The sequence below is a fragment of the Paenibacillus sp. MCAF9 genome (assembly GCF_052114265.1).
GTDB lineage: Bacteria > Bacillota > Bacilli > Paenibacillales > Paenibacillaceae > Pristimantibacillus.
On the sequence record NZ_JBFREL010000011.1, the window covers coordinates 115,343 to 173,013 of the forward strand.

Below are 57,671 nucleotides of genomic sequence, written 5' to 3' on the forward strand. Positions count from 1 at the left end.
CGCTCCAAAATCGCTTCAGAATCTCCGATGATATGGCCGAAGCCCTTAAGGAATAAAGGTGAATTGCCCGGTTGCACGTCCGTTGCGAATGTTTTGCTGCCGCCGTCAATGATGATTAAATCTTCATAGGGCCTGCTGACAATGGTAGCCAGCACAACGCCGGCACAATCCTCAAGCGCACATGTTCCGAAAACTGCCTGCATTCGGTCTTGATAAATGTAAGTACCGGGCCGAACTTCAGTGATGCCGTCAACTTCAGCAGCAAACAGCGCAGTAGGCGAAGAGCCTACACTTACATCCTCAATGGCGATGCCTGCGCTCCGTAGAGCTGCAGCAGCCTCAACCATCAAGCGCCCCTCTTCATGGCCGGCTGCTTCCAAATCGAGCGTCGATGCTCCGCCGACCATAGCCCCTCGATAGGTGAAAATACCGCTAAGCTTTATGCCGTCAAGATCATTGATTTGCTTCGCAAGCTCCACGGCTTTATCGATCGCAGCTCCTGTACGGCGAAGTCCCGTTTCCAGTTCAAGGCGTACTTCCAGCACTGCGCCTTCACGCACGGCTGTCTCAGAAATGCGCTTCGCACCCTCCAAGCTATCGACTCCGATAATTATACGGACGCCGGATAGACTGAGCCGAGCTGCACGTTCAAGCTTGGATTTGGCCACTAACGGATAAGCGACAAAAATATCACAAATGCCGCCGCTTGCCATGATCTCTGCTTCGGAAATTTTGGCTACGGTGATGCCGATGGCACCAGCCGCGAGCTGCCTTGAGGCCATTTCCGGCAGCTTATGTGTTTTGGCATGAGGACGAAGCTTTACGCCGCGTTTCGCGATAGCCTCTGCCATTGCAGCAATGTTGTTATCGACAGCATCACTGTCGATGACAACGCATGGTGTTTCTAGCTTAAGCAAGGCTTCCTCATCTTTGCGTACGTTCAATATTTCGCTCATTCGCTTGCTCCTTCATCGCTATCTACGCCTTTGGATTCCTCCAAATAGCTGTATAACGTAAATTTTGAAATGCTCAAATAGCTGCAAACCTTCTCGCCTGACTTTTTAATGAGAAAAGCACCCTTTTGATCAAGCAATTGAATGATTTTAATTTTATCTTCTTTGGTCATGGCAGCAGGCGGCTTGCCAATCGTGACCTGCGCTTCCTGTATGAGCGTATCGAGCAGGTCGTTCACGTTGCTGACAAACGATTCTCGAACCGGCTGTAGTCCGCTCGCTGTCAGCGATTGAAGCGTTTTCTCGGCAACCATCAGATCGGTAATGTCGAAGTTGATGCAGAGCGCTCCAATGATGGTGCCGGCGTTATTTTTTACATACATGGAGGTCGAACGGAGAATACGTCCATCCTTCGTCTGGGTAACATAATTATGGCGGTTATCACCCTCGGAGGTGCCTCTCATAATTTCCAGTCCAAGATTCGTGCCGGGATCTCCTACATTTCTTCCGGTGACGTGGCCGTTCTCGATGACAACAATGGTGCTGTCTACAGGCTTTGACCAGTCATGCACAACGACCTCGCAATTGTCTCCAAACTGAGCGGTTATTCCTTTGGCCATCTCCGTCAAAAATAGTAATTCTTGAGATATCGATTCCACTTGCATTCACTCTCCACTTTCTTAAAGCCTCATTGCCCACATGGTACTACGACTTACTCGAAAAATCAAACAAAAAATCTGTTAACCTAAAAAAAAGTGTGATAGGATGTTTTTAAACTTTTTATTGATACGAGAAAAGGAGAGTGGGGATGAGAGATGCGCTGGATTAGTAGCTCATTAAAGCGTAAGTTATCCTTTTTGCTGCTGCTATCGGTTCTCATTCCGCTGCTCGCGCTGGGCTTATTTGCCTACAACATGGCAGCGACAGCTACGGAAGAGAAGGCAAAGCAATCGGGCAAGAGCCTATTGCGTCAGACGGGTACGAATCTCGAATTTATCGTTCAAGATATCGAGAATATGTCCTTATTTTTGATTGGGCAAAAGGATGTACAGCAATATTTGAGCAGTTCAGGAGAAAATGCAGTTAAACAAACGCAAATGATTGAGTTTCTATCTAATCTGGTGTTCTCCAAATCGTATATTTCGGACATCACGATTTATCCGCAAAGCCAGTCCCATCCCGTTTCAAATACAACGATTTTTGAGACGGAATTATCCGAGCTGACTGGAGAAGATATTGAGCATTATCAATCTAGTGCAAAATGGTGGACGAGCCGCTACGAGACGGATACAGCAGCTGGGGTGAAGCAGGTGATCTCACTCGTCAGGCCGATTCGCAGTCTGAACAGCTTCAAACAAATTGGAACGTTAGTCATTAGCCTTAACGAAGAAGCTGTTTCCAAGCTGATGAATCAGGCGGGCATTTCAGCGGGGGGCTATGTCGTTTTGTCCAATGAGAAGGGACAAATCTTGTCCGGCAGTGATCAAAGCAGGTCAATGATGACAATGGAAGCTCTGCTGCCAGGCTTGACGATAAGAGGGAATGCAGGAACTCTCAACTACGGCCATGGTGAAAGTAAACAGACCATACTCTATGACACGGTTGCTGATGTAGGCTGGCGGCTGACGGGCGTCATGCCCTTCACAGAATACAAAGCTCAAAATAATTATGTCCTGCAGCTGATGGCTATCGTCATTATTTTTTCGATGCTGCTCGTGGCCGTGCTCGTTCTATACTTCGTTCAACGAGTGACCAATCCGCTTATTATGCTGACGCAGTTTCTAAAGCACTCGAACCCGGAAGAGCCGATGCAAACGTATCCAGTGGAAACGATGGATGAGGTAGGACAGCTTGTGCGAAGCTACAATAAGCTAAGCGAGCGAATTGAAGGTTTGACGGAGCAGGTAAAGCTGGAGGAATCATCAAAAAAAGAAGCGGATATGCATGCGCTGCAAGCGCAAATCAATCCTCATTTCTTGTACAATACTCTATCCTCTATCCACTGGATGGCGCTCATGAATCAAGATGAGAAGACGGCCGATATGGTAGGCAGCTTAAGTGATTTTATGCGATTCAGCTTAAACAATGGCGAGGAGTTTTGCTCGGTTGAGCAGGAGGTGGCGCATGCCGGCCATTATGCCAATATTCAGTCGATCCGCTTCCCGGACAAGTTTGAGTTTATCGTTCAGGCCGATCAGGAACTAATGGACTTAACGATGCTGAAGCTTCTGCTGCAGCCTTTAATTGAGAATGCACTTATTCATGGTATTCAGAAAAAAGCTGAAGCTGGTTTGATCAAAGTAACCGCACATATGCAAGGATTGTTTATGTCCTTTGCTGTAGAAGATACAGGCGTTGGCATCGACTCGGTTAAGCTGGCTGCTATATATAAAGAGCTCCACGGACCGGATGATCGCAAAAAAGAACGTGATCGCCTAGATCGCGGCAGCTATGGACTTCGCAACGTTCATAAGCGGCTGCAGCTGCATTACGGGGCAGAAGCAGGCTTGCGCATTGAAAGCTTGGACGGAATAGGGACACGCGTGTCCTTCTCGATCCCGATGTTACACGAAGGAGGCAAAGCCTAATGAAGCTGTTAATCGTAGATGATGAGGTCATTATTCGAACTGGTTTGAGCACCGTTATAAAATGGGCAGAACTTGGCTATGAGCTGCTGCAGCCGGCAGCATCAGCCGAGGAGGCGCTTGCTCGTCTGGAATTGGAGCAGCCGGAAATTGTATTGACGGATATTCAAATGACGGGACGCAGCGGACTAGAGCTTGCGGGAGATGTCAGGAGACTGCTGCCTGATAGTGAGGTCATTATTTTGACAGGCTACGATCAATTTTCCTATGCCCAGCAGGCGATTCGAGAAGGAGCAGGAGATTATTTGCTCAAAACGAGCCGTCCGGATGAAATCATCCGAGCGGTAAATGGAGCGAAGATGCGAATTCTGCAAAAGTGGGAGGCACTAAAGAAAGACCAGCTTCGCGATAGATTGCTTGAGAGACTGATTGCGGATACGGAAATTGACAATCACTCCGCAGAGAAAGCGGCGAAGCTTCTGCCGAAGCTGCGATTGAACGAAACCTTTTTTTATCAAACGGTAATTGTCTCGGCTGAAGGCTGGGGAAATGAATCGGGATACGGCTATTTATTGCTGTTTGCCGTGCACAATATGATAAGCGAGCTGATAGATGGAGAGGCGCTTTTGCGTAAAGATAGTCTCGTCATTCTTCTTAGGCATGAAAGCATGCGAGCAGATCAATCACAGCTCGCTAGATTGATGGAGCGGGTCACACGGAAGCTGAAATGCAAATTGTTCGGGGCAACAGGCACGGTTGTTTCAGACTGGCATAAGCTTCAGGATTCGTACACAGAGGCTTCTTATGCTTTTTTGTTCAAAGGAATTATTGGCCAAGAAGGACTGCTCGCATACGAGGATATAAAGGGACGCCGAGGCGGACGTACCGTCTGCTCGCAGGAGGAAGAAGGACAGCTCACTGCGTTATTCCAGAACGGATCGGACACGCAGCTTTACCAATGGGTTCAAGAGCTCATCGAACGCCAGCTTAAAGATGGAGATACGACGCCGGATTCCTTGCAGAAGTTTCTTCAATCCGTCCAAATTTCTGCTCACCGCTGGGTCGAGCGAGTCATTGCCTCTTTTGGAGAATCTGCTGCCCTCTCCAAAGAGAAGTTTGTTAACAGCATTTCCCCCTCCCCAATTACCGATAACGGAGTTGGATTGCTGTATGAGCAGCTTCACCAATTGATGATGCTGTACCGTGAGACGATTGGACAGGAAGGCATACCTTACATTAAGCGTTCGATTGCCTATATTCATGATCATTTGGATAAAGAGCTCACATTGCAGCAGGTTGCCAAGCATGTTCATTTGAATCCAAACCACTTCAGCGAGGTATTCAAGCGTGAGACGGGCCATACCTACATTGAATTTGTAACTCGCATGAGAGTGGAGCGCGCCAAGCGGCTTTTGGATGAATCACCGATAAAGGTGAGTGAGGTTGCAAGCCGCGTGGGCTATACGGATATGAAGTATTTTAGCCAATTGTTTAAACGGTTTACGGGTTTTACGCCTTCGGAATACCGGACGAGAAGCTGAAGTTTATCTACCCTACTCCTGAGTTCTGTCCCCTGCCCATGTCGCCTATGATTCCCTATACTCGGAGGTAAGACAAATATCAAGGAGGAAACATGACATGAAGAAGACACTAACAATTGCAATTATGGTCACTCTAATGATTTCTATCTTGGCAGCGTGCGGCGGAACAAACAATAACGGCAAAAAAAATGAGGACGGCAGTGAGCCGGCAGCTGAGAAAGTGAAGCTAAGCCTATGGCATAACTTTACCGGTGACGATCTTAGAGCGCAAACGATGCGTTCGATTATTCAGCAGTTCCAGACCGATCATCCGAACATTACGCTCGATATTCAAGCGATCCCGCCAGACGGTTACAAGACGCGTCTAAAAACGGTCGCTGCGGCAGATGAAATGCCGGATGTATTCATTTTATCCAATGGCTCTATGACACAGGAATTTTCAGCAGGCAAACTTATTCAGCCGGTTAATGAGCTGATTGACAGCCACCAAGAATGGAAAGAAGGTTTCATGCCTAATTCCTTCGATGCTTTCACGGTTGATGGCAACATCTATAGCGCACCGATGGGCTTGTCTCCAACATCGATTCTATACTACAACAAAACGATTCTTGAAGAAAACGGCCTTACTGTCCCAAAAACATGGGATGAGCTGTTGAATGCAATTAGCGTGCTGAAAGGCAAAAATATTACGCCAATCGCTCTAGGCAATAAAGCGGCATGGCTCGCACAATCCAGTATTTTCAGCTCATTGGCTGACCGCGTAACAGGTACGGAGTGGTTCTTGAAAGCAGCAAGCCAAGATGGTGCGGCATTTACGGACCCTGAATTTGTACAGGCATTAACTTACATGCAGCAGCTAGGTACAGCAGGTGCATTCCAAGACGGATTTAACGCAATCGACAACACGCAAATGGAGCAAATGTTCGCGCAAGGCAAAGCTGCGATGATGATTGACGGCGGCTGGGCATTGTCGAATCTAGCTTCCAACGCTTCAGAAGATGCACTTAAAGCGATGGGCGCAACGGTTCTTCCATCCATTCCAGGTGGAAAAGGCGATCCTAATTCTCTATCTGGCGTCGTTGGTGTCGGCATGGGTCTAGGCAAGGATGCGATTGGTCCGAAAAAGGATGCAGCATTTGAACTCATCTATGCGATGTCAGGACCAGAAGCGCAAAAACGTACGCTTGAGAGCAATCAGCTTGTCAGCTACAAAGTAGAGCTGGATAAGAGCAAAGTTTCTCCAATCTTTAGCGAAGTATATGAGCTTGTGAACAGTGTGAAGATGACGCCGGTGTATGATGGCAAGCTGACTTCTGCAGGAGCTGAAGCCGTGAACAATGGACTACAGGAGCTGTTGATGGGTGGCAAACCGGAAGACATCGCGAAAAAAATCCAAGAGGCGCAAGCGAAAGCGCTAGGAAAGTAACATAGCTGCTCGGTAGTTAGGTTATTGAGTACAGGGATTCCTGATTGCATGAAGATCGGCAAGCTGAAGTCCTTTACAGCAAGCACAACTGGAAGCTGCGAATAGGATCGCATGCCGAAGCTGTCAGGAAATCCCCGTGCTCTTACTAGCATTACGAAGCAGGCTTGCTGCGCAAACCTTGGCTTTGCTTACGAAGTAGGTTTGCTGCGCAAACCTTAGCTTATGCTTACGAAGTAGGTTTGCTGCGCAAACCTTGGCTTATGCTTACGAAGTAGGTTTGCTGCGCAAACCTTAGCTTATGCTTACGAAGTAGGTTTGCTGCGCAAACCTTTAGGAGGGACGATTATGTCATCATCTTTACGCATCAGAGGCTTTATCGCTATCGGACTTCTTCCGGCGCTTGCGCTTTTCATCTTTTTTGTTATCGTACCGATACTATGGTCATCTTATTATGGCTTTTTTGATTGGAAAGGCATTGGTGAGATGCGGTTTATTGGACTGGACAACTATAAAGAGGTTATTCAAGACCGGTTGTTCTGGCATTCGTTCAAAAACAATCTGCTCATTGTTGCTGCGTCTGTTTTCGGTCAGGTGCCGATTGCATTGGTCTTGTCCTTAGTACTGCTCAAAAACGGCTGGTTCCAAAAGTTTATCCGAGCTTCCATCTTTATGCCAATGGTGCTTTCTTCCGTTGTAGTCGGTATCATCTGGGGATACATTTATCATCCGCAAATTGGTGTACTGAACTTTTTGCTCGACACCTTGGGATTAAGCAGTTGGAAACAGCAGTGGTTGTCTGACCCATCGATATCGATGTATGCCATCATGGTTCCAATCATTTGGCTGAATGTTGGTCCATATCTCATCATGTTTATTGCCGCTTTGCAAAATATTCCGAGTGAGATTGATGATGCCGCTCAGATTGACGGCGCAAAAGGCTCTCGCAAGCTGTTCTCGATCAAGCTTCCGATGATTTGGGATACGATTAAAGTAGCCGTTGTGCTCTGTATATCCGGCAGCCTTAAAGCATTCGATCTTATTTATGTTATGACAGGCGGCGGACCGGCGAATTCGACGGAGCTGCTGGCATCGTACATGTACAATAATACATTTTCGATCTATCGCTTCGGTTATGGCAGTGCAGTATCCACCATGATCATCATCATCAGCTTGGTTCTCGTAGCGGGAAGCCAATATTTAATGAAATCAAAAAAATAATGGAGGGGGACCCACAGTATGACTACGCCATCAATTAGCGCTTCACACTCAGCCTCCTCCGCAAGTTTAGGAACAGGGCTGCGCAAGCTGAGAGGAAGCTTGCAATCCATTGGTCTTACCGTATACGCCTTAGTCACGCTATATCCGCTCATTTGGCTGTTTATTAGCGCTTTTAAAACAAATGAGGAATTTTACTCGCGCCCGTTCGGCCTGCCGGACATTTGGAATTGGAGCAACTTCACTCGTGCTTGGGAAGTTGCAGATATGGGCACTGCGTTCATGAACTCGGCCATTGTTACTTTAACTGCGCTTGTCATTACACTTGTAATGGGTGCATTAAGCGCGTATGTGATATCACGCTTTCAGTTTAGAGGCAAGCTGCTCGTAATGGGCATTTTTATGCTCGGCATGCTCATCCCTATTCACAGCACACTCGTTCCACTGTTCATATTAATGAACAAGATCGATATTTTGAACACTTATGCGGCATTGATTTTGCCTTATACAGCGTTCGAGATGCCGATTGCCATCTTTGTCTGTGTGGCTTATATGAATACCTTTCCGAAAGAAATTGAAGAGGCTGCGATGATTGACGGGTCTGGCTACTGGGGAATTTTCCTTCGTATGATGCTTCCTTTGTCCCTTCCGGCTCTAGCGACAGTTGGTATCCTAGCCTTCTTGAGATATTGGAATGATTTCTCCTTCGCGCTCGTCTTTATTAGTGACCCTGGCTTAAAGACGCTGCCGCTCAGTTTATCCATATTTGCAACAGGTTACTCCACAGACTATAAGCTTACGATGGCAGCGATGGCACTTGCTGTTATTCCAACGATCATTGCTTATCTGGCGTTTCAGGAGCAGGTCATGAAAGGGATGACAGCTGGAGCAGTTAAAGGTTAGTTAGAGGATAGTAAACAAAAAAAAACGGTATCATCCCGCTGGGGAGGATACCGTTTTTTTCTGATTCTATCACTTCTATCACTATATTTAGCAGATGCAGATGATCGTGAATATCTAATGGAGCTTCAAAAAAAGTACGGCGCCATTCGTTTGGGGTTATTGCTTATATGGGATAAATTGACTGCTAGTCGACGCCAAAATGCGCGTGGATACTGGCTTTTTCGACTTTATTTGCGCAAAACTAACTTTAGTTGGTGTTTTTTTAAAAGCCTAGCATTTATGCTAAAGCCCGTATGCAACTATATCTTATTCATGATTTGGGAGTGAACTATTCGTATGGCACAAGGATCAATACTAGTTGGGAAAAAGGTAAAAAGTATTCTTATACGAGTCATGTGTTTCGCATTAATGATTTCATTATTTGGGCCTTTGACGAATGCTTCACAGGTATTTGCGGCGCCAGGCTTTAGTGGCGGAACTGGATCTGTTGATGATCCTTATATCGTTACGACACCTGAGCAGTTAGATAGCGTGCGAAATTATTATTCCAAAAATTTCAAGCTCGGCAGTAATATCGATTTAACGGATTATCTTTCTGAAGGTGAAGGAGGGTACAATGATGGACAGTTTTGGAAGCCCTTCGGTAACTTTTACGGCACCTTCGATGGTGATGGTTATGTGATTACGGGACTGAGAACGAATAGCAACGAAAATTTTGTCGGTTTCTTCGGACAAGTGGCTGCAGGTTCTTTTATAAAAAATATAGGGTTAGAAAATGTGGATATTATAGGTGGAATGTTTACTGGTGGTTTAGTGGGCGGTTTAAGGGGCTCTTCATCAGCAGTGTCGAACAGTTATGTTACAGGCGACGTTAAAGGGACACATTATGTAGGCGGTCTAGTAGGGTACAAAGAAGAAGCAAAAATCCTCAATAGCTATTCCATAACCAATGTTTCAGGCACTTCTCAGTTAGGCGGTTTAGTAGGGCTTGAATATAGAGGTTCGATTACAAACAGTTTTGCTGCAGGTTTTGTCGCAACTGCCTATCCTAGCGGGGGGTTAGTGGGCGGTACTTATGGAGGTGCAGACGCTAGCGTAGACGTTGATAGCTTCTATGATAGAGAGATTTCAAAACAATATGATAATTCAGGAAAAGGAGCACCTCGGTCAACTGCTGAGATGAAAACAGAATCCACATTCACGAATTGGGACTTTAACTCAGAGTGGTTTATAACAGAGGGGAACTATCCTCAACTGCAAGTTTTCTTGGCAGAAACTCCTACAGCGGATGTAGAAGAAGGGGCAGTTGATTGGAAGACAGAGGTGGAGCTTAGCAGTGGGACAATAGGCGCATCCATTTATTATACGACGAACGGCGATGTGCCGACGCTGAGCAGTACACGATACAGCTCACCTATTGTAGTGACGGAAGATATGACGATTAAAGCAATTGCAGTTAAAGGGATGGCATATAAAGAAGTTATGATTCAGAGCTACACAATAATAGGAGCAGCAGAAGCACCAACTACGGGGAAATTATCACCAGGAATAAACGTTGACACCACACGTTTGGACGGTGTTACCGATGAAATGGAGCTCAAACTAAATAATGGGCTTTATATGGCGATTGCAGCGGGTTCTGGTTTTATTGACAATCTAAGCGTACAAGTGGGAGATGTGCTGTCTCTCCGTACAAAAGCAACATCGGATAAACCGGCATCTTCTGCACAAGTATTGACGGTAGGTCTAGCGGACATTAAGCCAAGAAGCACGGTATCCACGCTGACCTCGACAATAGGAACAGTAAGTACTGGCACAACAGCAAATGAAAAGATAACGAACATTCCATATGGAACAACGTTAGCTGAGTTTAAGGAAGCAATTACACCAGCAACCGATGCGACGTTTGAAGTCTATGAGGCGAATGGAATAAACCAAGCGAATTCATTAGAGACAGGCAATAAAGTCATCGTAACAGCGCAAGATAGAACAACGAAGACCATCTACACCGTAACGGTGCAAGCAGGAGCACCAACAGGGAATTTGTCTCAAGGAACAAACGCAGAAACGACGCGTTTGAATGGCGTAACAGATAAGATGGAGTACAAACGCAATAGCGAGAATTACGTTGCGGTTGCAACGGGTACAACTTCTGTTGATAACATAAGCGTACAAGCAGGAGACACGATCTCCGTTCGTACAGCAGCAACATCAGAAAACCTTGCATCTGTTGTACAAGTGTTGACGGTTAGTTCAGCGGACATTAAGCCTAAAAGCACAGTCTCAACGTTGACCTCGACACTGGGAGATGTAAGCACTGACGGAACAGCAGATGAAACGATAACGAATATTCCTTACGGAACAACGTTAGTTGAGTTTATTGATGCGATCACTCCAGCAGAGCATGCCACGTTTGTTGTCTATGAGGCGGACGGAATAAAAGAAGCTGACACATTGGTAACGGGCAACAAGGTCATTGTTACAGCGCAGGATACAACGACGAAGACCACATACATCGTAACGATGCAAGCAGCGCCGCCAGCAGGGAATTTGTCACCAGGAACAAACGTTGGAACAACGCGTTTGAATGGGGTGACAGATAAGATGGAGTACAAATACAATAGCGGAAATGATATTGATTTTGTGACGGCAACTAATTTTGCAGCCATTGCAACGGGTCAGACCTCTGTAGATAACATTAATGTACAAGCAGGAGACACGATCTCCGTTCGTACAGCAGCAACATCAGAAAATCCTGCATCTGCAGTACAAATATTGACGGTTGGATTAGCGGATATTAAGCAAAAAAGCACGGTATCCACATTGACTTCGACAATAGGAACAGTAAGCACAGGTGGAACTGAAGATGAAACAATAACGAACATTCCATATGGAACAACGTTAGCCGCATTTAAGGCAGCTATCACGCCAGCAGCTTATGCTACATTTGAAGTTTATGAGGCGGACGGCGAGAATGAGGCAGAAACTTTAGAGACAGGCATCAAGGTCGTCGTTACAGCGCAGGATAATTCAAGGTATACCGTATATACTGTAACGATGCAAGCTGCACCGCCAACGGGGAATTTATCGCCAGGAACAAACGCTGACACCACGCGTTTAAATGCCGTTACGGATGTTATGGAGTACAAACACAATAATGGGAATTATGTTGCAGTAACAGCTGCAGCTGCTTTTGTTGATAATATTAGCGTACAAGCAGGAGACACGATCTCCGTTCGTACAGCAGCAACATCAGAAAATCCTGCATCTGCAGTACAAATATTGACGGTAGGTATAGCGGACATTAAGCCAAAAAGCACGGTGTCAACGTTGTCCTCGACAATAGGAAGCGTAAGCACTGGCGGTACAACTGATGAAACAATAACGAACATTCCATATGGAACAACGTTAGCCGAGTTTATTGATGCGATCACTCCAGCAGAGCATGCCACGTTTGTTGTCTATGAGGCGGATGGAATAAAAGAAGCTGACACATTGGTAACGGGCAACAAGGTCATTGTTACAGCGCAGGATACAACGACGAAGACCGCTTATACTGTAACAGTGAATGCAGCGCCAGTTGTACCAACACCGACGCCAACAGCGCCAACAGGACCGAGTGTACCGACAGTACCAACACCAACACCGATAGCACCAACGCCAACGCCTGTTGTCAACAAACCTGTTTACAACGACAAAGTGGATAAAGCATTTGTAGCTGAAATGAAAGCAAAGGCTGAAGCAGCAGCTCCAACAGCCTTTAAAGATGTAAAATCAACTTCTTGGAGTTTTGCTGACATTGATTTCGCTGCACGGGCTGGGATTGTAAAAGGGTATGCAGGCGATAAATTCCGTGGTGAAGCGAAAGTAACACGCGGTGAGTTTGCTCAAATGCTCGTAAATGCACTTGGATTCACAGCTAAAGGAACGCAAGAGCTGACGGATGCTAAGGGTCACTTTGCGGAGAAAGCAATTAGGGCCTTAATGGAAAACGGCATTATGACAGGATATGCAGATGGCAGCTTCGATCCCAATCGTGAAATTACAAGAGCTGAAATTGCAGCACTATTAGCAAGGCTGCTGGATATTTCCCTTTTGAGTACAGAAGCGAAATTCCAGGATATCACTGCGAATTGGGCAGAAGATCAAATTAACGCACTAGCTAACGCTGGGATTATTAACGGTAAGAGTGGACAAAAATTCGAGCCTAAAGCCAATGCTACTAGAGAAGAAGCCGTTGTGTTGATCGTTCGTCTTCTGAAGATGGTACCTACTAATTAAGCGGCATAAGTGAATTTAATAGTAGAACTTCAAAAAGTAGTTCAATGTAGAGTTTGTCTCAAAATAGATAAATTCGCAGTAGAGATAGTTCGATAACAATATTGAAAAGATGGGGTCACAGCGAGATGGGGTCACAGAGATTAATTTCTGTGACGCCATTTTTTTATTTTTTGTCTGTTGATGCACTCTTTAGCAAAAGACGGGCTGGCGAATTTTGGCGTAGGGTTGAGGCGGGAAGTGAAGCAATAAGCACGCATAAGTTCTTACAGCGAGAGTAAAGGCTAGGTTTGTAGTCTGTAAGCACAGATATGCGCTTATTGAGCTGCTGAGGCGTAGGATCGAGGCGGGAAATGATGCAATAAGTACGCATATGTTCTTACAGCGTGTGAAACGGCAAGGTCTGTTGTCTGTAAGCGCGTGCGAAACGGCAAGGTTTGTGGTCTGTAAGCGCATATGTGCGCTTATTGAGCTGCTGAGGCGTAGGATCGAGGCGGGAAATGATGCAATAAGCACGCATATGTTCTTACAGCGTGCGAAACGGCAAGGTTTGTGGTCTGTAAGCGCATATATGCGCTTATTGAGCTGCTGAGGCGTAGGATCGAGGCGGGAAATGATGCAATAAGCACGCATATGTTCTTACAGCGTGCCAAACGGCAAGGTTTGTGGTCTGTAAGCGCATATGTGCGCTTATTGATTTTAGGATACCTCTTTTTTGCTAAATTGGAGCCCTGCTTATGAAAAGATGAATGAACGTAACAATTACGATATAATAGAAATATTCATATGCGTTTAAAAATTTGTCCATACAGGAGAACTTACAATGACGAATAGAGAGAAACACATACCGGTTCATTTATTGTCTGGTTTTCTTGGAAGCGGGAAGACGACGCTGCTGAGAAGATTGTTGGATTATTACACCGCGCAGGGATTGAAGCCGGCGGTCATTATGAACGAGCTGGGCGATATTAACCTTGATGGTCAGCTTGTAGGGGATGAAGTGCCGATGGCTGAGATGCTAAGCGGCTGTATCTGCTGCACGATGCGGGGCGATTTGGGGATGGAGATCAGCATGCTCATTGACGAGCATAAGCCTGATGTCATCTTCATTGAATCGACTGGTGCTGCCAATCCGATGGAGACGTTGGATGGGATAACCGAGGCAGCGATGTATAAGGAAATCGATCTACGCAGTGTTATCACGATTGTTGATGGCCCTGAGCTGCTCGCGCGGAGCCGCGACGGGAAGGGTCGCACGTTCAAGCTGATGCTGGAGCAAATAAAATGTGCTACGATTTTGCTGTTGAATAAGGCGGACAAGCTGGAGCCGGATCAGCTAGTTGAAGCGCAGCAGCAGCTGCGGGAATTAAATGCCCATGCTCAAATTATAGCAACGGTGCGCTGCGCAATTGACGATTGGAGCTGGCTTGAAACAGCTGGAAATACGGATCTCCAAGCACCTGTGCATGCTAGTGATGAAGCGTTAGACATACAAGAGCGCGCATCAGCCGCGCATGGTCATAGCCATGACAGCCAAGAATGCTCAGTAGCTGGCTGCACTTATGACCACGGCGATGGCGTTCACTCCCATGATGATGACCTTAGCAGCCAGAACCACAGCAGCCATCATCATTCGCATGACCATGTTATGGTTGTGACGCATTATTGGCGCGGCCCAGTGAGCAGTGAAGCCTTTGAATCTCTGCTGCAAAAGCTTCCAGCTAACATTTACCGCGCAAAAGGGATTGTGACGTTCACGGATGCGCCTAGCAGGTTCCTGTTCCAATATGCGTATAAGGAATCTGATTTTATGAGAATCGAGCCGCAAGGACATGTAAACGATGTTGCGGTATTTATCGGAGAGCATTTTTCCAAAGAATGGCTGCAAAATGAGCTGGAACTGCTTGAGCAGCACTTGAACATAGAGACGCAGGGATAATCAACTTGCTGTAGGGATATGTCGAAAATTGCCATTATCATGTCTATTCCAGTGATTGCTTGGGCAAAATAATGCTGACGAGGCATGACCATTGTCTCTGCAACACGAATGTAATAGAAAGGTGTGGCAACAAATGATTAGAAAATGGTTTATTCCTATGGTGGCGCTGCTTGTACTGTTTTCAGTCGCTCCCGTATGGGCAGCGAAGTCGGTTACGGCTTTGCCGGATGCTTCGCTAGTGGTTCTGCACCCTAAAGAGTCTGATATGGACAAAGAGCATAAGCATTACAAAGGCAAAATGACCCGCAAAGATTTTGAGGCTTACCGTCTGGAGAAGCTGAAGGAAATAGCGACCTATTTTGGTATTAAAGCCGATGGCAAGTCAGTGGACCAGCTGAAGAAGGAAGTCGAGGCTGCGAAGCTTGCCAATAAAGATAAATGGGAAGCTTTTAAAGCTGAGCATCAAGCGAAGCGGCTGGAGCATTTGCGTGAGATTGCGAAGGAGCACGGCATTAAGACAGAAGGCAAGACGTCGGAGCAGCTGCGCGAAGAGCTTTATAAGCTGCATGGCGGTAAAGGCAAACGTCCCCATCGCTTAGAGGATCATGACCGCAGCAATGAGGATAACGATGTTAAAGAGAAGAACAAACAAAATCAAGTGTAAGCCAGCTATCCCATTGCCTCCTCTGCCATAGACAGAGGGGGCTTTTTTTCGTCAGGAAATCATGGATTTAAATTAAAAGTGTTGGACTTTTTTACTAGATATCATACAAATATGAATAGATGCGATAGACCCTTGTTGTTTCGGAAAATAAAGAAAAAAAGTGGTTTTTTGTCGAATTATATAGTGTTATTATCCTATTTTTATCATTGTGTTTGGGTCAAAATGTCAAGTATACTAGAACCGTATCATAATTTGACATTTTACGTCGTTTTTTGCTTTCTCCGACAACAAGGGGCTGATAGATCGGATGAGAAAGATTAGACTAAGCATCGCTCAAAAATTAATATTTTCCATAGGCCTGCTAGTTATTCTTTCATTTGGTCTATTGGTAACCGCTCACCTCATCAAGCTTTATCATTCCAACCTGCGCGAAAGCGAGCTTCTTGCACAGACGGAATCCATGGCCTACATAAATCCTTTCACTAAAACGATGGATCAAACGATGATGATGCTGGAAACGCTTGAAGTAACCATGACTCAAATGGGCAAAAACCAGATGCAAAATCGTGAATACATAGTCGAGCTATTGAGGCAAATGCTTATCAAGCATCCTGATCTATTAGGCGTTTATACGTTATGGGAGCCTAATGCCTATGACGGGAAAGATGTTTTTTACAAAAATAAAAACAGCTATGACGATGCTACGGGGCGCTTTATTCCCTATGTCGTTCGCAAGGACCAGTCCATACAACTGCTGGCGATTGAAAATTATGAGGATAAAGAGAAAGGGAGCTTCTATCAAACGCCTAAACTTACGAAATCCTTTTCACTCATAGAGCCATATTCCTATGATGTTGATGGCAAATCAATAATGATGATATCGCTTGTGCTGCCTCTATTGAATGAGCAAAATGAGTTTTTAGGTATAGTAGGAGCAGATATTTCACTTGAATCGATGCAGAAACAGATTGAAGCTTTCCGGCCGCTAGGAGGATACTCCACGATTATTACGACGGATAACCAATATTTGGCTAACGGCAAGTACCCTGAGCTTGTAAACACACCGTATCGGTTATGGTCTAATAAGGCTGAGCTTGAGGCGATGAAAGGGACGGACTCAAGGATTGCCTACACAAGAGACTCAAAAGACAAGGAGACCGTACTGCGATTGCTTCATCCGATTCTTGTTCACAATGTGCTATGGCATATTGAAACGATCATTCCAAAAAAGAACATGCTGACTAATTACTACAAAAGCCTTTGGGAATCGATGCTGATCACAGGTATTGCGTTGTTTTTAATGGCGATTGCCATGGTGCTGCTTGTTAGGAAAATCATCTTAGTTAATATTTATAAAGTAATACAAGCAACATCGGCTGTCGCAATTGGAGGAGAAGAACAGCAGTTAACCATTCATACGAATGATGAGTTTGAATATATGGCTAACCATTTTAATCATATGCTCGTCCAGCGCAAGGAAGCGGAGAATCTAATTGAATACCAATCGACACATGATTTAATGACAGGACTTCCTAATCGTTATGCTTATCATCGCTATATGGAAGGGGTATCAGCTGAGCAGAGCAGTATGCAGGGCCATATTGCTTTGCTTTTCATTGACCTTGATCGGTTCAAAATGATAAACGATATGCTTGATCATAAGATGAGTGACCAATTGCTCCAGAAAATGGCGCATCGAATTATGATTACCGTCGGCAGTTCGGGGAAAGTATTCCGCTTCGGGGGGGACGAGTATATCGTGCTGCTAGAGCAAGTTACTTTTCTCCATGCAGCGATGCATAAAGCAGAGGAAGTTTTGTCGGCTATTTCACAGCCAATAGGGCTTGAGGATCGGATGTTTTATATTACAGCAAGCATTGGAATGAGCATTCATCATGAATGGACGCCTGCGACTGCAGACCAGCTGGTGAAGGAAGCGGATATTGCGATGTATGTGGCGAAGAAAGAGCGAAATACTTGCAAACTCTATTCTCCTACAATTAATGATGTAACGAAGAAGGAGCTTATTCTTGAGAGCAGCATGTCCAAAGCGCTGGAGCTGGGCCAATTTATGCTTTATTACCAGCCCAAGGTTGATTTAGCTACTGGCTCTATATATGGGGCGGAAGCATTAATTAGATGGAATCACCCGGAGCTTGGCATGGTGTCACCGCTTGATTTCATCCCGATTGCAGAGAAAACCGGCTTTATTATTTCGCTTGGTGAATGGGTGCTGTTTACTGCCTGCCAGCAAATTAAAGAATGGGAGCGCATGGGGCTGCAGCAGATCTCAATCAGTGTAAATATGTCGATGATCCAATTCCAGCAGAAACAAATCGTCCATACGATTGAAAGAATCATTTCGGATGCAGGGATTCGGCCTCATCAAATTGAGCTGGAAATTACAGAGTCGATTTTTATGGATAATGCGGCTCACACGCTTAACATACTGCATGAGCTTCAGCAGCTTGGCGTCAAGCTGTCGCTTGATGATTTTGGAACGGGGTATTCGTCGCTCAGCTACTTGCAAAATATTCCGCTGCACACGTTGAAGATCGACAAATCCTTTATAAGCGGCATCGTAAACGATTATAAGAAACAAATGATATTTAAATCGGTCGTCGTCATCGCTCACAATTTAAATTTAAAGGTTGTGACTGAAGGAGTAGAGACAGAGGAAGAGCTGCGGATTATTAACGACCACCACTGCGATGCTGCTCAAGGATATATTTATAGCCCTCCTGTTGCGGCACCGAGATTTGTACAGCTGTATATGGAACATAATAAGGAAGCCTGATGGATATTCCGTCTCCCGTCAAACGTGGAGGCGTTTTTTAATTAGTCCAGTTTTATTTTCGTATAACCGTTACGTCTTGGGCTTATCGATAAATATGACATTTGTTTGGTAAAATATTGTTGAGCGATAGGTGTTACAAAATGATCGAAGGCATCGTCTTCTTTATAGCTTGAGCAAAAAAAGTAAGGAGGTAAACGGAATGGAACATTCGGCGCCGGATTTGTTTCGTCAACAGTTTAATACTCATTATCCTTCGGTTAGACGAAAGCTTGTCGCACTTATACGCGATGAAGCAGCTGCGGAGGATCTTGCCCAGGAAACATTTCTAAGGCTTTACCGGAATCCACCGGATCAGCCTGAAGCAATAGGAGGCTGGCTTCATCGCGTATTAACGAGGCTGGCTTATGATTATATGGATAAAAAAGCACGAGAGCGTGCTCTAACGCAAAAGCAAGAACAAAGCATACTCGCACAGCCGCAAGCGGTTCAGTCGAATGAACAGCAGTTGATTGATAAGGACGAGCAGGAACGGGTTAGAGGCTGGTTAGATACGCTGCCCGAACGGGACAAAAAAATGCTTCTGCTCCGATATGAAGGATACAGCTATGCGGAAATCGCAGAGCAGCTCCAGCTGCGGCAGCCGCAGGTAGGTACGATGCTGCGCAGAGCCGGGGCTAGGCTGAAGCGCCATGCGCAGAAGGCAGAAGGAGCTTTGACTCATGAATGAAGTGCGATCGTCAGCGCCTGCTATACCTAGCTTTAAAGGTCAAAACCTTTTAGGAGGAGTTCAAGATGACAAAAAATGATGAAATAAATAAAAAAGAAGAAGAGCAGATGTCGGCTGCTTGGGCGCGTCTTGAGAAACAGCTTCAAGCCTCTGAGCAATCGCCGCTTTGGGAGCAATGGGAAGAGCAAGGCAAGCACGCTGCTGAGCTCAATAAGGAGTCAACAGCTGCAACTGGGGCTACGCAAACAAAAGCTGCTGCCGTTCAAACGTACTCTGAACAAATACAAGCAAATGTGGTTCCGCTAGGACGAGCTCGTACTTCATCCAGTCCAGCTGCAAATAAACCGAATAAAAGTGGGGCGGCAGGCCGCTGGTTCAAAAGAAATGTGGGCAAAACAATAGCGGCATGCGCAGCAGCTATCATCACGGTAGTTATTGCGACGCCCTCAACAAATGAAGCATTGGCGGCATGGCTTAATACGTTCCGAATGGATAACGTAATGATTGTGCAGCAAAATGATTTGGAGTCGCTCATGAACAGCTTCATGAAGGATGGCGAAACGCGTGAAACCGTTAACCGTTTCGGCACCTTCGAGCAGACGACTGTCGGAAGCTGGTCAAAGATGACCGTAGATCAAGCTTCTAAGGAGCTGGGCTTTGCTGTTCCAACATTGACGGTTCCAGGGATTCAGTTAGGTGGCATATCATCGATGTCAGCTCAGACGATTGCCTTCCGGCTAAATGTGGATGAAATCAATAGTGCAATGCGTAAGCTGGGCGCGGATAAGCTGCTGCCGAAATCAGTAGACGGCAAAGCAATTGAATTCAACACAGGCCAAGGTGTAACGGTCACGTATGAACCTAAGGAAGGAAGCACTTCTAAGCAAAGCCTATGGGTTGAATATATTAAGCAGCCTAGCATCAAAATGGATCCTTCAGTGGATGCAAAGGATGCCTATGAGGCTGTCATTCGCTTCCCAGCGCTTCCTGATCATTTGCGCAAATCGCTTGTGCAAGCATCAAACATGGAAAATGGAGAAATTCCATTTCCGCTCATTACAAATGAAAAACCTGAGAAAATCGTTATTGAAGGGGTTGATGTATATTTGAATCAATCCGCTGATCATAGTTATGCAAATGCGATGTGGCTTAAAGATGGCGTTGTAGCAAGCGCACACTTTAATGATTTTGAGGACAAACAAAAAGTACAGTCGCTTATTGCGGAGCTGATTCATCCATGAGTGCTGTTGCTATTGAAACCATCGGATTATGCAAGGATTACGGTGAAGGACGCGGCTGCCACGATGTTACACTGACGATTAGAGAAGGGGAAGCCTTTGGCTTCCTCGGTCCTAATGGAGCGGGAAAAAGCACGATAGTGAAAATGCTCACAGGCCTTATTACACCAACCTCAGGTAAAGCTCAAATCTTCGGACAGCCTTCAGGATCAATCGAGGCTAGACGGAGATTTGGCTATTTGCCTGAGTTGTTTCGTTATCCGGATTGGTTGACGGGCGAAGAGGTTTTGGCTTTTCATGCAAAGTTGTGTGAGCTGGACCGCTCTATGGCCAAACGACGCATTCATCAGCTTCTGGACGATGTGGGCATTGGCAGCCGGGGAAGCGACAGGCTCAAAGGGTATTCGAAGGGGATGCAGCAGCGGCTTGGACTCGCATGCGCTTTACTCGCAAATCCGGATATCGTTTTTCTTGATGAGCCGGCTTCTGCGCTTGATCCCGTTGGCAGACATGAGGTGCGAGATTTGCTTGCTAGGCTGAGAAGCCAAGGGAAAACGATCTTTCTTAATTCGCATTTGCTTGAGGATGTGGAACAGTTATGCGATAAGGTCGCTCTACTTAATAACGGAAAAGTGCTGGCGGAAGGAAAGGTATCCGATGTGCTGAGCTCGCAGTCGAGCTGGCGTTTGCGTGTCAGCGGTTATACCCCTTTAGCAGCTGAACGTATCCAGCAGCTGCTAGGTGCGAATGTGATCGTGTCGAACGCTGAGCATGATGATGCATCTGTATGGCTGGAGATTGAACTGGAAAATGACGAGCAAATAGGATTGGTCAATTATATTCTTATTGAGCTGGGATTGACGCTGTATGAGGTTGGGAAATTGCAATCACGGCTTGATGAGTGGTTTATGCAGGCCGTAACGGGCCTTGAGCATAGGGGGGAGCGCAGATGATCGCGGTTTGGGGCCTAACTTGGAAGGAGCTCGTTCGTAAAAGAGTAACGCTTATGACGATCATCATGACTGTTCTCTTCTGGATTGCTTACTGGTTTATTGCTGATGCTATCGCCGGTGGCGAGGTGAATGTTGCGACTTCTATGAACTTATTCGAAAATTTTGCCCGCAGTGCAATGATTATGACATTAGGTTTCTTCTTTGGCGCTTTTGCCGTTGCCTTCCTTTCTATATTCAGCTCCGTTGCGGCTGTGACAGGGGAAGCAGAGCAAGGCGTTCTTCAATCCGTACTCGCAAGGCCCATTGCGCGCTGGAAGTGGTTTTTGGGCAGATGGCTCGGCTTTGTCAGTTATGTTGCGTTATATGCATTCCTGTTATTCAGCTCAATTATTCTTATCAGCTGGGCAGAAACTGGCGTCTTATTCAGCATGATGGTGTATTTCAAATCACTTTTGTTTTTTATGTCTGTTATTCCGCTATTAGTATCCTTAACGATGCTCGGCTCCTGTTATTTAAGTCCTTTAGGAAACGGCATATGGATGACGATGCTCTTTGGTATGGGCTGGCTTGGCAGTACGATTGGCCGGTTTATGAGCACAGGGAGGATTCAAATGAAAGGGATGCAAACACTTGAGACCATAACAGGCTTAATTAAGCTGGCTATGCCGGCGGATGCTTTGCAGCAGCGCATGCTTAACGAATTATTTTCAATCTCTGAGCTTAGAGGTTTATATAACATTAACGCAGAGCTAAGTATTTTCTCTATTAACGGAGCGGCATCAAATTCCTTTTTAATTTATTGCGGTATTTACACGGCTGCTCTGCTCGGCATAGGTATACTAATTATGAAGCGAAAAGATTTTTAAGCGGGGCTGCCCCTTTTTGGAGGAGGCAGTCGACTGCTTTTTTTTATGTCTTTATGGAAGATTGGATGCCATTAAAGTGGGGAAGCCTGCATAAATAATATGATTTTTGTTGAAAATAAAAGCTTCTCTTTCTTTGGCAAAGCCAATTTTCTCGGCAACACGAATGGACGCTAAATTATTGGGGTCTATAATACTGATCAGTTTTTGCAAGCCTAAGTGATGAAAACCATATTGCTTGCAAGCCATGGCTGCTTCAGAGGCGAATCCGTTGGACCAATATTTTTTATTTATATGGTAGCCGATTTCTACCTCAATTGTTCCATCGATCGTTTGTTTAACAAGGCCACAATCACCGATTAGTTCATCCGTTGCCTTTAAGCAGACTCCCCATAAACCAAATCCATCGTTTTTGTATCGTGCTTCATTTCTTTTTATCCAATTTTGAGTTTCTTGGACAGTAAACGGGGCTGGATAATTAGCCATCGTTTCAGGGTCAGAAAAAATAGCATGTAAACCTTCAAAATCATTCTCTTTGTAGCATCTCAAATATAATCGATCCGTTTCAATAACAACCATATATTTACCCCTCCTGCGATGAGAATCATACAATTCCACTAAATTATAACAGTAGTTATTCATAAATTCATCGAAAATGCTTCTTCTTCGTTAGGTATGAAAAGTGATTTAAATAAAAATGCAATAGGGTGCTTGTGGACTTTGCGAGCGTCTGCTAAACTAAAGTTGTTATTCAGTAAATTTATTAACTAAATTCGGAGTGTGGCATGGCAACGATAAAAGATATTGCGCAGGAGGCAGGCGTTTCAGCTGCTACCGTATCCAGGGTTTTGAACAATGATGTCACCTTGGCAGTAAGTGAGGAAACGCGTACACGAATATTCAGCATTGCCGAGCAGCTGCAATATAAGCCGTCCAGGCTGAGAAGAATGAAGAAGGAAGAGCAGCTCTCGCGTCAGCAAATCGGTTTGCTCATGTGGTCAACACTGGAAGATGAGCATGATGATCCTTATTTCTCCTCCATTCGTAAAGGCATTGAAACGCGCTGCGAGGAGCTTGGAATCAACATTGTGAAAGTGCTTCGCGGCAACAGTCGAGTGGAGATGCAGTCGTTCAACGAGCTGGATGGTGTGATTGTTGTAGGCTCCATTCATGATGAGGATGTTAATCAGTTGTATAGCAACGGAAATCGGCTTGTATTTGTAAACCATTCAGGCGAGCTGTATGAGTATGACACCGTAAAGCTGCATTTTGAGCAAGCAACCCGAGCAGTAATCAAACATCTTAGAGAACTAGGACACCAAAAAATAGGCTACATCGGCGGGAATGATTATATCCATCGTCTGAATCGTCAATTTGAGAGTACAGAGACGGATGAGCTTCGCCGTGTTTTTTTCGAGAAGGAGATGCGTGAGCGAGGTCTTTATGATGAAAACTTCGTCATTAAGGCATATTGGTCTTCAAACAGCGGATATGAGGCGATGAAACAGATGCTTCAGCAAAGCTCGCGGCCAACCGCTTGTTTTATTGGAAGTGACCCGATGGCTGTAGGTGCTTTGCGCGCGCTGCATGAGCATGGCCTTCGAGTGCCTGAGGATATGGCGATTGTAGGTTTTGATGACATTGAAATCTCTGCATTTTTGAATCCGCCGCTAACGACGGTTCGAGCGCATACCGAGCATATGGGCAGAACGGCGGTACAACTGCTGCTTGAGCGGATCGAAGGCCGCGAGGCAGCTGTTCATATGACCGTTAATACGACACTCATCGTGCGGGAAAGCTGCGGCAGCTCTGTGAAATCGTAAGTATTCATTTATATAAACTTTTAGGAGGTTATTATTTTGTCTATTCAATATGACCAACAGCTCTCGGTATTCCACCTGCAAGCGAAGGATACAAGCTATGTTATCCATATTACGAAATCAGGATATCCTGCACATGTCTATTGGGGCAAAAAAATTCGCGGCGTGCAGCTGAAGCGTTTATTTGAGCTTAAGGAGCGGGCTTCATTCACGCCTAGCACAGAGCTGGACCAATTGGAACTGTCGCTGGATACGCTTCCGCATGAGTATCCTGCATACGGCAACTCTGATTTCCGCATGCCTGCATTCCAGGTCAAGCTTCCAAATGGAACAACAGTAACGGATCTGCGCTTTGATTCGCACCGCATTGTGGATGGAAAGCCGGCGCTTGCTGGATTGCCTGCAACGTATATTGAGAACGACTCCGAAGCGCAAACGCTTGAGATTACGCTGAAAGATGATCTGACAGGCTTGTCCGTCATTTTGTCTTATACCGTATTTGAAAACTACGATGCGATTGCCCGTTCAGCTAGAATCGTCAACAACGGTACTGCTACTTTGGATTTACAGCGCGCGTTCAGCATGAGCTTGGACTTTGCGCATGACAACTTTGAGATGCTTCAGCTCTCAGGTGCTTGGATTCGTGAGCGCCATATTCATAAGCGCAAGCTTGAGCCGGGTTTGCAATCGATCGAGAGCCGCAGAGGTTCAAGCAGCCATATGCAAAATCCGTTTGTCGCTTTGCTCTCTGAGGGTTCTACCGAGGATCACGGTGATGTATACGGTGTAAACCTTGTGTACAGCGGTAATTTTACGGCTGGCGTCGAGGTGGATCAATTCCATGCAGCAAGGCTGTTCATTGGCATTAACCCATTCGACTTTAATTGGCGATTGGAGCCGGGCGAGGAGTTCCAAACGCCAGAGGCGGTAATGGTTCACTCTGAGCATGGCCTCGGCGGCATGTCACGCAGCTTCCATGATTTGTACCGTGCTCGCTTAATTCGCGGCACGTTCCGTGATCAAACGCGTCCGATACTCGTCAACAACTGGGAAGCGACGTATTTTAACTTTAATGCGGATAAAATCGAAGATATTGCGCGTGCCGGCAAGGAGCTTGGCATCGAGCTGTTCGTACTGGATGATGGTTGGTTCGGCAAACGCGACAACGATACGACTTCGCTCGGGGATTGGTTTGTTGACCCGAAAAAGCTGCCAAACGGCTTAGAGGATTTGGTTAGCCGCGTGAAGCGTCTAGATATGCAATTCGGCCTATGGTTCGAGCCGGAAATGATTTCGCCTGAGAGCGAGCTGTACAAAGCGCATCCAGATTGGTGCTTGCATATCGATGGCCGCAGACGGACACAAGCGAGAAATCAACTCATTTTAGATTTGTCACGCGCGGACGTTCAACAATATATCGTTAAGTCAATATCGGATATTCTTTCAAGTGCGCCGATTACTTACGTGAAATGGGATATGAATCGCAATATGACAGAGATCGGTTCAGCACTTCTGCCTGCAGAGCGTCAACGCGAGACCGCTCATCGCTATATGCTGGGTCTCTATTCCGTGCTTGAGCAAATTACAACTGCTTTCCCTGATGTATTGTTCGAGAGCTGCTCTGGCGGCGGCGGCCGCTTCGATGCGGGCATGCTGTATTACATGCCGCAAACATGGACAAGCGACAACTCCGACGCGGTATCTCGCTTGAAAATTCAATACGGAACAAGCATCGTTTACCCAGTAAGCGCGATGGGCGCTCACGTATCAGCCGTGCCTAACCATCAAGTGAACCGGATAACTTCCCTAGAAACAAGAGGAAATGTTGCGCTATCTGGAAACTTTGGTTACGAGCTTGATCTGACTCAATTTACGGAGGAAGAGAAGACGACCGTTAAGGAGCAGGTTGCTCTTTATAAGGATGTAAGGCATCTTGTGCAATTCGGAGATTTCTATCGTCTGCTTAGCCCGTTCGAGGGCAATGAAACGGCATGGATGTTCGTCTCCAAGGACAAAAAAGAAGCATTTGTAGTGTTCGTTACTGTTCTGCAAGAGCCAAATCTGAAGCTTAATCGCTTCTGCCTCAAAGGCCTTGATCCGAACCGCGATTACAAGCTGCTTGGTGAAGAAACGGTATATGGCGGCGATCAGCTGCTATATGCTGGACTTGCAACTCCGCAATTTTATGGCGATTATGCAAGCAAGGTATACCGATTCCTCGCCGTGGAGTAAACGATCTAAACTAAAGGGGTTATCTCAAAAGTGGATTTAATTACTTTTGAGGTAACCCCTGTTTTTTAGCTTAGGTGTGAATAAAAAAATAGCGATGCAGGGGTCGTCCCTGTACCGCTATTTATTCCTTGTTCAAAACGAGCAGACTGCTGCTCGAATTTTCACTTCTATTATGTATTATTGTACTAGCCGCTCATAGAAGTTGAAGCTGCAGCAGCAATAAAAATAACGAAAATGATGATGTAAATAACGAGAATGATTGCTGCCCAAATTAATGATGCTTTAAAATAGTTTTTCTTCGTTGGGTTGCCTTCACCAAACGCCCATACAAACATCATAATAACATTAACGATCGGAATGATTAAAATGAGTGTAGTGAGCATCCACTCTTTAATTGTAATGACAGGCGACATTTCCTGATTTTGTTGATGCCCGTATCCTGGTACACCGGGATTTACGGGGGGCTGCTGATAGTTATCCATTCTTTCTCTCCTCTTAAGTTCATAGTGCTGTAACAATTTGGTCACAAATTGATTATATATAAATTCCCATAATTTACAACCCTTGAATTGAAGAAAATTGTTTTTTATTTATAAAATTTAAGGCTTGTATTCAATTATAGCGACAAAATAATAGATTAATTGATAGAAAATAAATGATATTTTCGATTATCAATTTGTGTTTTTACGGGCGGAAAGGATAGGATAAACTCCTTTTAAGAGGACATATTCTAGACAATATTTCCATAAAATTATAAATTTCATCCTGTAAGCCTCTTGCCCTTGACGTTGCGTCAAGGGTTATACTCTGTTCAAGAGGGGGAATGAACAGATGAATAATAGTTCTTCTTATGCGATTGGCGCATTCGCGAAGCTGACAAAAGTTACTGAACGAACGCTCCGTTATTACGATCGACAGGGGCTGCTTAAGCCGTCCAGCCGAAACGCGCATGGGCATCGCTTTTATACGGATCAGGATTTAATTCAACTGCAAAAGATTTTGACGTTAAAATATTTGGATTTCTCATTAGAGGACATTTCTGCTTATTTGCAGCGTCCGGAGGAGGACTTGCAGCACTCATTAGCTTCGCAATATGAGATGCTTAAGAAAAAGCAGGCGCATTTGGAGCGTGTGATAGACACCATTGGACGGATGCAGAAAATTTTGGAGGGAGCGGGCAAGGTAGACAGCGATTCATTGCTCGTGTTTATTCAACATATTCAGCATGAGCAGCAGCAGAAGGAATGGCTGTCAACGCAAATGCCGCCTTCTTTAGTAGATGCGATATTTATGGAGGGGATAGACTCGGAAATCAGATCGGCATTTGAAAGTAAAATAACGGTGTTCGCCATGGAGCTGAAGGAACTTTACAAGCAAGGAAAACAGCCTCTGGACGAAGATGTGCTTGCCTGCGGACTGAGTCTTGTTGCGCTCTTAGAGGAGCTGCTGTCACCTGTCTTAGAGAGGTTTAGTGAAGAGGAGCTTGCGCAATTAGAGGTGCTGAACGATCCAGCTCATTCCTTTGATCCTGTTTTATTCCCAAATTTGTTTACGAAGGATGAAGAAGCCTTCTTAGCCGTTACTTTCGAGCATCTTGAGGCATTGAAAATGTTGAAAGCAGGGATAACCGATGAAAAATAATGTTGAAGCAGACATGCCGAAGGCAACCATTGGCGTTTCACAATTTTTCAAGCTGATCGCAAAGCATAGACCCGCTAAGTTTTTAATTATCGTTGCCGTTGTATTGGGACTCGGAGAGACGCTGCTCTCGCTGCTCATTCCTTTGTTGACGAAAAATTTAGTCGAGGAGTTATCGCAATCTACCATCCAAACGATGACGTTTGTTGTGCTTGGAGCAGTGTTTCTCGTTCAGACCATTATGTCTGGTTTCTCGGTATATACGATGTCCTATGTAGGTCAGTATGTTATTGCAGGCTTGCGACGCGAAGTATGGAACCGAGTGATAAAGCTGCCAGTACCGTTTTTTGATCGCAACAATTCCGGCGAGACGATGAGCCGTGTTACGAATGATACAAATGTGATCAAAGATTTTATCATCGGGCATGTAATATCGTTTTTTGGAGGAATTGTATCTATTATAGGCGGCGTAATTCTCCTGCTGCTGATTGATTGGAAGCTCACGCTGCTTATGCTGATTGCCGTTCCGGTAGCACTTCTTGTTCTATGGCCGTTAGGCACCAAAATGTTCACAGTATCCAAATCCATGCAGGATGAAACTGCATTATTTCAAGGCGATCTTGGCCGTGTTCTCTCCGACATTCGGCTTGTGAAGGCATCGCTTGCAGAGCCTGTAGAAAATCGTCAAGGCGACAAGCGAATCTCGCATCTGTTTACATTTGGCTTGCAGGAAGCTCGAATCATGTCAATCGTAACTCCTTTAATGATGACGGTGATGCTGCTCATTCTTGTTATATTAATCGGGTATGGCGGTGTAAGGGTCGCACAGGGCACTTTAACGGGCGGAGAGCTGGTTGCTGTCATTTTGTATATGTTCCAAATTGTTATGCCGTTTACGCAGATGGCTTCCTTCTTCACGCAATTCCAGAAGGCGATGGGTGCTTCAGAACGTATTTTGGAGCTGCTAAATGAGAAGGAGGAGCAGTCCAGCCATGAGATTGCGGCAGCTGTCCTTCACGAGAAAGATCATCATTCCTTTATTAAATTTGAACAGGTAAGCTTCGGATATTCGGAGGATCGGCCGCTGCTTCATTCGCTCTCGTTTCAAGTGAAGCAGGGACAAGTAACGGCGTTTGTAGGCCCGAGCGGCACAGGCAAGACAACGCTGTTCTCGCTGCTGGAGAGGTTCTATAATCCAACCGAGGGCGTCATAACCTATGGCGGGGAACCAATCGCATCCATGGTGCTGGAAGATTGGCGAAAGCGGATTGCTTATGTTTCACAGGATAGCCCGATGATGCAAGGCTCGATTCGTCACAATCTTACTTATGGGCTGGAGGATGTGAGCGAGGCGAAAATCAGGGAAGCTGTCGATCAAGCGAATTTGACAACTTTTATCGATTCGCTTCCTGAAGGTTATGACACGGAGGTTGGAGAAAGAGGCGTTAAGCTTTCGGGAGGCCAGCGTCAACGGCTGGCAATTGCACGGGCTATATTGCGCAATCCTGATATATTGCTGCTGGATGAAGCGACGGCTCACCTCGATAGCGATTCGGAAATGCAAGTACAAGAAGCCCTTCAGGGTCTTATGACGGCAAGAACGACATTGGTCATTGCCCATCGACTTTCAACTATTCGTGGAGCCGACCAAATCATTGTGCTTGAGAAAGGTGAAATTTCGGGTCAGGGCACCCATGCAGAGCTGCTGGAGAACCATGAATTATATGCTAAGCTCGTACAGCAGCAGTTTAGTGTTGAGTAGTTAGGTTAGTTGCGACAATAAAGCATGCTGTAACGTTAATGCGATTCCAACGGGTATCCAAGCCATTTTTGTCCAAATAAGCTATACTCAATACAACATGTTATTGTATACCATTCATAGGGATTGAGGTGGCTTAAGGATGGCTAATGTAGCAGAAGTAACCAATCGACCTATTGCATTGATTACGGGAGCATCCAGTGGGTTTGGGCTTTTGACTTCGATTCGCTTAGCGCAAGAGGGCTACTTTGTAATCGCAACAATGAGGGACATCGGGAAGAAGGAAAGCGTGCTTGCAAAAGTGAAAGAGAACGGCGTGCTAGAGCATATAGCAATAATGAGGCTTGATATTACCGATTCTGGCAACATCGTGGAAGTCATAGAGCAGGTAATGGAGCGCTGGGGCAGAATCGACGTGCTCGTAAATAATGCAGGTTATGCCGTAATGGGCGTCGTTGAGGAAATACCGATGGTGGATTGGCGTGCTCAATTCGATACGAATTTCTTTGGTACCGTTGCGGTTACCAAAGCTGTTCTGCCACATATGCGAGTTCGCAGCCAAGGCAAAATTATTAATGTCAGCAGCGGAGCAGGCATTATTGGTTTTTCCAACACGGGTGCGTATTCGGCCTCGAAATTTGCATTAGAGGGCTTTAGTGAAGCGCTGCGGCTAGAGCTGCTGCCATTTTCTATCCCGGTCGTACTCGTAGAACCCGGTACTTACGATACTGGCATTGCAGCAAAGCATGTGTTTCGTGCGGAAGAAAACTCCCCTTACAGCAAAATGATTGAGCGCTTTAATCAATTCAATAAAAAGTCGGAGAAAAATGCGCCTAATCCGATTCAGGTTGCGAACACGATCGTGAAAATTTGCAAATCCCGCCGTCCAAAGCTTCGTTATGTGTGCGGAAATGATGCGAAGATGATTTTTGTTATGAAAAAGCTGTTCCCTTGGCGACTCATCGAATTTGTACTTCGCAAAGCACTGCACTAAATTCAAATAGCTGAGAGCGCTGTTTTCTGCGCTGCTCGGCTTTATTTTTATGAAGCCAAGACAGATAAGACCCTGAGACCATTGACGCATCGAAAAAGTCCATGTTACTCTAACTTCACATGGAAACTATTGGAGGGATCATCTTGATTGAAATTCGCTTATCGGTAGGTTATGACGAGTATGAAGAAGGCGTAAGGATGTCTGAACTGATTGAGAAATTGGCATCTAGCGCAGATGGCGAGAAGCTGTCTATACTAACGATTGGCGATTGGGGTCAGGCGTATGAGAATTCTCCGGACAGCTTCTTGGAAACATTGATCAGCCATAAAGATTCTTTTCCTAACTTATCGAAATTATTTATTGGAGATATGGGTTTTGAGGAATGTGAGGTTTCCTGGATTAATCAGACAAACCTTTCACCGCTGCTTGCGGCATTCCCGAATTTGCAGTCATTGACGATCAAGGGCAGCCAAGAATTAAGCTTGCAGCCTCTTGTACACGAGAAGCTGCAAGAGCTCGTTATTATTTGCGGAGGGCTTCCGAAGTCTGTACTAGAGGAAATAACGAGTGCAAAGTTGCCTGAACTAAAGAAGCTTGAGCTTTATCTGGGCGTAGATGATTACGGTTTTGACGGCGGAATAGAGGATGTCATGCCGCTGCTGCAAGGTGATCTGTTTCCAAAGCTTACATACTTAGGTTTGAAGGATAGTGAAATTCAGGACGAAATCGCAATTGCGATCGCGGATGCGCCGATTTTGGACCAGTTGGAAATACTTGATCTCTCTTACGGCACATTATCCGATGAAGGCGGCAAGGCACTGCTTGCAAGCGAGCGTGTGAAGAAGCTGAAGCACCTTAACCTGAGCTACCACTATATGTCGGATGAGCTGCTGCTTCGCTGGAAGCAAGCAGGCCTGTCAGTAGATGTGACGGACCAGCAGGAAACGGATGAAGATGATTGGCGTTATCCGTTCCTTACCGAGTAATGGATCATTTTATAAACGACGGCGTTGCCGAAGCTCCTTATTTGCTCATCGGAAATCCGTCAAACAAACGAACATTCGGCTTGCAGGCAGCAAGAAGGAAGCAGGGGCTCGCTCCTGCTGTTGTGCTCTCCTATGAGCAGCTGCTCAAGCGAACAGTGTTTATTCAAGATATTTTGCGAGAATATGCAGGAGCGGATAAGGTCATTATTCGGCTTGATGCGCCAGGTGAGGATCAAGCCGTTGAACGACAGTTGATCGCATGGGGGGCGGCTGACCGAAGCGGCGATGACTTATTCTGGTCAGCGGGCTCTCTGCCGCACAATATTTCGATATCCGCGGAGGAAGCACAGCAGCTGCCGCTGGAGCATGGACGAATCTATTATCCAGCACAGTGGTACCGCGGGTACTGCCGATTTCTTGCTGCTATGCATACAGAGGTTAAAGCATCAGGCGTTTCCGCAAGCTGGGTAAACTCGCCGGGAAGCGTAGCTAATATGTTCGACAAAAGAAGCTGCTGGCAGCTGCTCACACGCCATGGACTCATCATGCCGGCTCTTCCTGCTCCTACAGGAAGCATAAAAAATTACGATGAGCTGCAAGCGGCGATTGCTGCAAGCGGCATGAGGCGTCTGTTTATTAAGCTTGCCTGCGGATCGGGCGCTTCTGGGGTTATTGCCTATCAAATCAATCCTCGTACTGGCGATGAACTTGCTATCACGACCATCGGCATGGAAGAACGGGCCCGCGGCATTTGCTATTTCAACGAAGGCAAGCTGCGGCGTTACCGGGAACGCTCGGATATTCGGCGAATGGTCGATTGGTTATGCCGGGAAGGCGCACATATTGAACGATGGATTGAGAAGGAAAGCTTCGAGAGCAAGTCGTTTGATGTACGGCAGCTTGTTGTGGATGGTAAGGCTTGTCATACGGTACTCCGTTTAAGCAGCACTCCAATTACGAATCTTCATCTGCGCAACGAACGGAGGATGGATGTCGAGCAGCTGGTATCTGCAGAAGTAATGGCAGCGGTGCAGCGGACAGCTGAATCCGCGCTCCGAGCATTTCCCGGCTGCTCTGCGGCAGGCGTTGATGTGCTCGTTCAAAGAGGAAGCGGCATGACCTATCCGATAGACATCAATCCTTTTGGTGATTTGCTGTACGGCGCCGAGTATGAGGGAATGAACACCTATGAATGGCAAATGCAGCAGCTGCTTAGAGGGGAATAGATACGAATGCTAGATATGAATCAAATTGTAGGTTCTCACGATATACTCATGATTACGCTTGATACGCTGCGTTATGACGCTGCGAAGCTTGAGGAAAAGAATTGCCCGAACCTTTGCGGAAGCGGAGGCTGGGAGAAGAGGCATTCGCCGGGCAGCTTTACTTATGCTGCCCATCATGCTTTTTTTGGCGGTTTTTTGCCTACTCCTGCAAATACGGACAAAGCTTCTCATATTAGATTGTTTCATACAAAAAATACGGGGCTTAAGACGCACCCTCATACATGGTTATTTGACGCTCCGGATCTTGTATCCGGCTTGCAGGAGGCGGGCTACCGAACAATCTGCATCGGAGGCGTCATTTTTTTTACGAAAAAGAATAAGCTAGCCAAGGTTCTGCCTAGTTATTTTCAAGAAAGCTATTGGCGGATGACATTCGGTGTAACGAATCCGCGTTCGACGGAGCATCAAGTGAATCACGCGCTTAAGCTGCTGGAGAAATCGGATCCCGCCGAGAAGCTGTTTCTGTTCATGAATATATCTGCCATGCATGGACCTAATCATTATTTTGTAGATGGCGCCAAACGGGATTCCGTGGAAACACAGCGTGCCGCGCTTCGTTATGTTGATAGTCAGCTTTCCCCATTGTTTGAAGCTATGCGGCGCAGAGGAAAAACATTATGTCTCGCTTTTTCCGATCATGGGACAGCTTACGGCGAGGATGGCTATGAAGGGCATCGGCTTGCCCATGAGGTTGTCTGGAATGTGCCGTATCGCGAATTTATTTTGGAATAAGGAGGAGAAGCAGCTTGCACAAATCATCTTCGCTACCATCTTTTCCGGAGCTTAAGGAGCAGGAGCAGCGCTGGATGGGGGCTCCTTACCGTTCCTATTTGTATTCCTATCCCCATAAGACAGCTTATCGTGATTTGCATCCCGCGCGGTCGCTGAAGGAGATGTGGGAGCGGGATCAAACCGATTATTATTTTTTGTATATGCATATTCCTTTTTGTGGTGCTCGCTGCGGCTTCTGCAATTTGTTCACGCTGCCGGATCGTCGTTTAGACGTACATGAGCAGTATATTGATGCCATGCAGCGGCAGGCGGAGCAGTGGGCGCCTTGGTTTAAAGGCAAAACATTTTCGCGATTTGCGATTGGCGGCGGGACGCCAACCTTGCTTGCGGCTACCCAGTTGAACCGTCTATTCGATATAGCTGAGAATACAATGGGCCTTGATCCGATGAAAGCATCGATATCGGTCGAGACGTCGCCGGAAACGGTAACAGCTGACCGCATGCGCGTTCTTAAAGATCGGCATGTTGATCGGATCAGCATGGGGGTTCAAAGCTTCGTTGAAGAGGAAGCAGCAGCGATCTATCGTCCGCAGAAGCCGCGGCTTGCGGAAGAGGCGCTGGAGACGTTGATATCCTATTCGTTTCCACTCGTGAATGTCGATCTTATTTACGGTTTGCCTAAGCAAACCGTGGAAACATGGATTTATTCACTGGAGAAGGCGATCAGCTATGCGCCTGGCGAAATCTTTATTTATCCGCTATATACGCGTGAGAACACCATTATAAAGCCGGAGCAGATGCGCAGCGCAGGAGAGGATATTCGACTGGAGCTGTACCATATTGCGCGGCAGCGTCTGGAAGCGGCAGGTTATAAGCAGTTTTCGATGAGGCGTTTCGCTAGAGATACATCGTTTGATCATAAAACGGTGCTGCCCTTCAGCTGTCAGGAGGAAGGAATGGCAGGGCTTGGCTGCGGAGCGCGCTCTTACACCCGCGATGTCCATTATGCATCGCGTTATGGCGTGAGCGCAGCGGCAACGCGCAGCATTATTGAACAATATGTTGCTGCCGAGCGTTATGATACGGCCGATTACGGCTTTATTCTGAATGAAGCGGAGCAGAAGCGCAGATTTATATTAAAGGCTCTGCTGCACCGCGAGGGGCTCAGCTTACTCGCATACGAGCAGCGCTTCGGCAGTGCTGCGCTAGCCGATCATCCTGATTTGCAGACGCTGATCCGTTTGGAGCTGGCTGAGCTTCAGGAGGATACTCTTCGTCTGACGACTCAAGGCATGGCTTATTCGGATGCGATTGGCGACGAGTTTATTTCGGGCGATGTAAGAGAGCTTATGAACGGGTACGTCATCCGATGAAGGCGGTGCTCTATTACCGCGGCGCGTTGTCTTCATGCAATTATGACTGTCCTTATTGCCCATTCAGCAAAACAAAGGACAGCAAAGCGACGCTTGCGAAGGATAAGCAGCAGCTTCATGCCTTTATGGACTGGGTTCGGGAGCAAGGAGGCTCCGGACATCAGCTCTCGATTTTTTTCAATCCTTATGGCGAAGCGCTTGTACATCGGTGGTATCGTGAGGCGATGATCGAGCTGTCCCATATGCCGCATATCGAGAAGGTAGCTGTCCAGACCAATTTATCCGTCAAGCTTGATTGGACGAACGACATCGACCGGAGCAAGGCAGCCTTTTGGGCTACCTATCATCCTGGACAAACGAGCCATGCTGCTTTCCTAAGCCAGTGCATGAAGCTGTATGAGCAGGGAATTCCTTTTAGTGTCGGGTCGGTTGGGATACGCTCGGCTTTCGGCGCGATTAAGCAGCTGAGGCAGCTGCTTCCAGAGGACGTATACCTGTGGGTCAACGCCTTCAAGGATCAGAAAAATTATTATTCAGAGAATGATATTGTTTATTTAACCGAAATTGATCCGCATTTCCAGCTGAACGTTTCCGATTACGATAGTTTAGGCAAACCATGCGGCGCAGGCTCGCATGTGTTTTATGTGCAGGGGGCTGGCATTGTCAAACGCTGCTATAGCGATCGCAAGGTTATCGGCCATCTCTATCGTGACGGACTTGAGGGTCTATCAGCTGAGCGTCCTTGCACGATGAAAAAATGCGGGTGCTACATTGGCTATATTCATATGCCCGAACTGAAGCTTGGCGAGGTGTACGGTGATCGTCTGCTAGAACGCATACCGTCAGGTTATACGCGATAGCTTGCTTCAAAATTATCGAAATAGGGTAAAGTAAATCATGGCTTGAATCATGAGAGGAGTGTGCACCATATGACACCACTAAAAAAGGTAGCATTTCTGCTAGCGGACGACTTCGAAGATTCCGAAATGAAAAATCCCTATGATGAAATGGCGAAGAACGGTCACGATGCCGTTATTATTAGCTTGAAGAGCAATGACGAGTTAAAAGGAAAACAAGGGACCATTGCGTACACCTCGCATTTGGCCATTGAGGAAGCTAATGCAGATGACTACGATGCGATCATTATCCCAGGCGGAAAATCGCCGTCTCATCTTATGGGCAATGCGGATGTGCAGGCGTTTGTTCAAAAGGCAGATCAAGCGGGCACAACCATTGCGGCAATATGCCACGGTCCGCAAATTTTGGAGGCAGCAGGCCTGCTGAAGGGACGCACTTTAACGGCCTATCCTGCTTTATCCGCAGAAATTGAAGCAGCCGGCGGCACTTTTGTCGATAAAGAAGTTGTTGTTGATCGCAACTTTGTTACGTCACGAACGCCAGAGGACGAGCCTGCATTCATTCGGGAGACGCTAGTAAAGCTTGGTGTAAACGCTTGGTAGTTTGAAATTGATTTCGCTTTTTATAATGAAATCGCAAGCTGATAGGACTGTCTCTCTAGATCCAAGCGGATCTGGGACAGTCCTTTCTTGCATCTCGTTGCACATGTTGCTCGAGCGAACTTGGTCATCGCATTGCAAGTAGGGTATACTTTTGAGTATATATACGTTTAGTAAGGAAGGAGAGCATGCTTGAATGCCAGACATGAAGCAGGGTGTACATACAGATCAAGCAGACCGCCCCCTTATTCAACGGCCTTCTACAGTAAGCAGGACAAGCCTTATTGATAACGGAATGACCGTTTTGCAGCAATGGGGAGCAGATCATATTTGCAAGGTTTGCATAGCTAACAGCGGATCATGCTGCCGCGATTGCCGCCATTTGCTCGATGGTGTAGGCTGCCAATTGCGAAATACCAGCTGTACTGCATGGTTATGCGGTTTTCATAAATATTTATTGTTTGAGGTTGAACAGTTAGAAGAATGGAACCTGTTCTGGGATGATGTTCCTGGTCAGGCATTTCGTGAGGATGCTACACCTGAGCAGGTTGTCATTGATAAATCATTAACCATTCAACAGCAAACAATGGACCATCTTGGCGAAGCGCTTGCTGCAGATTTACAGGAGATGGAACGCTCGCATATTGCGATCGGCATTATCCTTACGCTTCGGGAGAAGCTGGATAAAAATATTGATCAGTTTATGCTCGAAGACAAGGATCATAAGCGGAAGCTGAGGATCAAACGGAAAATAAAAGTTCTTTCCAGCGATTTTCAGCGCTTTCACCATTTATTGAATAAATACAAGATAGAGCTAGCTGAGCTCCATAACATGTAGAAAAAGGAGCTGTCCCATAAGCATCAAGCTCGCTGAGGAATAGCTCGCTTTGAACGGGAATGTTGGTAAATATATGAAAAACAGCAGTGCAGGAGAGCTATTCTTGTACTGCTATTTTTCTATTTTGGTCTATGGTTGCTTGCTTCATGAGATTATGGGCAAGCGAAAGCCACCCGAACTCCAGACTTACCTTAGGTAAGCTGCGAAGCAAAAAACGCCGGAATCCCCGGTTATTCTTTATCTGCCCGAATACACTTTCGGGTTTAAGCATTCGTCTTACCGACAGCGAGTATCCTTCCTTGCTGCAAAGTTTATCCCTTGTGTAGCGCATATAACCCTGACTGACTCTTCTCCGCCATATCCAGCATCTGCGATGATCGTTGTATGATTGTAATGCGCGTGAAACGATAGTGGAGTGTAAATAAGTGCAAAAGTGCACCTGTTTTTAACAAACAAAATTGAAATGATGCAAATAGGTGTACAAATACCTCTAATTGAGCAGATTCGAAGAAAATTTGGTTAAATAAGTGCATTTCTGCGCTTAGATGAAGCTGCTGCAGGCGCTGCCGCAAGAGTCATCGTATGACAGGGGAACATCACCGTTTTCAAATGAAAGGACCTCAAAATCCACTGTATAGTGGAGCCAGAGGTCCTTTTATCGAAGAAAAAAAGTTCTACGTAGTGCTCAAAAAATCGGAAAATGACTTTTGAGCAGGCTCCTTTTCAGCTTTTTATTTCAAAAATTCGAGCAGCTCCTCATTGAATCTAGTTGGTTCATCGAACAGCATGCCATGGCCGCTTTGCTCGAACGTAACGAGCGTAGAGCCGTCAATGCCGCTAAGCAGCTGCTTGGCGAATTCTGGCGGACATATTTGATCCAGATTGCCTTGAAAAATCGTCGTCGCAGCTTTGATTTGCAGCATATCCTTCCGCAAGTCCTCATCGCGCAGCGACTCGAACGTATGGATTGACCCCCACGCGGATGCCTCTAAGCCGAGCAGCTGCAGCCAATCTTTGAATGGCTGGCTGATGGCGTTTGGCTCTTGATCGGCTAGAAATTTCTCGCCGAAATCACGGAGCAGCTGCGGACGGTCTTTTTTGATTGCAGCGATTTGATCATTCGCTTCCTCTTGTGTCATGCCATGCGGGTAATTTTCACGCTGCGTGAATGAGGGAGCTGCTGCGCCTAGAAGCGCGAGCTTGCGAATGCCGTAACCGCCATGGCGCGCCATATAGCGGACTGCAATGGCTCCTCCTACCGAGAAACCAACGAGATAGGCTTGATCCAGTTTCAAATAATCAATAACAGCCTTTACGTCATCTGCAAGCCGATCGTAGCTATAGCCAGCTGCGGGAGAACTGGATTTGCCGAAGCCGCGTTGATCGATCCCAATACAGCGATAACCTTGCTCGGATAGCAGAGTGAACTGAGCTTCAAACATTTTGTGGTTCAGCGGCCAGCCATGCAAGAAGATAACGGGGCTGCCGGAGCCTATATCCTCAACATAAAGTTTGACTTTTTTCTCAACCTCAATATAATGTCCCATCCTATCTCTCCTCTCGCGTCTATACTTTTACTTACCCGTATTAGCATCTTTTGAAAAATAAATCTTTTTCATACGTAAGAAGAGTTAGAATAGCGGTATATGACTTGGAGGCTAAAGCATGTTTTCTTGGTTGCGAATGACGGCTATTATTATCGTTACTGCTTTTTTAACTAGGTTCATTCCGTTCTCGGCTTTTTTTCAAAATGTGAATACATTAGTCCATGAGCTTGCCCATGCGCTTGCAGCTTTGCTGCTTAAGGGAAGCGTCTTGCATATTTATTTGTACGCTGACCAAAGCGGAGTGACTTATACCACGTACACGGACAGCTGGATGCTAATCCCGATTGCGCTTGCCGGCTATACGGGCTCAGCTTTGTTCTCGCTGCTGCTTTTCTTTCTATATGCAAAAGGAAAAGCTCGTTTTGGACTCGCGATCGTTGCGGTAGCAGCTGGCGTGGCGCTCGCGCTTTTTGTTCGAAATGATTACGGTATGGCTTGGAGCGCGGGTTTCCTAGCATTGACGGTACTTATTTATTTTGCTGCTCCTCGCTGGCTCAGAGACTTTTATTATTTGCTGATCGCTTTTATTTGTTTGGTGGAATCCATTATTAGTCCATTTGTGTTGCTTTATCTTGCGATTACGGAGCCTGCATCAGCTGGGGATGCGGCTGGTTTAAGCGACGTAACCGGTGTACCTGCCTTTGTGTGGTCCGCTTTATTCTGCTTATTCTCGCTCTGGTGTGCCAAAATATCGACCAGCTGCTTGTTTAGGAGAGGCGCTGGTGGGATACTAATAAGTAAATAAATACTGGAGAGGCTGTGAGCAAATGTCCAAAAGCTACAAACTGCCCGAGAAGAAAAAGGTGGATCTGAAGGACATCGATCCGAAGGATACGGGGCGCTTTTCGAATAAAGAAGAGGTCGTTCAGGCAGTGAAGGAGCTTGAGCTTGAGCTGCAGCAGCTGCAAGAAAAACTTGCCGCGAGCAAAGAGCATGCCGTGCTGTTTGTGTTTCAAGGCATGGATTGCAGCGGCAAGGATGGCGTAATCAAAAAAGTATTTGCCGGACTTCATCCGCAGGGCATTTCTGCCCATAGCTTTAAGACGCCAACAGAGGAGGAAGCGCGGCATGATTTCTTATGGAGAGCACATGTAGCCGTGCCTGCCCTTGGCCAGATAGCTGTATTTAACCGTTCGTACTATGAGGAAGTTTTGATCACGAGAATCCATGGTACGGTTAAGAGCGAGGAAGCGAAGGAGCGGTTTAAGCATATCAATCATTTTGAAGCTCTTTTATTAGGCAGCAGGGTGAAAGTGGTCAAAATCTTTTTGCACATATCGAAGCAGTTCCAACTGGAGAAGCTGATAAGCCGTATTGAAGATCCGAAAAAAAATTGGAAGTTCGACCCGTCCGACTTAAAGGAACGCAAGTCTTGGAAGCAGTACAGCGAGCTTTACGAGGAGCTGTTTGAAAAATGCAGCAAAGCGGCGCCATGGTATGTCGTCCCCTCCGATAATCGCTGGTATCGCAATTATGCGGTGCTTCGTATTGCGGTGGATGCGCTGCGGAGCCTTGATTTGAAGGATCCGGCAGCAAGGCCTGAGCTCCAGCCCTTCTTGGAGGAGCTTAAGAAAGAAGAAGCATAGCTTGCAGATGATTCATAATGAAAGGCAGTCCAACACATGGCTTCATGTGTTGGACTGCCTTTTTTGTGTTTATAGGATGTAGGTTGTCCTTTAATCCTCATGGAAGCAATCCTATTTATCTCGTCAAAGAGAGTGAGAAACATGTCGAAATATGTTTAGAACATGTCCAGAGCCAACTACTATAATGGTATTTATTGCTATATCAACGATGATAGAAGACTCAGGAGGGATTTTTTTTATGAGACATAGACCATTTGTCAGAGTAGTCAGCATGCTGCTCGCAGTGGTGCTGCTTACATCGATTTATCCTGTATATCCAAGCAGGTCGGGGCAGCAAATATTCGCTCAGGAATCAGCTGGCACAGAGATGGAAGAGCCAACGGTAACAAGCTCCTCCTACGATTTGGAGCCTTTGGCTGCTGCCGCAGCTGCTGATAAATTTTCCGATTATGAATGGGAGAAAATAGAATCGAACATTAAGCCTAGCCCGCGAATGGGGGCTGCTATGGCATTTGATGAAAAGAACGGAAAGGTCATTATGTTCGGGGGAGAAGGCACTTCCGGGCTGCTGAAGGATAACTTCCTGTGGGACGGCGAAACCAAGCAATGGCAAAAGCTCGCTGACTCGAGTGTGCCAAGTGGCCTTGTTGCCCGTAAAGGAGCGGCGATAACCTATGATCCTAACCTAGAGCGCGTCGTGATGTTCGGAGGCGAGGGTGCTTCAGGCGTTTTGAACGATATTTGGGTGTGGCATGGTGAGGTATTGCAGTGGAAACCATTGCTCATTCCAGCTCCGTCGGCACGTGCTGGCGCTCAGTTTGCCTATGATGGACAAAACCTGGTGCTATTCGGCGGTTATACGCTGTCTGGTTCTACTAAAAACAGATTAGCGGATACTTGGATTTTTAACGGAACGAGCTGGGAACAGCGGACGCCTGCCCAAAGCCCTCCGGCCACATATTCGGGCTCGATGGCTTATGACGGGCAGTATGCCGTGCTATATGGCGGTAATATTGGTGATGAAATTCGCGGAACAGCCTATCAAATCAATTCCAATACGCTATGGGCATGGGACGGAACGACTTGGAATGACAGCGCTCCAAAGGTTGAAGCGCAGGACTGGGGCCGCTGGGGGCAAGCGATGGCCTACGATGGACGGAGAGTCGTCTTCTACGGTGGAGAGTTCGATTGGATTAACCCGAGCAATAGTGCGGTTACGCCAAACAAAAAACGTCCTATCGCAAACTCGCAGGATGCTCAAGGGAAAAAAGCTGCTTTTGGCTGGGACGGAAGCGCTTGGTCGATATGGTCTGGTAATAGCAAAGGGCCGGGCGGCGGCATAGAGGGCGGTCCAGGCTCAGGCAGCTTTATGAGCATGGCGTATGATGGCTATAACTTTGTCGTATTCGGCGGAAACCATGAATGGGGAGGACTAACGAATGAGACGTTTACATTCGGCAATCCTTTGCCTACCTTGCCGATCGTAAGCATAACGGGTTTACCAACAATATTGATGGACAAGAACAACAAAGCGAATGATCTTGCAAGGTTCTCTGCTAATGTGAAAGGCAAGGCGCTCAGCGAAATTGGGATAGAATACCGTGAAGCGGGTCAAACCACATGGCAGAAGAAGGCGCATTTGTCGGCTGAGGCTGGTGCGGTCACCATTGATCTTAACGGCTTGAAGTGGCAGGTCGACTACGAAGCACGCGTGTATGCGACAAATGTTGTGGGGACGGCATACAGCGCAGTTTCAACGTTCAAGTTTTTTGAGGACCCGGCTATGGTGGTTCCAGACCTGCGTTATGACCGTGCTTCACCATCGGTGCTGCATACGAAGGATAAGAAGAGGCTGGTTGTCGTCGGAGAGGGCATCACCAATTTGTGGAGAAAGCCAGCTTCAAATATTCATTATTCACTCAAAAGCCAAGGCGGACAGTTGTATCCGTTGACGCCAAACGTTCGCAATGATCAGGAGCTAGAGCTGACTTGGACGGATGAATTGCCGGATGGCAAATATGATTTGGAGCTTAATCACGATTTTTACGATGATTTTGTTCTCTCAGGCGCTTTGCTTATTACTTCAACCGGCGTATATGAGCCGCGCGATTATAATGAAATTATCATTCCTAGTACAGATTCGGACAATGAAGATATTAGTCAAATGGCGATTAGAGGGCCGTTCACGGAGAATCCCTCGGAGCTTGGTATATTTAAGCTAAACAACATCAATCAAGTGGTCATGCTGAATGAATATATTAAATTTAAAGGAACGAGCCTGACGATTGATAAGACGGGTGTAGATACGTATGTAACGGGTGTCGGACGGCTTTATGTTGAAAAAGCTGGCATTATGTATACGTTGTTCCTTGGCTCATTTGAGTTTAATTCAGCCGAGTTCGTTATCGAGCTTGCTGGTGATATGCAATCTGATTATTTGAGCTTGAATTTGCCGATTACATTGAAGAAAATTACTTTTATAGCTGGCGGGGTAAGGCTCGGCGGGGATATTAAAGTAGATTTCAGCGCAGGAACGACCAAAATTAAAGGCGAATCGGAGATTGAAGCGTTAGAGTTCAAGCGCGAACGGTTCGATTTTGCGGGTAAATTCAGTATTGCAGGCGAGTTTGAGGCAGGTCCGCTAGAGGGTGCTGAGCTGAATTTCCGGCTTGATACACGCATTCCGCTCTATGGTGCGGGAGGCTCCTTTGATTTGCGCAAGCAGAAGGTTGGATTTGAAGCAGATATTCAGTTCAAACGCGGGAAGCTTGATGCGCTTAGCTTTGGCGTTCGCCGCAAAATCAAGCTTGGCTCGACGGGGGCACAGCTCACTCGTCTTGGCGGCGGGTTTTCAAATCTAGCGAGCCAGAGCGAAGTACCGTTTACGTTGAAAGCGTTTGGCGGCGCGTCAGATGTCATTGCGCCTGAGATCAAGGGCTACAATATGGTGAACGGCAACAATTTGAGCGTAGGATTATCGCGTTATCATTTTGAAGCATCCGGAGAGCTGGCTGTTTACTGGGTTCCGGTTGCAAATTTGGATTTTCTGACGATTTGGAACGCAGCGGGCTTTAAAGAGTACAGCAGCGCTGGCTTCCGATTGGATGCGAACCTGAATTTAGTAGATGTTGTGGTCGGTCAGCTGTTCGCGCAATATTTTGCAAACAGCGGCTACGCAGGTTTTGTTAGTGCACGCATAAAAATACCGAACTGGGTGTCGGTTATCGGCGGCAAAAGCTTTGGCGGCATTGATGTCGGCGTAAACAATCGTGAAATTTTTGGATCGGTTGGTTCAGGCTGGTTCGGTGGTTCTGCCAAATATATGTTTGCTCCGAACAGCTTCGACTTCAGCCTTGGCGCGAGCAAGGATATGAAGAGAGAAATTGAGAGAATGAAAAGAAATATGGTTAAGCCGCCGAGCGCTCGCTCGATGCCATTGCTAAGCAGCAGTGCTTTGCTCTTCACAAGCGCATTCGCGGATACTTCTTTTACACCTCTTACGAATCCTTTGCTCACAGAGGATAAAGGTTACATGCTGAAGCTTCAGAAGGATGTGCTGCAGCAGGGTGAGATAGGTGTAGATACGGCTGCAAGCGGACGTATTTTATTGGGACAGTTTACGGCTGCATTGCGTGAGAATTCACCGCAAGCCAGCTTTACGAAGCAGGATCAGATTCAATACACATTGCAGGCAGATCATAGCTTCAAAGCGCTGCTTGTGCTGGATGGCAAGCAGGAAGATCTTTCGATCATTCGTCCGGATGAAAGCGTGGCATCGCTCAAGTTCCCTGAGACGGAAAAGGCTGGTAATGGTGCTATTTCTGCCGTATATCGTGAAGATGAGGATAAAACGTATATCCGTTTGCAACTAACAGCGAATGAAGATTGGAAGCTTGCTGCATCGCAGTCGTTGCAAGTGGAATTGTACGAGCTTACATTCCTAAATGAATCGCTCAGTCTTACTGAGCTGGCAGCACGATGGGCGGCAGCGCCTGAATTGAAGCTGACAGCAATAGATATGATGGAGCGCGGCTTGAAGCTGGTAGAGCTTGACCAGCCTAAAGGCGCTGTGAAATTGTACAAGCCAGATGGCCGTGAATATGGTCTGGAATCAGATTCACTTAAATCAGGCTGGAATCATTATGTCGATCCACTAAGCGGCAAGCTTTACCTGTTGATCGATGTAGCTCAGCCGGGCGAATGGCTGCTTGAAGCAGGACAGAAAACGCCGGCTAAGGTATTTGCTCTTGGAGAGCATACGACGACTCGGGAGCTGAAAGACTGGATAACAAGCGGTGAGCTTCGTACTGAAGTCAACCTAAAAAGCGGTCAGACCTTGCTTGAAATCGATCAGGCGGATGAGACAGCCGTGCTGTATCGTCCAGATGGCTCGCCATATCCGCTGCAAGCGGATCGCAGCGAATCAAACTGGAATGCTTATTATGAGGCTGATAAACAAAAATGGACGATTTTGGTGCAAGCAGCGGAAGAGGAAGCGGGGCTTTGGACCGTTCGCGGCAAACAATTCGTGACCATACGTGCCTTCCGCAGTGATGAGCAATACGAAAGCTTAATTCCGTTTTTCTCAAATGGAACAGCAGAGTATACGACGAGTTTGCAAATCGATAAGCCAGGCCGATATATGTTTATGTTAACGGGTGGTTCTCGCAATACCCAAATTATTGCACCTGATAACAAAGCCATTCCGGTTGTTTTTGAGGACGAGAATGCCAAAAATTACAATGCGGTTCTGCAAGCAGCAGTTGCCAAGGAAGATGAGGAAGCGGATAAATACGGCGATATGACTTTTACCTCGAATCTGCCTTTTGTTGCAGATGCGGATATGCTTTATGTCGCTGCTGATATTGAACAAACAGGAAAATGGGAAATTCGCTCCTCCCTGCCTATTCAAGCAAGCATGTATGAGCTCGATCCTGTAACTGAAATTAGCGAATTTAGTGCAGTTCCAGAGACAGAAGGCACGAATCGCTTCAAAGTAAAATGGAACGTGGACCATGCCAAGCAGGGAACCAAAGTAAGCTTAATGGTAACCGATCAGTCCAATAAGGCAATCGGGCCGGTTATTTTGAAGGATCTTCCTGCATCAGGCATTCAAACGATTGACATTCCGGATGAATTTATGCCGGGTCAATACTGGTTGTCTATGGTGGCGGAAGGTGAAGAAATTGCACCGCTGTTTGCGGTAACGTCTGAGCCTGTACAGTTGACTGCTGAAGTCATGCTGCCTCAGCCGAAGCAGCTTGCGATTACTTCCACTGGAAACGGCGAGCTTACGCTGCGTTTTCCTTCCATTAAGGCCGAGGGACTAGAATATTACCAGTTGACGGTCAGCTATAAGGATGATGAAGGAAAAACTGTAACGGATACATTCGGTGCAGATCCTATGGCCGGAGATTGGCAGGACGTCATTATATCCGGGTACAAGCCGGAGCACAGCTACACCATCAATGCGATGGCGGTTGGCGAGCAAAATGGCAAAGTTGTTGTTAGTCCAGTGTCAGCAAATTTGGAGGCGTTCTTACCTAATCCGAAGCGGGCAAAGCTTAACGTTGCTTTTAATACTTTTGGTGCTAAGCAGAAAACAAGCACCTACAAAAGCTATGATGAGCAAGAGGAGATTATGGTTAACACAGCTGCGGAAAAGGTTAGTGTAGAGCTAACTAGTGATCAAGCAGCAAAGGTTAATCTTTACGTAAACGGGGAATTGTTGCAATCCAAGGATACCGAAGCTAATACGGTCGCTTCGTTCAATCTGAATGAATTGCTTCTAGGCAAAGAAACGAATGAGCCGCTAGAGCAGCTTGATTATACGATTGAAATTGAAGCGGTTAACGAGCGCGGCGATTACAGCTCTGATTATAGGAAATTGTACGTAGACCGTACGGAGCCATTCTTGTATGTAGCAGGCAAGCAGAACGAGGATTTTGTTCGTGAGCCTCTCAATGGGCAGGTTGTATATGGCAGCCGTATACCTATGGTTGGTCAAACGGAAATAGGCGCTTTGCTGACCGTTGACGGACGAGCTGTTCCAGTCAACGCAGAAGGGAAATTTAATTATTTTGCTCCGATTGTGTGGGATGAAACTGGCCTTCATACTGTAATCGTCGAAGTGGAAGATGAAGTCGGCAATCGAGTCGAATATCGATTTGATGTGGTGCAGGGAACAGAGACTGCGGAGCAGTCCAAGGTGAAGCCTTCTGATTTGGCAGCGCTAGAGCTGGACAAAGGTGTTCTATCACAACCATTCCATCCTGATCTGACGGGTAGATATGAGACGGTTGTAGAAGAAGGCAAGGTCCGATTATATGCTGTTGCTGCTGCAATAGATTCTATTGTAACAGTGAACAATGTGCCGTTGAACGCGGAGGGTTACGCAGAGCTTGAGGCTCCGATTGGCAATGGCGTAACTACAGCGCAGGTGAAGGTATCAGGAGCAGATACAAGTGAAAAGACATACGTCATTGAAGTGAGAAGCAAGCCGTCGGATGTCGCTGTTCTGAAGAGCCTCACGATGCGGGCAGGGACAGAGGAGCTGCTGACAGAACCAGCATTCAATGGTGCTGATACCGATTATAGCGTGTATGTCGAAAATAATACGAATGCGGTAAGCGTTGCGGCTGAGGCTTACAAGCAAGGATCTACGATCCGAGTAAATGGCGAGCTGCTTGGCGAAGCTGGAATTTCTGTGCCGGTACAGGTGGGAGAGACCCATGTAGCCATTCAGGTTATTGCGCCAAATGGACAAGAGAATAAAACCTATAACGTTAAGGTTATTCGTGCGAAGGACAGCAATGCACAATTGAAGGATCTAACGGTAAGCGGTGGAGTGCTAACGAGAGATTTTGCAGGAAATGAGATGGATTACCAGATCATAGCGCCTTCTGATTCTGCGGCTCTAAGTTTCGCTGTAGAAGCAGCTAGTCCGAGTGCAGTCATTCGTATAGCAGATGGTGGAATTGAGCTCGGCAGCGGAGGAACGCATGTGGTTCCTTTGCGCAGTGGAATCCAACCTGTTCAACTGGATGTAACAGCAGAGGATGGTACTGTTGCGACTTACAAGCTTGCTGTTATCAAGCAGTCAGCTTCTGCAGCAGCAGCGCCATCGTTAACTGAGCTTTCTATCGCTGGATTAGACTTGCTGCCGGCATTCTCTGCGAGCAGGCTAAGTTATAAGCTGAAGTCAGAGATAGAGGACGCGAATGTGTCTGTGCTTGCCAACATCTCAAATTCTGATGCTATTTTGACCATAAATGGTAAGCCAGCCGAGAAAGGCGTGCATCAGACTGTAAGTTTAAAGGTGGGGACAAATCTAATTGTGATTGGAGTCGAGTCTGCTGACCGCAGCAGCTCAAGGCAATATTCGATTGAAATCGTTCGGAAAACAACGTATGCAACACCGGATCGATTAGCGACTGTCGCATCTGGGGATTCAAATGCTGCAATAGCAAATGTAACCATTACTAGAACGGTTGCTAGAGATGGCAGCAAAATAGATACGGTTAATATTCCGCTTGCTAAGGCGGAGGAAATTGTTTCACAGATGAAATTGCAGAAGCAGAATGCGGCTCGCATCGTTATTACGAATCTACTTAATAATCCGAGCGATGAGATTAAGCTGAATGTTCCGTCAAAAGCAGTTGCTGCATTAGCCGAGAGCGGAATTAGTCTTGTCATCTCAACGCCAACAGCAGAATTGACGTTATCGCGAGAGACGATTCATCATATCAAGGAAGCGGGTATTGAGCTTTATCTCCGCTTTGTACCGATTCGCGATCAAGCGAAGCAACAGCAAATTCATGACAGGATGCTTGGCGAAGCGAACCTCAAGAAACAGCTAGGTGGCAGGGATGCTGAACTGCTAGGCCAACCTACTGCAATTGAAACGAACTATAAGGATAGTGTTACTCGCATCGTACTGCCGATAGCTGGTCTTGAGACTGCAAAGGACAGTGCAGCTGCGAAGGAGCTTGAGGCTCAATTAGCGGTTTACATTGAGCACAGCGATGGAGAAAAGGTGCTCCAGTCAGGAAGACTGCAATATGATACCAAAGGAATCGTGAACGGTATGGCATTTGATGTTGCTAAATTCAGCAATTTTGCTGTCGTTAAGCTTACGAAGGACAAACTTTATGAGCCTTATGTAACGGGGTATCCGGATGGAACCTTCCGTCCAAGTAAAACGATTACTCGTGCGGAGCTTGCAGTCATACTTGCCAAAGAGCTTAAGAAAAACGCCAGCCTGCTGGAAGAAACGGCGCCTAATGCTAATGAAACAGAGCTGCCTGCGTTTAGTGATGTCGTTTCCGATCACTGGGCAAAAGAAGCGATTACGCTGCTCAGAAATCATGGTATTATGAATGGTGACGAGCAAGGCAAATTTAGACCGGGCGACGGAGTCTCTCGTTCAGAGATAGCGGTTATCGCGGCTCGTTGGAACAAGCTGTCCCTAAGCGGTACTGCCAAGGCGGATTTTACAGACTTAACGGGACACTGGGCAACAAATGAAGTTGCTGCTGTTGCAGAGGCAGGGTTTATGAAGGGATATCCGGATCATACTTTCCGTCCGAATGGTTTGCTGCTTCGCGGAGAAGCTGTTCGTGCACTCAACGCAATCTTCAACCGTCCAGTGCCGCAGGAAACTGTCAGCTCTAGCTGGCCGGATGTCGCGCCAAAACACTGGGCTATGTTAGATATTGAAGCCGCTTCTAGATATGTGCAGAAGCTGCCAGATGGACAAGTTCGAGTCGTAAAAACGAAGTAAAACTAAGACATATCGATATCAGAAGGCTCACTGAAAAATAACAATGGAAGGAGGAGGGCATGGATCAATGCTAAAGGTAATATTAGTGGATGATGAGGAGCCGGCATTGATACATTTGGAACGATTGCTGAGGGCAGATGGCCGGGTTCAAGTTGTGGGCAAGTATACCTCTGCTATGGAGGGACTTGACCACCTTGCTCGCAGTTATGCCGATATCGCGTTTCTTGATATCGGCATGCCCGAGATGAACGGCCTTGAAGCAGCTGAACGTATACAGGAGTTGTACCCTGCAATACGTATCGTTTATGTAACCGCCTATTCAGCGTATGCTGTTGAAGCATTTGAGCTGCATGCGCTGGATTATTTATTGAAGCCGGTCGATTCTGCGAGAATTGGAAAAACGATAGATCGTATTGAGGAATATGCGAAGCTTTTGAACAATCAAGCACAAAGCTTCGAAGCTCTAGCAGAACGAAATGAGCTTTCAGTGCGATGCTTTAAACGGCTTGAGCTTGTAGGCGGGGCTGCTTTAAACGGCAAGGTGAAGTGGCGAACGAAAAAAGCGCAGGAGCTCTTTGCTTATTTCCTTCATTTGGAGGGTGCTTGGGTTACGAGAGAGCGGCTTATTGAAACGCTTTGGCGAGAGTATGAGCTGGACAAGGCGGTTACCTATCTTCATCATTCCGTTTCACGTATTAGATGGCTACTGCGTGAGTGGGGAGTTTCTTTCACAGTTGAGTATCAAGGCGAGAGCTACCGACTCGCGTATGCTGCCATTCGTACTGATGTAGCTGAGTTTGAGGAGACAGTAGCTGAGCTCCCATATCAGTTTCAGGATAATTGGAGTCGGTATGAGCATGCGATTTCTCTTTATAAAGGCGATTATTTGGAGGATCATAATTATGCGTGGGCAGAGACCAGAAGAATAAATTTGCAGCATCGTTATTTTCGGCTGGTTAGCAGCATGGCAAGATATGAGCTGGAGGAAGGCCGTGCTCAGTCGGCTATCCAGAGACTGACGACTGCTCAGATCAGCTTCCCATACTCAGATGAAATTTGCAGATTGCTTCTTGCAGGTTATGCTCAGATAGGGGATACAGAATCGCTTAACCGCTGCTACGAAACCTATGCGCAATTATTATTGCAGGAGCTAGGAGTCATTCCTGAGAGGCAAACGACGGATTTATATCATCAATTATCCCAGTAAGACGTGAATTTAGGCAAGGAGGCAACGATGGGATGAGAAAGCAATGGTGGACGATAGTTGTATTTTTCCTTATCGTTGTAGCTTTTCCGGTAAACGAGTTTTTTTATAATCAATCCATTGAGAAGAGTGCACCTCATTCAAGCGCTGGCACGTTGGATTTACGGGAATGGAATTTCGAATCAGAAGGACTTGTCGCGCTGAATGGTCAATGGGAATTTTATCGTGGACAGCTGCTGCTGCCAGAGCAATTCGCAGATCCAGCTGTTTCTCCTTATCAGAGGCCTGAACTAACAGGCCTCTTTCCTGTGCCAACGGAGTGGAACAGCTATATAGCGGAGGACGGCAACCCGCAGGGAGCAGGATTCGGTACTTATAGGCTGAGAGTGGAGTTAAACAACACAGCAGAAACGCATTTCGGAATTCGAACGACTAATATCCGCATGGCTAACCGGATATTTATAAATGGACAGGAAGTGGGAGCAAGCGGAGTACCGGGAGTCTCAGATAAAGAAGATATCGCATCGAATATCCCTTATGTTGGATTTGTATCCGTAGATAGATCCTATGTTGAAATTATCGTACAAGTATCCAATTTCAACTATGCTTCGGGCGGCATCATCTATCCGATTTGGTTTGGCTATGAGGCTGATATTCGCAAGAGCCGCGACATCGCGTTGTTTGGTGAATTTATGAACATCAGCGGGTTTGCATTGTTCTCTATGTTTTTCCTTCTTTTGTTCTACATGCGCAGAAAAGAGCGCTCGTTGCTTTACTTGGCATTATTTTGTTTAGCGCTGCTGCTCTATGTATGTACTCATGGCGAGAAGCTGATTGCACTGGCCTTGCCTCAGCTTAGCTACGATTGGATCATGAAGCTGCAGAACATATCTTCAGCATTCGGTTATTATTTTTTATTGCAATATGTGAACGTGTCGGTACCAAGAGCTGTTAACAAGCTTGTGTGGCGGGCAAGCAATATTGCAACGATTATCGTCATTATTGCAGCATTCATGCTGCCGACGATGCTTTATTCACAGTGGTTTTTGAAGGGAATAGGCCTTTCAGTATTTACTTTTGGAGTTGTGCTTTACACCCTTGTCAAAGGTGTTATGCGCCGATCGCGGGACGCTTATTTTTTGCTTTTGAGTGCAATAACCATTTTGGTATTTATAATCGTCAGTGTCATGCAAGTATTTGGCCTATTGGAAAATCATTTTTTCATCTCGTTTGAGCTGCTTATCTTGGTCATTGTTCAAGTAATCATGCTAGCTCGACGTTTCTCTCATACCTTTAATGAGGTGGAAGAGCTCTCTCGCAAGCTGTTGAACTTGGACGAATTAAAGGATGAATTTATGGCGAATACGTCGCATGAGCTTCGAACGCCGCTGCATGGTATTGTAAATATCGCTGAGTCCTTGCTTGAGGGTGTAGCGGGGACGCCAAACACCGATCAGGCTAGACAGCTTTCTATGATTGTATCGACAGGTAGAAGATTGAATTATCTGATTCATGATATTTTAGACTTTTCCACCTTGCGAAACGGACAGCTTACACTGAATCGGCAAGCTGTTGATTTATCAGCGGCAGCGCAATCCGTAGTCGAGGTCATTGGGCATTTAGCCGATAAAAAAGGGGTAAGCCTGACGCAGGAATGGCCGCAGCAGATGCCGCTGCTTGATACTGATGAGGAGCGTCTGCGTCAAATTCTATTTAATTTGCTTGGCAATGCGGTGAAATTTACGCATAAGGGTGAAATTCGGATCTATGCGGAAGTTGTGGATTCATGGGTGAAAATCAGCGTTACAGATACTGGAATCGGTATCGCGGCGGATCGTTTGGATGACATTTTCAAGGCGTTTAATAGCGTTTCCACTGTGGATCTACAATCGGGCTATAGCGGCACCGGTATCGGGTTGAACATTACGAAGAGACTCGTGGAACTTAATGGCGGGTATATCGAAGCAAATTCACAGCTAGGTATAGGTTCAACGTTTTCATTTACACTTCCTTCAGCTGCGCTGTCTGCTATTTCTGAGGTTGCTGCTGGTAAAAGCGGCAGAGCAGCGATTCAACCGGCATTAGCGCTCAATAAAACATTCCAAGCAGCGATGAATGGGAATGAAATAATAGAAGATACACATCCATTCACTGTGTTAGTGGTAGATGATGATCCCGTAAACTTACAAGTATTAATAAATGTATTGTCTATGGAAAATTACACAGTCATTGCGGTTGACAGCGGCGCTGAAGCGCTGGAGGTACTGTCCAGCGACCGACGAATTGATCTCGTGATAACAGACTGGATGATGCCAGCGATGTCTGGACTAGAGCTTTGCCGTAGGATCAGGGAACGATACTCTTTGTCTGAACTGCCTGTACTTATGCTCACCGCAAGAAAATTGGCAGGCGATATTCAAACGGGCTTTAGTGCTGGAATCAATGATTTTTTAACAAAACCAGTTGACGGTATTGTGCTGCGTGCTCGCGTACGAACATTGCTTGAGCTTAGACAGTCTGTTCAAGCGGCTATTCGATCGGAGCTGGCTTTTCTGCAGGCACAAATTAAACCTCATTTTTTGTACAATGCACTCAATACGATTATTTCGATATGTCCTGATGACCCAGATAAGGCTACAGAACTATTATTGAATTTAAGCCGATATTTACGCAGCAGCTTCGATTTCCAGAATCGACAGCAGATCGTCAGCTTGGAGAAGGAGCTTGAGCTTGTTCAGTCTTATGTCAAATTAGAGCAAGCGCGGTTTGGCAAACGATTGAATGTTGTGTACGAAGTGGATAAACAGCTGCGAGGATTTATTCCGCCGCTCAGCATTCAGCCGATTGTAGAAAATGCAGTTAGGCATGGTGTCATGCAAAAGGCTGCTGGGGGCAAGATCGTATTACGTATTCAAGAGGCAGAGGAGAAGCTGATTATTTCAGTCTCGGATAATGGAGTTGGCATTAAGCAAAGTGATCTTAGTACGCTATTGCTTGGGCAACGGCAGTTGTCAGGCGTTGGCTTAACCAATATTCACCGCAGACTGCTCTCTTTGTACGGAAATGGTCTTGGTATTTCAAGCGAAGCAGGAGAAGGAACGACGGTGACCTTTGAGGTTCCGCAGATACAAATAGATATGAGCAAGACTTCGTAAAGTTTGAATGAATCGATAAGAGAGAAGCGCTTAGGTGAGTAAGAGTTTGAACCTAAGTGCTTTTTTTCTTGAAAAAAAATGCTTGGAGAAAACATCAGATTATTGATTGATTTTGTATGAAATAAAACGACATTTTATGTCGAAAAAAAGAGGATTTTATTCTATATTGTCGAATATCAAATCAGTTATAACACTGACATTTTTTGGTGAAAGGAAGGTTGGGAGGGAATTTCAACTGGATAGCATTTCATAGAAACGAGTCGGAAGTTCAGTTCATTTACTAGAAAGGAGAATGCTAGACATTTTTTTAGTTGAGTAGCAGCTGTATCAAAAGACACATCTTGTAAAATTCTAATTTGGAGTTGAATTTATGTATAAGCGTATTCGTTTTTTTCGTGCTCCTTTGCTCGTTATTCTTAGTTTTCTCGTCGTTTTTTCTCAAATCGGATGGTTCTCATCAACAACATATGGAGCCGGTTCGAGCTGGAATACATTAAATAATCCTATCAACAATACGAGCAACCAGTTTTTAGGAATGGGCTATGGCAATGGCGTTTATGTTGCAGTAGGAAGTAACGGTCTGATTGCTACATCTTCGGATGCTGCAAAGTGGACAACAAGAAGTACGAATAGTACTCAAAACTTAAATGAAGTGGATTATGGAAACAACGTCTATGTTGCAGCTGGTGCAGGAGGTACGATTTTATATTCTACTGATGCTGTTACATGGAATACAGCAGCATCCAACACGTCGAATCAGTTATTTTCTGTGAAATTTTTAAATGGTTCATTTTGGGCAGTTGGAGCATCCGGCATTATTTTGAAATCAAGTGATGGGCAGTCGTGGACATCCATTGCTTCTGGGATTTCCAACGATTTGTACAACATCTCCTATGGAAACAGTAAGTATGTCTTAGGCGATGCAAACGGTAAAATTTATTATTCGGCCACTGGAAATCCATCAACATGGAGCGGTGGACAGCAGCTTAACAGTACATATTATAGTTCAATAAACTTTATAGGATTTTTAAATAATCATTTCTACGCTTTTGATTCCAGTCCAATACTTGCAAGCTACAGATCTTCAGATGCCATTACCTGGACAAGTACTCCTTTAGCTTGGCAGGCTTTTGCAGGTGCATATGGCAATGGCGTGTATGTTCTGTATAGCAATGCGAATACAGCCTTTACTTCTACGGATGGGGTGAGCTGGACTGAACGGACAACAAACTATGGAAACACGATGCAGGCTATTACATTTGGCAATGGAAAATTTGTCGCTGCAGGCAACAGCGGCTCTATCATGTATTCGCTTGATGGTATCGAATGGACAACAGTAACACCAAACATCACAGATACGGTCTATAACAATGGTCTTTATGTTGCTGTAGGCTATAACAATTCGGCTACGATTGGCGGCACCATTTTTACTTCCACTGATCGAGTGAATTGGACAAGCCGGATAACGCCAACTGCAAATGGATTTTCAAGTATTGCATACGGCAACGGCACTTATGTAGCAGTTGGTTCGGGCGGTACGATCTATGTATCAAGTAATGCAACCAATTGGAATTTGGCAGCTTCTAATACGACAAGCAACTTACAAGGTGTCCAATTTGTAAATAATCGGTTTATTGCTTTAGGAAACAGCGGAACGATTTTAAAATCTAGCGACGGAACGGCATGGACACCAGCTGCAATTACTGGAGGTCCGGCTATCACGACTGTTCTCTACTCTGTTGCTTATGGGAATGGAACATATGTTGCTGTAGGTCAAGGATCAAGAATGGCATATTCATCAGATGGATTGAATTGGACTGCTTCCTCTTTAACAGGTTCATCCTTCATTTTCAGAAACGTTGTTTATGCAAATAATTTATTTGTTGCTGTGGGAGCCAGTGGTAAAATATTTACCTCGTCAGATGGCACCAGCTCGAACTGGACTAGTCAAGATAGTACAGCTACTGGTCTCTTAACAGGGATCGCATACGGAGCGGGACAGTTTATGGTTTCAGGTATTGGAGGGAAAATTGTATCTTCTCCGGATGGAGCAAGCTGGACTTCAGAAGCAACTAATGTAGCAGCTTTTCTTACAAATGTGGTTTATGACGGCAGTCGGTTTCTTTCACTTGGATATAATTTCACGACTATAGAGGCTGCTGCCGTAGTTTCTTCACCACCTTTAATTAATGGAAATCCTAGCAATGTAACGATTAATGAAGGCGGGAACGCTAGCTTCACGGTTGTTGCGTCTAATACAAACTCTTATCAATGGCAGGTAAATACGGGTGCGGGATTTTCAAATATTGTTAATAGTTCAACGTATAGTGGAGCGACTGCGTCAACGTTAACTATAACGGGTGCGACAGTAGGAATGAATGGATACCAGTATCGAGTCATCGCTACGGGCAGCACAGCGCCTTCGGCAATCTCGAATAGTGCGACGTTAACGGTAAAAGCACCATCGATTGCTTCGACTATTATGTTTAAATCGAATGCTGGTATTGCTGGCAACGCAACCGTTGTGTCAGATGGGCAGGGCGGATCAGATGATATACCGGGCTTTTCGCTAGATTTTTCGGCCAAGGCTGCTGTAACCCTAAATAAAGATTTAGTTCTAACTTATGAAATTCCTTATCCGGATACAATTGGTGCAAGTGGACTATCTGCTGGTTATGCAGATAGTGAATCCCAAAGTATATGGACGATTAAGAGTCACAATTCGTCTCAAAACTTCTCTTTAGAATCGATTACTTTAATCGATTCGGGCAATAAAGATGTCAAAATTGGTGCTTTTAATGATGGTGTTCAGGTTGGAGAATGGGTTGATTTAACGATTAGTGTTGATCCATGGATGTTTACGTTCGATCAATCAAATGGATTAACCATTTCATTTGACAATATTGATGAAATTCGAATAATTCCTCAAGATTCAGAAATGTGGATTTCAATTAATAACGTTCAAATTGGTGATCCTGTATCAACGCCAGCTCCTTCGATTACAAGCAATCCAAGCAATGCAACGATCAATGAGGGGGACAACGCTACCTTCACGGTTGCTGCATCTAATGCGAGCTCGTATCAATGGAAGGTGAATGATGGTGCAGGATTCACAAATATTAGTAACAATTCAGTTTACGCTGGAGCAACAACAGCAACTTTGGTTATAAAAGGCGCAACAGCAGGAATGAGCGGATACCAGTATCGCGTAGTCGCTTCGGGTAGTACTACGCCTGCGGCAATCTCGAATAGTGCAGCGTTGACAGTAATTCCTATGAATGTACCTTTGGCAGACTTTGCAAATACGAGCAAGACTGGAACATCGGCGACATTTACATGGAGCGCAGCGACAGGTGCAACCGGCTTGAAAATTGAGCAATCCCCCGCAGGAGCAAATACATGGACAACAGCGGCAACAGGAGCGCTTGCGACCAATGCAACAACAGCGACAGTAACAGGCTTGTCCGCTGCAACGGGATATGACTTCCGCCTAGTTGTAACTGGCGGAGCGAATGCTGGCAACTCGAATGTGGTGAATGTGACTACTAATTCAGTTGCGTTGATAGACTTTGCTAGTACGAGCAAGACCGGAACATCGGCGACATTTACATGGAGCGTAGCAGCGGGCGCAACCGGCTTGAAGATTGAGCAATCACCAACAGGTGCAAACACGTGGACAACAGCGACAACAGGTGCTCTTTCCACGAATGCAACAACAGCATCGGTAACAGGTTTGTCCGCTGCAACGGGATATGATTTCCGACTTGTAGTAACTGGCGGAGCGAATGCAGGCGACTCAAACGTAGTAACGGTGACGACAAATCCAATCGCACTAACAGACTTCGCGGGTGCAAGCAAAACGGGAACAAGCGCAACATTCACATGGAGCGCAGCAACAAATGCAACAAACATTAAAGTGGAACAATCACTAACAGGTACAAACACGTGGACAACCGCGACAACTGGTGCTCTTTCCACAAATGCAACAACAACAACAGTAACAGGCTTGTCGGCAGCGACAGGCTACGACTTCCGCCTAGTTGTAACAGGTGGAGCAAATGCAGGCGACTCAAACGTAGTAACGGTGACGACTAACCCGATCGTACTAACAGACTTCGCAAGTGCAAGCAAAACGGGAAC

The 57,671-nt window shown here is 46.1% G+C and carries 35 protein-coding genes and 2 pseudogenes (2 of these 37 running past the window's edge); 31 read left to right on the plus strand and 6 right to left on the minus strand.

Annotation, left to right across the window (positions count from 1 at the left end; all coding sequences use genetic code 11):
* Both AB4Z45_RS18705 and AB4Z45_RS18710 read right to left on the minus strand, forming a co-directional pair.
* Positions 1-956, minus strand: partial view of an alanine racemase gene (locus tag AB4Z45_RS18705; RefSeq protein ID WP_441910778.1) — the 5' portion only. It extends 184 nt beyond the left edge of the window; only the first 956 of its 1,140 coding nucleotides appear in the window; its start codon is at positions 954-956; its stop codon lies beyond the left edge, outside the window.
* Positions 953-1,612 carry a helix-turn-helix transcriptional regulator gene (locus tag AB4Z45_RS18710; protein WP_076269800.1) on the minus strand — a complete coding sequence of 220 codons (660 nt, stop codon included), beginning with the start codon at positions 1,610-1,612 and terminating at the stop codon, positions 953-955. Before AB4Z45_RS18710 ends, AB4Z45_RS18705 begins: the two co-directional genes overlap by 4 nt.
* A gap of 156 nt (positions 1,613-1,768) precedes the next feature.
* Between AB4Z45_RS18710 and AB4Z45_RS18715 the strand changes: the two genes are divergently transcribed.
* The 13 genes from AB4Z45_RS18715 to AB4Z45_RS18775 all read left to right on the plus strand — a co-directional run bounded on the left by AB4Z45_RS18715 (position 1,769) and on the right by AB4Z45_RS18775 (position 22,085).
* Complete coding sequence (locus AB4Z45_RS18715; protein WP_441910779.1) at positions 1,769-3,541, plus strand: cache domain-containing sensor histidine kinase; 1,773 nt, start codon at positions 1,769-1,771, stop codon at positions 3,539-3,541.
* Positions 3,541-5,079 carry a helix-turn-helix domain-containing protein gene (locus tag AB4Z45_RS18720; RefSeq protein ID WP_441910780.1) on the plus strand — a complete coding sequence of 513 codons (1,539 nt, stop codon included), beginning with the start codon at positions 3,541-3,543 and terminating at the stop codon, positions 5,077-5,079. The genes AB4Z45_RS18715 and AB4Z45_RS18720 overlap by 1 nt, the downstream gene beginning before the upstream one ends.
* 97 nt (positions 5,080-5,176) lie before the next feature.
* The gene (locus AB4Z45_RS18725) at positions 5,177-6,505 is read left to right on the plus strand and encodes an extracellular solute-binding protein (RefSeq protein ID WP_339207380.1); all 1,329 of its coding nucleotides are present in this window, start codon (positions 5,177-5,179) and stop codon (positions 6,503-6,505) included.
* A 345-nt stretch (positions 6,506-6,850) separates the two neighbouring features.
* Positions 6,851-7,723 (plus strand): carbohydrate ABC transporter permease, encoded by an 873-nt coding sequence (locus tag AB4Z45_RS18730; RefSeq protein ID WP_076269757.1) that lies wholly within the window; start codon positions 6,851-6,853, stop codon positions 7,721-7,723.
* A gap of 18 nt (positions 7,724-7,741) precedes the next feature.
* Positions 7,742-8,623: a carbohydrate ABC transporter permease gene (locus AB4Z45_RS18735; protein ID WP_083682329.1), complete on the plus strand. Its 882-nt coding sequence runs from the start codon at positions 7,742-7,744 to the stop codon at positions 8,621-8,623.
* Between the two features lie 336 nt (positions 8,624-8,959).
* Positions 8,960-12,904: an S-layer homology domain-containing protein gene (locus AB4Z45_RS18740; RefSeq protein ID WP_441910783.1), complete on the plus strand. Its 3,945-nt coding sequence runs from the start codon at positions 8,960-8,962 to the stop codon at positions 12,902-12,904.
* Positions 12,905-13,724: 820 nt separating this feature from the next.
* Positions 13,725-14,840, plus strand: a complete 1,116-nt coding sequence (locus AB4Z45_RS18745; protein ID WP_441910784.1) for a CobW family GTP-binding protein — start codon at positions 13,725-13,727, stop codon at positions 14,838-14,840.
* A gap of 133 nt (positions 14,841-14,973) precedes the next feature.
* A complete protein-coding gene (locus AB4Z45_RS18750; protein ID WP_441910786.1) occupies positions 14,974-15,504 on the plus strand; it encodes a hypothetical protein in 531 nt (176 codons plus the stop codon).
* Between the two features lie 307 nt (positions 15,505-15,811).
* The gene (locus AB4Z45_RS18755) at positions 15,812-18,301 is read left to right on the plus strand and encodes an EAL domain-containing protein (RefSeq protein WP_441910788.1); all 2,490 of its coding nucleotides are present in this window, start codon (positions 15,812-15,814) and stop codon (positions 18,299-18,301) included.
* 199 nt (positions 18,302-18,500) lie between these two features.
* A complete protein-coding gene (locus AB4Z45_RS18760; RefSeq protein WP_441910790.1) occupies positions 18,501-19,028 on the plus strand; it encodes a sigma-70 family RNA polymerase sigma factor in 528 nt (175 codons plus the stop codon).
* Positions 19,029-19,093: 65 nt separating this feature from the next.
* The gene (locus tag AB4Z45_RS18765) at positions 19,094-20,269 is read left to right on the plus strand and encodes a hypothetical protein (RefSeq protein ID WP_441910792.1); all 1,176 of its coding nucleotides are present in this window, start codon (positions 19,094-19,096) and stop codon (positions 20,267-20,269) included.
* The gene (locus AB4Z45_RS18770) at positions 20,266-21,219 is read left to right on the plus strand and encodes an ABC transporter ATP-binding protein (RefSeq protein WP_441910794.1); all 954 of its coding nucleotides are present in this window, start codon (positions 20,266-20,268) and stop codon (positions 21,217-21,219) included. The genes AB4Z45_RS18765 and AB4Z45_RS18770 overlap by 4 nt, the downstream gene beginning before the upstream one ends.
* On the plus strand, positions 21,216-22,085 hold the full coding sequence (locus tag AB4Z45_RS18775; RefSeq protein WP_441910795.1) for an ABC transporter permease: 870 nt from the start codon (positions 21,216-21,218) through the stop codon (positions 22,083-22,085). Before AB4Z45_RS18770 ends, AB4Z45_RS18775 begins: the two co-directional genes overlap by 4 nt.
* Positions 22,086-22,136: 51 nt before the next feature.
* On the opposite strand, the gene AB4Z45_RS18780 is transcribed toward AB4Z45_RS18775, so the two are convergent.
* On the minus strand, positions 22,137-22,661 hold the full coding sequence (locus AB4Z45_RS18780) for a GNAT family N-acetyltransferase (RefSeq protein ID WP_441910797.1): 525 nt from the start codon (positions 22,659-22,661) through the stop codon (positions 22,137-22,139).
* Between the two features lie 206 nt (positions 22,662-22,867).
* Between AB4Z45_RS18780 and AB4Z45_RS18785 the strand changes: the two genes are divergently transcribed.
* Complete coding sequence (locus AB4Z45_RS18785; RefSeq protein ID WP_441910799.1) at positions 22,868-23,905, plus strand: LacI family DNA-binding transcriptional regulator; 1,038 nt, start codon at positions 22,868-22,870, stop codon at positions 23,903-23,905.
* A 36-nt stretch (positions 23,906-23,941) separates the two neighbouring features.
* Positions 23,942-26,134 carry an alpha-galactosidase gene (locus AB4Z45_RS18790; protein ID WP_441910801.1) on the plus strand — a complete coding sequence of 731 codons (2,193 nt, stop codon included), beginning with the start codon at positions 23,942-23,944 and terminating at the stop codon, positions 26,132-26,134.
* A gap of 185 nt (positions 26,135-26,319) precedes the next feature.
* Here the strand turns inward: AB4Z45_RS18790 and AB4Z45_RS18795 are convergent, their stop codons facing one another.
* Positions 26,320-26,616, minus strand: coding sequence for a hypothetical protein (locus tag AB4Z45_RS18795; RefSeq protein ID WP_076269769.1), 297 nt, complete (start codon positions 26,614-26,616; stop codon positions 26,320-26,322).
* A gap of 349 nt (positions 26,617-26,965) precedes the next feature.
* Between AB4Z45_RS18795 and AB4Z45_RS18800 the strand changes: the two genes are divergently transcribed.
* The 10 genes from AB4Z45_RS18800 (at position 26,966) to AB4Z45_RS18845 (ending at position 37,197) form a co-directional block, all read left to right on the plus strand.
* On the plus strand, positions 26,966-27,775 hold the full coding sequence (locus AB4Z45_RS18800) for a MerR family transcriptional regulator (protein WP_441910804.1): 810 nt from the start codon (positions 26,966-26,968) through the stop codon (positions 27,773-27,775).
* Entirely contained in the window at positions 27,765-29,534 is a 1,770-nt protein-coding gene (locus AB4Z45_RS18805; protein WP_441910806.1) for an ABC transporter ATP-binding protein, read from the plus strand. Before AB4Z45_RS18800 ends, AB4Z45_RS18805 begins: the two co-directional genes overlap by 11 nt.
* A 139-nt stretch (positions 29,535-29,673) precedes the next feature.
* On the plus strand, positions 29,674-30,525 hold the full coding sequence (locus AB4Z45_RS18810) for an SDR family oxidoreductase (RefSeq protein WP_441910808.1): 852 nt from the start codon (positions 29,674-29,676) through the stop codon (positions 30,523-30,525).
* 146 nt (positions 30,526-30,671) lie between these two features.
* Complete coding sequence (locus AB4Z45_RS18815) at positions 30,672-31,511, plus strand: STM4015 family protein (protein ID WP_441910833.1); 840 nt, start codon at positions 30,672-30,674, stop codon at positions 31,509-31,511.
* Positions 31,484-32,737 (plus strand): STM4014 family protein, encoded by a 1,254-nt coding sequence (locus AB4Z45_RS18820; protein ID WP_441910809.1) that lies wholly within the window; start codon positions 31,484-31,486, stop codon positions 32,735-32,737. Before AB4Z45_RS18815 ends, AB4Z45_RS18820 begins: the two co-directional genes overlap by 28 nt.
* Before the next feature lie 6 nt (positions 32,738-32,743).
* Positions 32,744-33,529 (plus strand): STM4013/SEN3800 family hydrolase, encoded by a 786-nt coding sequence (locus AB4Z45_RS18825; protein WP_441910811.1) that lies wholly within the window; start codon positions 32,744-32,746, stop codon positions 33,527-33,529.
* A 74-nt stretch (positions 33,530-33,603) separates the two neighbouring features.
* Entirely contained in the window at positions 33,604-34,902 is a 1,299-nt protein-coding gene (locus AB4Z45_RS18830; RefSeq protein ID WP_441910834.1) for an STM4012 family radical SAM protein, read from the plus strand.
* Positions 34,899-35,762: an STM4011 family radical SAM protein gene (locus tag AB4Z45_RS18835; protein WP_441910813.1), complete on the plus strand. Its 864-nt coding sequence runs from the start codon at positions 34,899-34,901 to the stop codon at positions 35,760-35,762. Before AB4Z45_RS18830 ends, AB4Z45_RS18835 begins: the two co-directional genes overlap by 4 nt.
* 69 nt (positions 35,763-35,831) lie before the next feature.
* On the plus strand, positions 35,832-36,362 hold the full coding sequence (locus tag AB4Z45_RS18840; protein WP_441910814.1) for a type 1 glutamine amidotransferase domain-containing protein: 531 nt from the start codon (positions 35,832-35,834) through the stop codon (positions 36,360-36,362).
* Positions 36,363-36,555: 193 nt separating this feature from the next.
* Positions 36,556-37,197, plus strand: a complete 642-nt coding sequence (locus AB4Z45_RS18845; protein WP_441910816.1) for a hypothetical protein — start codon at positions 36,556-36,558, stop codon at positions 37,195-37,197.
* Positions 37,198-37,294: 97 nt separating this feature from the next.
* Here the strand turns inward: AB4Z45_RS18845 and AB4Z45_RS18850 are convergent.
* Together AB4Z45_RS18850 and AB4Z45_RS18855 are read right to left on the minus strand one after the other, a co-directional pair.
* Positions 37,295-37,543, minus strand: a pseudogene (locus AB4Z45_RS18850) (transposase); the annotation flags it as partial.
* 385 nt (positions 37,544-37,928) lie between these two features.
* Complete coding sequence (locus AB4Z45_RS18855) at positions 37,929-38,744, minus strand: alpha/beta fold hydrolase (RefSeq protein WP_441910818.1); 816 nt, start codon at positions 38,742-38,744, stop codon at positions 37,929-37,931.
* Between the two features lie 118 nt (positions 38,745-38,862).
* Between AB4Z45_RS18855 and AB4Z45_RS18860 the strand changes: the two genes are divergently transcribed.
* From AB4Z45_RS18860 to AB4Z45_RS18885, 6 genes and pseudogenes are all read left to right on the plus strand, one after another.
* Positions 38,863-39,549: a M50 family metallopeptidase gene (locus AB4Z45_RS18860; protein WP_441910820.1), complete on the plus strand. Its 687-nt coding sequence runs from the start codon at positions 38,863-38,865 to the stop codon at positions 39,547-39,549.
* A gap of 22 nt (positions 39,550-39,571) precedes the next feature.
* A complete protein-coding gene (locus AB4Z45_RS18865) occupies positions 39,572-40,390 on the plus strand; it encodes a PPK2 family polyphosphate kinase (RefSeq protein WP_441910822.1) in 819 nt (272 codons plus the stop codon).
* Between the two features lie 238 nt (positions 40,391-40,628).
* On the plus strand, positions 40,629-49,172 hold the full coding sequence (locus tag AB4Z45_RS18870; RefSeq protein WP_441910824.1) for a cadherin-like beta sandwich domain-containing protein: 8,544 nt from the start codon (positions 40,629-40,631) through the stop codon (positions 49,170-49,172).
* 67 nt (positions 49,173-49,239) lie between these two features.
* Positions 49,240-50,379 carry a response regulator gene (locus AB4Z45_RS18875; protein ID WP_441910826.1) on the plus strand — a complete coding sequence of 380 codons (1,140 nt, stop codon included), beginning with the start codon at positions 49,240-49,242 and terminating at the stop codon, positions 50,377-50,379.
* Between the two features lie 32 nt (positions 50,380-50,411).
* Entirely contained in the window at positions 50,412-53,531 is a 3,120-nt protein-coding gene (locus tag AB4Z45_RS18880; protein ID WP_441910828.1) for an ATP-binding protein, read from the plus strand.
* Positions 53,532-53,901: 370 nt separating this feature from the next.
* Positions 53,902-57,671: pseudogene (locus tag AB4Z45_RS18885) on the plus strand (hypothetical protein) (its annotated part continues 507 nt past the right edge of the window); the annotation flags it as partial.

Bases quoted from the DNA above. Each gene is read 5' to 3' on its own strand.
- AB4Z45_RS18715 (WP_441910779.1), top strand. From the start codon at position 1,769: ATGCGCTGGATTAGTAGCTCATTAAAGCGTAAGTTATCCTTTTTGCTG.
- AB4Z45_RS18720 (WP_441910780.1), top strand. From the start codon at position 3,541: ATGAAGCTGTTAATCGTAGATGATGAGGTCATTATTCGAACTGGTTTG.
- AB4Z45_RS18725 (WP_339207380.1), top strand. From the start codon at position 5,177: ATGAAGAAGACACTAACAATTGCAATTATGGTCACTCTAATGATTTCT.
- AB4Z45_RS18730 (WP_076269757.1), top strand. From the start codon at position 6,851: ATGTCATCATCTTTACGCATCAGAGGCTTTATCGCTATCGGACTTCTT.
- AB4Z45_RS18735 (WP_083682329.1), top strand. From the start codon at position 7,742: ATGACTACGCCATCAATTAGCGCTTCACACTCAGCCTCCTCCGCAAGT.
- AB4Z45_RS18740 (WP_441910783.1), top strand. From the start codon at position 8,960: ATGGCACAAGGATCAATACTAGTTGGGAAAAAGGTAAAAAGTATTCTT.
- AB4Z45_RS18745 (WP_441910784.1), top strand. From the start codon at position 13,725: ATGACGAATAGAGAGAAACACATACCGGTTCATTTATTGTCTGGTTTT.
- AB4Z45_RS18750 (WP_441910786.1), top strand. From the start codon at position 14,974: ATGATTAGAAAATGGTTTATTCCTATGGTGGCGCTGCTTGTACTGTTT.
- AB4Z45_RS18755 (WP_441910788.1), top strand. From the start codon at position 15,812: ATGAGAAAGATTAGACTAAGCATCGCTCAAAAATTAATATTTTCCATA.
- AB4Z45_RS18760 (WP_441910790.1), top strand. From the start codon at position 18,501: ATGGAACATTCGGCGCCGGATTTGTTTCGTCAACAGTTTAATACTCAT.
- AB4Z45_RS18765 (WP_441910792.1), top strand. From the start codon at position 19,094: ATGACAAAAAATGATGAAATAAATAAAAAAGAAGAAGAGCAGATGTCG.
- AB4Z45_RS18770 (WP_441910794.1), top strand. From the start codon at position 20,266: ATGAGTGCTGTTGCTATTGAAACCATCGGATTATGCAAGGATTACGGT.
- AB4Z45_RS18775 (WP_441910795.1), top strand. From the start codon at position 21,216: ATGATCGCGGTTTGGGGCCTAACTTGGAAGGAGCTCGTTCGTAAAAGA.
- AB4Z45_RS18780 (WP_441910797.1), bottom strand. From the start codon at position 22,661: ATGGTTGTTATTGAAACGGATCGATTATATTTGAGATGCTACAAAGAG.
- AB4Z45_RS18785 (WP_441910799.1), top strand. From the start codon at position 22,868: ATGGCAACGATAAAAGATATTGCGCAGGAGGCAGGCGTTTCAGCTGCT.
- AB4Z45_RS18795 (WP_076269769.1), bottom strand. From the start codon at position 26,616: ATGGATAACTATCAGCAGCCCCCCGTAAATCCCGGTGTACCAGGATAC.
- AB4Z45_RS18800 (WP_441910804.1), top strand. From the start codon at position 26,966: ATGAATAATAGTTCTTCTTATGCGATTGGCGCATTCGCGAAGCTGACA.
- AB4Z45_RS18805 (WP_441910806.1), top strand. From the start codon at position 27,765: ATGAAAAATAATGTTGAAGCAGACATGCCGAAGGCAACCATTGGCGTT.
- AB4Z45_RS18810 (WP_441910808.1), top strand. From the start codon at position 29,674: ATGGCTAATGTAGCAGAAGTAACCAATCGACCTATTGCATTGATTACG.
- AB4Z45_RS18825 (WP_441910811.1), top strand. From the start codon at position 32,744: ATGCTAGATATGAATCAAATTGTAGGTTCTCACGATATACTCATGATT.
- AB4Z45_RS18830 (WP_441910834.1), top strand. From the start codon at position 33,604: ATGGGGGCTCCTTACCGTTCCTATTTGTATTCCTATCCCCATAAGACA.
- AB4Z45_RS18835 (WP_441910813.1), top strand. From the start codon at position 34,899: ATGAAGGCGGTGCTCTATTACCGCGGCGCGTTGTCTTCATGCAATTAT.
- AB4Z45_RS18840 (WP_441910814.1), top strand. From the start codon at position 35,832: ATGACACCACTAAAAAAGGTAGCATTTCTGCTAGCGGACGACTTCGAA.
- AB4Z45_RS18845 (WP_441910816.1), top strand. From the start codon at position 36,556: ATGCCAGACATGAAGCAGGGTGTACATACAGATCAAGCAGACCGCCCC.
- AB4Z45_RS18855 (WP_441910818.1), bottom strand. From the start codon at position 38,744: ATGGGACATTATATTGAGGTTGAGAAAAAAGTCAAACTTTATGTTGAG.
- AB4Z45_RS18860 (WP_441910820.1), top strand. From the start codon at position 38,863: ATGTTTTCTTGGTTGCGAATGACGGCTATTATTATCGTTACTGCTTTT.
- AB4Z45_RS18865 (WP_441910822.1), top strand. From the start codon at position 39,572: ATGTCCAAAAGCTACAAACTGCCCGAGAAGAAAAAGGTGGATCTGAAG.
- AB4Z45_RS18870 (WP_441910824.1), top strand. From the start codon at position 40,629: ATGAGACATAGACCATTTGTCAGAGTAGTCAGCATGCTGCTCGCAGTG.
- AB4Z45_RS18875 (WP_441910826.1), top strand. From the start codon at position 49,240: ATGCTAAAGGTAATATTAGTGGATGATGAGGAGCCGGCATTGATACAT.
- AB4Z45_RS18880 (WP_441910828.1), top strand. From the start codon at position 50,412: ATGAGAAAGCAATGGTGGACGATAGTTGTATTTTTCCTTATCGTTGTA.